Raw genomic sequence first — 56,593 nt, 5'->3', positions numbered from 1 at the left:
CTCCAGACCAGCCGGGCCCGCAGGCGGACCCGCGGATGCGGACACCCCGGCGGCAAGCAGCCGACGAGGGCGGCCCGCCCGGCAAGGGCGAAACTCGGCGCAGACAAAGGCTCCGCCGCATCGCCGAAACCGTCAACCCTGCTTCGGCACAGCCATCACGATGCACAGCCGCCACGATGCGGCAACCCGCCTGACTGCCGCTGTCATCCCTTCTCCCGCCCATTTCCCGCGTCGGAGGGCGACGCCTAGGCGACAGTTGGTTGCGAATCCCTCACTGCCGGTAGATGCTGCGGCCACATCGTCGCACCTCACATCGCGGCAGCCATCAGACCTCGGGGGAACCTTCATGCAACCGGACATCGCCGACCCCACCCAACCGGCCTTCCTCGCGACCTACCTGGCCGGACTCCCGCAACCCGATCATGATCACGCCGGTCCGGCGCGCAGCGTGCGCGAGGACGACTTCGACGGCCATCACGTCGTCATCACGACCACCTACGAGATCACCGTCGACGGGCAGCCGTTGAATGTGCACATCGGGCTGTCGAACGACGGCTCGGCGCACTGCCACGGCCTGCCCGCCTACCAGCTCCCCTCGCTGGTGGACCTGGTGCGGGTGCTCATCCGCACCTTCCCCGACGAGTTCTCCCCGCACCCGACGCCCGGAGACGGCCACGACGGCGACGGCCACGACGGCCAGCACAGCCACGATCACGGCGACGGCGACGGCCGCATCCACGGCGACGAGACCTCGGGAGGGCGGTGAGATGGCCGCGGTCCGCCGGGACATCCTCCACGACGACAAGGCGCGAGCCGACTACATCCGCGGCGTCAAGCTGCTCAAGCACGAGCCCACGACGCTGACCACGGACCGGTTCGGCATCTCCGGGCGCGCCCGCCCCGTGTACACCTACGACCTGTTCGTCATCTGGCACGTCCTCGCGATGAACACCGCGGTGCCACCGGGCGGTGACGCCGGAACCCGCAACGCCGCGCACCGCGGGCCGGTCTTCCTGCCCTGGCACCGGGTGATGCTCCGATGGCTGGAGGCACACCTGCAACGGGTTCTCGGTGACCCGGACTTCGGCCTGCCCTACTGGGACTGGGCGCTCGACGGCACCCCGCCCGCGCCGGACGGGGTGGCGAACCCGGCCGCCTCGGCGCTGTGGCGGGACACCCCGGACGGGTTCGGCGGCCAGGGCAGCCCCGTGCGCGGCGGCGCGTTCGCCTTCGACCGTGCCGACCCGACGAGTTTCCGGGTGCGGATCGCGACCAACTCCAGCGGCGCGCTGCGCCAGGTCACCGAGCGCGGCCTCGCCCGCAGGTTCGGCCAGAACGCGCCGTTCGGCTCGCCGCGGCTGCCTCGCACCAGCGACGTCCGCGCGGCCTACAACACGCGTGCCGACCCGAGCCTCGCCGACTACGACCGGCCGCCCTTCGACGTCTCGTCTCGCGGCTTCCGTAACCGGCTGGAGGGCTTCACCGGCCCCGGCCTGCACAACCAGGTCCACCTGTGGGTCGGCGGGGACATGGCCCCGGCATCGTCCCCGAACGACCCGGTGTTCTTCGTCCACCACTGCAACGTCGACCGGCTCTGGGAGGGCTGGATGAGCCGCAACGGCCGCCAGTACCAGCCGGACATGACGGCCCCGCCGACCCTGCTCGGCCACCGGATCGACGACCCGCTCGTCTCCCCGTTCGCCCCGGCCAGCAAGCCGGACACCCCGGGCGGCGTCCTCGACATCTCGGCCTTCTACAGCTACGACACCCTGCCCTGACCTTCCTTTCCCCGCCGGACGTCCGGCGGGGAAAGGGGACGCCCGGCTTGGACGGTCAGGACGCGGCGGGGGCGCCGAGCTCGGCGCGGTCGACGAGGTCGACGAGGTCGGCGAACCCGCGGCGGTCGACGAGGTCGGTGAACAGGTCCACGACGTCGGCGGCGAGCGAACGCAGTTCGTCGGCCGTGACCGGGCGGCTGTTCTCGAACGCGAGCTCGACGGTCCGGGCGAGCAGGTCCGCCCGCCGTTCGAGGGTGGCGACCGCGGGCTGGGCGGCGGCCCGCGGCGACGCGCTCTCGCCACCGACCAGCTCGCCCTCGGCCCGCACGAAACCCTCGAACGTCGCCTGGAACGCATAGGCGACCTCGTCGGCCCCGAGTTCGGCACGGAGCACGCCGTACTCGGCGAGCAGCCGGAAGTACCGTTCGGACACCAGGTGGTGGCGTTCGTCCCAGGCGGGGTCGTGCTGGCGGGCCAGCCGGCCGAGCAGCTCCGGGTCGGCCAGCAGCAGCCCGCGCAGCAGCGGACGGTGCATGACGGCGAGGAAGTAGTCGTGGGCGAACTGGTGCGGCAGGCAGGTACTCGGCCGGGTGCGCATCGCGACGAGCAGCTCGGACATCGCTCGGGCCACCGCCCGGTCGAAGACGGCGGCGAACAGCTTCTCCCGCGTCTCCCAGTGCAGGTAGACCGTGCCCTTGCCGATGTTGGCGCCGACCGCGACGTCCTCGACGGTCACCCGCCGCGCTCCGTGACGCAGCAGCAGATCCTCGGCGGCGTCGAGGATGCGCGTGGCGCGCTCCCGCCCGCGCGACGGGTCCCGGGACCGGCCGGCTGTCGGGCTCACGCGACGACCGTATGACCGCTTTCGAGAGCTGGTCAACGTTCATCACACCGCGCATTCAACTTTTGACCAGATTTGAAATCTGGTCATACGCTGACGGTTCGATCGGCCTCGACCCCACCCGCGGAGGACGTATGGGCAACCGGACGGTGCTCGTCTCCGGCGCCGGCATCGCCGGTACGACGCTCGCGTACTGNCTGTCATGGCACGGCTTCCGGCCGACGGTAGTCGAGCGCGGGCTGTGGCAGCGGACCAGCGGCAGCCCGGTGGACGTGCGCGGCCCGGCCCTCCGGGTGGCAGAGCGGATGGGGGTGCTCGCCCGGCTGCGGGCCGCCGCCACCAACGTGACGGGGATGCGGTTCGTGGACGCGGCCGGCCGCAGCGTCGGCCGTGTCAACCTGCGCGCGCTCGCGCGCGCGACCGGCGGCGGCGACGTCGAGCTTCCTCGCGGCGCGCTCGCAACGATCCTGCAGGCGGCGAGTGCGGAGCACGCGGAGTTCGTGTTCGGCGACTCGATCGCCGGTCTGGCGCAGGACGAACACGGCGTCGACGTGACCTTCGACCACGGTCGCTCCCGCCGATTCGACCTGGTCATCGGCGCCGACGGCCTCCATTCGGCAGTGCGCCGGCTCGCCTTCGGGCCAGACGCGAACTTCGTCCGTCATTTGGGCCTCTACATCGCCACGGTGCCGTTCAACGGGCCGATCGAGCACCGGCGTGAGGTGGTCATGCACAACACCCCGGGCCGGGCCGTCGCCCTACACCCCTCGGCCTCCGGGCCGATCGCGTTTTTCGCCTTCCGCCGCCCGGATCTGGCGGACTTCAACCATCGTGACATCGACCAGCACCGCACCCTGCTTGCCGGCGCCTACGCAGCCGGATCATGGCGGACGGCGGAGTTGCTGGCGCGGGCGCAGGCCAGCGAGGACCTCTACTTCGACGCGGTGAGCCGGGTGGACGTACCCGCCTGGTCGACGGGTCGGATCACGCTCGTCGGCGACGCGGCCTCCTGCGTGTCTCTGTTCGGCGACGGCTCCTCCCTGGCGATGGCCGGGGCATTCGCACTCGCCGAGGAACTGGCCGCAACCCCCGACGATCACCGCTCGGCCCTGCGCCGCTACGAGGCACGCCACCGCCGTCTCGTCGAGCCACGCCAGCGCGGCGTCGATCAGGCGGCTCACCTGCTCATCCCCACCACCTGGACCGGCATCCGCGCCCGCAACGCAGCCACTCGTCTGTGGCCGGCCGCCGCCGCTGCCGGTTGGCTCGGCAGCCGCCTGACCACCGCCGGTCGCGGCCCCCGCCCGCCCCACCACGCCCCCGCCCGCCCCGCCGGCGCCACCTCACCGGGCTGACCACTCCCGACCCCGCGCCACGATCACAGCGCTTGGTACAAGCGGGGAAAGCCCGCCCGAACGTGCGTCGGAGGACGACTACCGCCGGTCTCTCCACCAGGGGCGCTTCATCCTCGGGGGTGAACAGCCTCACCCACGGTCCGACGTCGCCGCGTCTCCGGCCAGAGAGACAGCGATGATCACGGTGGCTACCAACTCGTCGGATATGGCGATCCGGCCGATCAGCCCGGCGCGGGCGACCGCGTCGACGAGCGACGGCGCCTGCTGTGCGCTGGTCTCGAGCAACAAGCTGCCGCCTGGGGCGAGCCAGGACGGCGCGACGGCGACAACCCGACGCAGCACGTCGAGACCGTCCTTTCCACCGTCGAGAGACAGCCGGGGCTCGTGCTCCCGCGCCTCGGGCGGCATCAGGCCGATCGCGTCGGTCGGGACATACGGCGCGTTGACCACCAGGAGGTCCACGCGTCCCCGCAATGACCTGGGGAGCGCGGCGAACAGGTCACCCTCGTGCACCAGACCTCCGCCGGCGACGACGTTGCGCCGAGCGCAGCGCACTGCGGCGGGCTCGATGTCGGCGGCGTGCACCTCAGCGTCAGGTAGAGCTGCGAGCAACGCTGCCGCCACTGCACCGGATCCACAGCACAGGTCGACCACGACCTCGCCGGGCCGGCCACCGGCCTGGTCGAGGGCCTGCCGGACGAGGAACTCGGTGCGGCGCCGGGGCACGAACACGCCGGCCTCGACCGCGATCTTCAGTCCGCAGAACTGCACCCAGCCGAGGATGTGTTCCAAGGGCTTGCCGGCGACCCGGCAGTCGACCATCGCGGCGAGCTCAGCGGCAGTCCGGGCGGCGCCCACAAGCAGTCGGGCTTCGTCCTCGGCGAAGACGCAACCTGCGGCACGCAGCCGACGAACGACATGGGGCAACGATGGAGACGGCGGAAGGGGCAAGGGAATTGACGACACGGGAAGCCTTTCGGGACACCAAAGGGCGCCCTCCCGATCACCAGGCCCGGTCGAACCACATGTGATCGCGGGAGGAGTACGCCCACCCTGATACCGCGGACATGGGTCCCACCTCCTCAAAAAGATCATCTATGACTGCGCCCACAGTACCAGAACCAGTCCGCCCTACCAGGGGCTACGCGCGGCCTCCTGGAACCGGCAGCAGGGCTCGATCGAGCAGCCCCGCGACGACCGCACCGATGACGGCGAGATCGAGGTAGTGGCAGGCCATCGCCCCCGCGTAGCTGGGGCCGCCCCACGCATTCACCGTGAAGTTCGGGTCCAGTCCGGCCAGCACCTGCACCCCAGCCCGCCAACACAGGTAGAGCAGCGGCACGGCCAAGGCGGCGAGAACAGCAAGCCGCCAGAGCGCCGCCGGGTGGCGGCGGACGGCCGGCCGAAATGCTGGCCCAGGCGCCGTCGACGTCGCGGTTGTCCTCGCTTCCTTCGCCCTGTTCAGTGTGCCGGCCGCATTGACTCCGACGGTCGCGCCTGGGGCTGACGCCTACGGCTCAACCGCGCACATCCTTCTGTTCGGAGCACTCGCCGCCGCGCCGCTGATCGCGGCCCGACGCTGGCCGCTTCCGGTGCTCGCCGGCGTCACCGCGGTTCTCTGCACGGCCGCGTTCGCAGGGGTCCGCTTCACGCCGTTGGTCAGCAACGCCGGGCCAGCGCTCGGCGTTGCCGTCCTCACCGTCGCCGATCACCACCCCAGACGGATGTCACTGGCCGCGACCACCGCGGCGGTCGCAGCGATTGCGGTCTCCGCCGCCGTCGCCATGCGGCTGTACCCCGATCAGGAACAGGATCTGGTCCAGGCACTCATCGCCGCAGCGGCCTGGCTGGTCGGCGATGCCTTCCGCACCCGCCGCCGCTACCGGTCCCGGCTGGCGCTGGAGGCACGCCGAGAGGCCACGGAGCGGGAGCGCCGGATCCGCGCCGAAGAGCGGCTTCGCGTCGCTCGAGACGTCCACGATGTCGTGTCGCACACTCTGAGCCTGATCGCGGTCCGCTCCGGAGTCGCCCGGCTGCTCGAGGACCCACGCGAGGCGCGCGAGGCACTGAGCGTGATCGAGACGACGAGCCGCTCGGCTCTCGACGAGGTGCGCCGCGTCCTACGCAGTACCCGCCAGGAGATCCGGGAGCCATCGGTTCGATCGGACGCGACGCTGACAACGCGACCGCAGGCGGAGCCTGCCGGGGTCTCGGGCCGGGCGCATGAGGCGGTCCCGTCGGGCGGGCGCCCCGAGCGCACCGAGTCAGCGCGAGCTGGCGAACAGGCCAGCGCTGACGAGCCAGCCAGGGTCACCGAACCGAAGCTCGCAGACCTGGGCCATCTGGTCGCCGGGCTGCAGCGACCTGGGTTCCGCACGTCATACCGGCGCACAGGCACCGAGCGCTGCTATCTACCGGTCCTGGAGACCTCGGTGTACCGCATCGTCCAAGAAGCACTGACGAACGTGGTCCGGCATGCCAACGCCGCCGAGGCCCAGGTCAGTGTGCACGACGGGCCGCGGGAACTGGTCGTGAGCATCGTTGATGACGGCCATCCCCCACCGGGCGGCCCAGAGCATCATCACAGCGACGAGACGCCGGCAGATCGCCGGAGCGATCAGGCGCGCCACGACCCGGCTGATGAGCCGCCTGGCCCAACCTCGCGGCGACCCGAGCCGGGCAGAGGATCAGGACCCGGGCTGGGCCTGGTCGGGATGTACGAGCGAGCGGAACTCTTCGCCGGCACGCTCAGTGCGGGCCCCCAGGAACGAGGGGGATTCGCGGTCGTGGCCCGGTTTCCCGTCTCACCCGCCACCATGATCGCGGATCGGTCTTGTGAGCTCCCGCCAGTGCCTGTCCGGCCACGCCCCGTCGGGCAGGACACAGGCTGATGATGGTGACAGCCGATGGCTCCACACCGGCGGAGAGCCATGATGGGCTCCGTAACCGCGCTGATTCCGACTATGGATCCCGCCCGTTGTCGGCGGGCGACGGTCGCGTCCGGGTCCTCATCGCCGACGACGAGGCTCTGGTGCGCGCCGGTTTCCGGGCGCTGGTCGAGTCCGCTCCCGATCTCACGGTGATCGCGGAGGCCGGGACCGGCGCCCAGGCGGTGCGGTTGGCCAGGCACCTGCGCCCGGACGTCGTTCTCATGGACATCCGTATGCCGATTATGGATGGCCTGGAGGCGATGCGGATCATTGCTGCGGACCCTGGCACTGCCGCGACACGCGTCCTCGTGGTGACGACCTTCGATCAGGATGAACATGTCTTCGCGGCCCTGCGTGGCGGCGCCAGCGGATTCGTCCTCAAGGACACGCGCCCGGAGGACCTCCTGGCCGCGATCAGGATCGTGGCCGCCGGCGACGCGCTGCTGACCCCGAGCGTCACCCGGCGGCTCATCGTCGAGTTCGCCCAGCGGCCGCAGCGGCCCGCAGCCCGGGGCGAAGAGCTGACCCGGCTGACGGAGCGGGAGCGCGAGGTGCTCATCCAGGTTGCAGCGGGACTGTCGAACTCCGAGATCGCCAGGCGGCTGTTCGTCGGCGTCACAACCGTCAAGACGCATGTCAGCCGCTTACTGACCAAGCTTGGGGCGCGCGATCGGGCGCAGCTCGTCGTCGCCGCGTACGAGTCCGGCGTGGTATTCCCCGGCGCCGGTCCGCTCGCGCCGGGATCGGACCGCTCGTGAGAACGATTCAGGCGAGGGCATGCCCCGTAGTCGCCTCGACGTGGTCGGGCAACAGGTCATGGCGGTCCCCCACGGACAGGGTGCCTCTCGGTTCGACCAGGAGAATCGACGCGCCGGCCGGAGATGCGGGACGGTGCTCCACACCGCGCGGGACGACGAAGATCTCCCCCCGGTTCAGGATGATGACTCGCTCCCCTTTACCAGGCTCGTCGCGCACGGCGACGTGCAGAGTGCCCGCGAGCACGAGGAAAAGCTCGTCAGTATCGGAGTGCGTGTGCCAGACATGCTCGCCGGCGACCTTGGCGATGCGGATGTCGTAATCGTTCACCCGGGCGACGATGCGGGGACTCCACAGCGCCTCGAAGCTGTCGAAAGCGGCCTTGAGATCAACCGGATTCGCCCAGGCACCTCGCGGAGGCTCGGCAGCCGCTGCTTCAGGGACAGCGTGCGCGGAGCCGGCGGACGCGGGGGTGGCGGCGGGTGCGGAGGTGGCGGCGGGTGCGGAGCGGCGGTCGGGCCCGGAGACTGGCTCGGCGGTCATGCGTGAATGCTCCCGCCCGACAAAGAGATAGACGAGCGCTAGGAATCGCACATGTCGCATGGATCCTCGCAACCGGATCGCGCGCCAACGCATCGGATCGCGGTGATCGTGGATGACGGGTCGAATCCCTTCGAGCTCGGTGTCGCCACCGAGTTGTTCGGGCTGCGCCGCCCCGAGCTCGACCGGCCCTGGTACGACTGCACGCTCTGCGCGCCTACCCCGCAGATCCGCATGCATGGCGGACTGTTCACCCTGTCCGGCGTCGCCGGGCTCGACGCGGTGTCCGCAGCCGACACGGTCATCGTGCCGAACCGCCCGGATCCGCTCGTCGCCCCGCCACCGTCGGTGCTGGCCGCGATCCGGGCGGCCGGCGACCGCGGGGCCCGCCTGGTCAGCTTCTGCACGGGGACGTTCACCCTCGCCGCCGCAGGGGTGCTCGATGATCGCCGGGCCACGACCCACTGGCGGTGGGCCGACCTGTTCACCCGCCGTTACCCCGAGGTACGGCTCGAACCTGATGTGCTGTTCGTCGACGACGGCGACGTGTGCACGGCCGCGGGCAGCGCCGCCGCCCTCGACCTCGGGCTGCACCTCATCCGCCGTGATCATGGAGCCGAGGTTGCGAATATGGTCAGCCGACGGCTGGTCTACGCAGCGCACCGCGACGGCGGGCAGCGGCAGTTCATCGAACGGCCCGTACCGATCGTGCCCGACACCTCCCTCGCGCCGCTGCTGGACTGGGCCCGCCAGCGGCTCGACCGACCTGTGGCGATCGCCGACCTGGCCAGCCAGGCCGCGGTCAGCCCGGCCACGCTGCACCGTCGGTTCCGCGCCGAGCTCGGCGTCACTCCACTGGCGTGGCTGACCGCCGAACGGGTCGCCTTGGCCTGCCGGCTGCTCGAACGCGGAGAACATCGCCTCGATCTCGTGGCCCGGGCCAGTGGCCTCGGGACCGCCACGAGTCTGCGGGTAGCGCTGCGCCGACGCACGGGCCTCACGCCGACCGCCTACCTGCGTCGGTTCGGGCCGGCCCGGCCGGCGCCAGGACTGGCCAATCCGGCGAACAGCGGCTGAGCGGAGGGAGCGGACAGGAAGGGGCCGAGCAGGTCAGGAAGCCGGCTCGGGAACGGTCGTGTGACGAGGAGGGGACGGTCCGCGAGGCGGCGCGGGGACGGTCCGCGAGGCGGCGCGGGGACGGTCCGCGGGGCGGGCGAATATGCGGCCAGCGCCGATCGGGCTGCTCCAGACGATCAGCGTTTGGTCAATACAGAAGTCGACAGCGACAAGCCCCTGATCCCAAGGATGGCGACTTGTAGTCTCTTCTCGCCTGCAACGACCGTTCAGCCATGGCCTTCCGCGCCCGCCGCGTGCGAGGAGGAGGTTCGAGGATGGTGGGCGATCCGTCCGTCATCGGCCGCGTCGGCGCGCTCATCGTGGGCACCCGGGGTGACGCCGGGCCGGGCGAGGTGGTGGTGCGGGTCCGCGGCGGAATCGAAACTTTCCTCGCGCTGTCCGACACTCCGCTACCCAAGGGCGCATCCGTGCTGGTCATCGGGACGCGCGGGCCTCGGACCGTCGAGGTGGTGCCGTGGCTGGATCCCGCCGCCGTCTTCGGCGGCGATCTCTGACGAAAGGTTCGCGGCGTGTTTGGTTACCGAGTCCCCGCACCCGACCAGGCGATGCTGATCTCGGGTGGGAAGAACCGCGGTGGGATGCCTTTCAAGGTGGTCACCGGTCACGGCGGATTTATTCTGCCGTTCTTCCGCAAGGTGCGCTTCCTGACCCTGGCGATGTGCGAGGCCGAGGTCACGGAGACGTGCGTCACCTACCAGGGCATCTCCCTGAACGTCCGCGCCGTGATCGCCTTCAAGGTGGGCAACGACAGCGAGAGCATCGTCAACGCCGGCCAGCGCTTCCTGTCCGACCAGGGCCAGATGGCCGTGCTGACCGGGCGGATCTTCTCCGGCCACCTGCGTTCGATCATCGGCTCGATGACGGTCGAGGAGATCATCCGCGACCGGCAGAAGCTCGCCACCGAGGTACTCGACGGGTCCAAGGCGGAGATGGCCCGGATCGGGCTGACCGTCGACGCGTTGCAGATCCAGTCCATCGACGACGGCAGACTCGGCTACATCGCGGCGATCGCGGCGCCGCACAACGCCGCCATCCAGCGCCAGGCGCAGATCGCCCAGGCCGAGGCCAACCAGGCCGCCGCCGAGGCCGAGCAGCGCTCGCAGCGGGCGCAGGCGGAGTACGCCCGGCAGACCTCCATCGTCCAGGCCCAGTACCGAGCGGAGATCGACCGAGCCCAGGCCGAGGCCGCACAGGCCGGGCCGCTTGCGCAGGCCCAGGCGGAGGTGGCGGTGACCGCGGCGCGGACCGAGCTGGCCGAACGCGAGGCTCAGTTGCGCCAGCAGCAGCTCGTCACCGAGGTCGTCAAGCCCGCGGAGGCGGAGGCCGAGCGGGTCCGCGTCCTCGCCCTCGCCGAGGCCGAGAAGATGAGGATCCAGGCGGAGGCCGCCGCGTCGCACAACCGGGTTGCACTCGACCGGATGCTCATCGACCAGCTTCCGGAGATCGTCCGGCAGGCAGCCTCGGGGCTGGCGGGCGCGAACGTCACGGTGCTCAACGGCGCCGAGGGCATCGGTGAGATCGCCAGCGGACTCGTCGGGCAGGGCGTGGCCATCTTCGAGGCCCTGCGCGCGGGCGTCCGGCAGCCGGCCTACGCCGCCGACGGCCAGGAGACCGCCGCCAGCGCCGAACACCCCGGCATCGCGACCGCCAGGCCCGTTCAGGAGACGTAGACGTGCTTACGGCCGGCAGCGACGGGACGCGCCTCCGGCCGGCCGCAGTATCCGTACTCCACGCGGCGCCGCCACACCGTGAGCCGGCATTGATCGGCCTCGATCGTCCAGGTCCGCCGCTCAACCCGATCCTCGACCTGAACAGGATTTCGGGTCCCTGCTTCGCCGGCGCGACGGTGCGCCCAGGAGTGCGCCGCCTCCCACTCCAGGAAGGTGGCCACCAGTTCGCCATCGCCGTCGTAGACCTGGAATCGGCGAGTCGCCATTGTCACGCCTTTCAGCCAATTACCGAATAATGAGAACCGTGGAGCTGTCCACGGTGCGCGGTCACGCCCGGGGAGGCGTCGATCCGACCCGCGATGGTGGGCTGGCCGGCTCCGGGCGGGGCTCGACGCCCACCCGCCCGGAGCCGGCGGTCGACGTCCGCCCTCACCGCCGCCGGCCAGCGCGCCGACATCCCACGTGGTCGTCGACCGTCTGGTCGCCGCCGACCGCGTGGCGGTGGACCGCCTGATCGCCGGCCGCGAAGCCACAGCCCTCGCGATGGCGGGCCACGCCATGGGCGTGGCCGCCCGAAAGTCCCGAACGGACGGGGTGGCGGGGATGGACGGGGTGGCAGGGGTGGACGCAGGGGTGGGGGCGTGCAGCAGGACCGACGCCGCCCGGCCGGTCGTCCAGGCATGGTCGCCGGATCGACGCCTCGGACCCCGCGCGATCGCCATCGACTACTCCCCGTGATTCCTCACCGTACCAAGTTCTCACCCAGCGGGTTGTGCTCGCCACTCAAAGTAAACCAAGACTCGCGGCATGGCTCCTGCCTCGACCGTCTGCATGAGCTTCTGTAAGAGTTCCGCTACCCATAGCAGTGCACTGTGTATGAGGAGTGGCGATCCAGTGGCAGGATGCACCCATCACTCCGAGCAGACCGAAGGACTAGCGATGGCCACAAGCGGCGGTCCGACTGTGCGGCGTCGGCGGCTGGGCGCCGAGTTACGGCGTCTGAGAGAGGCGGCGGACGTCTCGGTCGACGAGGTGTGCCAACTGCTGCGCTGCTCGGTCTCGAAGGTCAGCCGGATGGAGAACGGGCGGGTGCCGGTACGCACCCGCGACGTGTCGGACCTGCTCAACCTGTACGGTGTTACGGAGGGTGAGCAGCGCGACGCCCTGATGGCGTTGGCCCGGGAGTCCCGCCGGCACGGCTGGTGGCACTCCTACCACGATGTCGTCCCGGCCTGGTTCGAGATCTACATCGGCCTGGAGGGTGACGCGGCGTCGATCCAGGTGTACGAGTCCCAGCTCGTCCATGGGCTGCTCCAGACCGGAGACTACGCCCGGCAGGTCATCCGGGCCGATGACCCGGAGGCCGACGAGGAGGAGGTCGAGCGCAAGATTGCCTTGCGGATGGACCGGCAGCGTCGGCTCACCGCCCCCGACCATCCCCGGCTCTGGGTGATTCTGGACGAGGCGGTGCTTCGCCGGGAGATCGGCGGTCGGGCGGTCATGCGCGATCAGCTCGATTTCCTCGCCAAACGGTCCGAACTCCCGAATGTGACAATCCAGGTCCTGCCGTTCGCGGTCGGCGCACACGCCGGCCTGGGCAGCGCGTTTTCCATACTCGGATTCCCCGATTCGGAAGACCACGAAGTGGTCTATATAGAAGAGGCGGCCGGCAGCCTTTACATCGAGCGTGCCGCCGAAGTCCGGCGCTATAAGTTGAAGATGAATCACCTTCTGGCCGCCGCCCTGCGGCCAGAAGAATCCAGACAGATGATAATTTCCGTCGCAAAGGAACTCAAATGACCAGATTTGCGAAGCCCGATCTGGGCGGTCCCGCCGAGCTGGCCTGGCNCAAGAGCAGCTACAGCAACGGAGCGGGGGGCATGTGCGTGGAGGTCGCTCCCCTGGGCGAGGGCATCGTGGTGCGTGACTCGAAGAACCCCAGCGGTCCCGTGCTCGCCTTCTCCGCGGCCGAGTGGGACGCCTTCCTGGCCGGCGCGCGGGACGGCGAGTTCGACCGAACCCGGGTCCGCCAGGCCTGACCCGCCCTGGTCCGAGCCTGCGCTCCCCCCGCGCCCGACAGCGCCAGGTCCGGCCCGGACGCCTCCACCGGATGCGCCCGGGCCGGTGGGGGATCGCTGGGCCGGGAACGGCCGCCGATGGAGGGGGCGGAACGATCCGATCAACGTCGACGTTCCCACCCCGACCGGGTCGAGGTTCCTGTCATGACGGCGCGGTGGCGGCCGCTCGACATGCCGGTTGGCTCTTGCGCAACGCCCCCCGGTCGCGCACTCTTGTAGATGTTCAGTCGGTCCTCGTTGTTCAAGTGTTCGTCCCGTTGTGGTCGTGGCATTTCCGGGGCACGACGTCCGCGGCGTCCATCGCGCAGGGTGGGCAGGCGGACCGGACGCTCCCGGCGCCGTGGCGGCATGGGACGACGCTCGGCCACCTTCGCCCACTGGACGGGCCACGCGGGCTGCGAATGCCCGCCCAACGCGGAGGAGGGCAGTCGTTGTGATCATATTTGACGGTACGGCTACCCGCGTACAGCACCGCGACGCCACGGTCCGGGTGGCCGCGTCGCTGGCGGCGCTCGACCCCGGCGGCCACCAGGCCGCGCGTACGGCCTCAGTCCTCACTGCCGCGTGTTGTCGCCCGCCGGCGGGGGGGCCTCGGGCAGGCTCGGTGGCCGGCGGAGCCGCCATCCCGTCGCCGTCCTAGCTGAGGACGGCGCATCCCGCCCGCACCCCGGGCACTCCCTCACGCCTGATCACGGTCGGTCCACCTCAGGATCCGCCGGGCATTCGGCTTCCCCGACGGATCCCTGGTTGCGGGCATGGCTTCCGAGATCCATACGCGTAGCACCATCCTGTTCCCCTGCCACTGGGAGGTGATTGCCGTGGCCACCGCCACGACCAACCTGCTCAACACCCCGATGAAAGATCAGCGCGTCGAACGTGTTCGGCGCGCGGCACTGTCGGCGTACGTGGACGGGAAGATCACCTTTGCGCAGGCGAACCTCCGGGTACGCAAGGCTCTCGAACGCTTCGGCGTGTGATGGGCCGGCCCAGGCCCGGCGGGCGGCGTCGTCCGCCGGCCGGCCCGTCCGCGACCGGCGCAGTCCGCCGGCCTGGCCGCCCCTGGACCTCCCGGCCAGGCCGCCGGGCTCGCCGCCGCGGCTGACAGTCGGGGCGCACCGTCGTCGAGGTGCACCGTCGTCGAGGTGCACCGTCGTCGAGGTGCACCGTCGTCGAGGTGCGTGCTAGGCGAGGCGTAGGCGACGATCGGCCACGCCGACGGTGAGCTGCTGCCCCCAGGACAGCTCGATCGTGTCCGTCTCGATGCCGTCGCCGAACACGACCATCCGATCGGCCTCCACCAGGATCTCCAGCCGCGCCGGCCCGGCGAGGCGGCCCTCGGTGCAGGTGGTGCCCGTGGCCGGTGACGGCCATGCCTCGCGGACGAACCAGACCAGCGCGCCGGCGGTCGGCGCCGGGAGCGAAAGCTCGCTGCGCCGCTGCGCCCACACCGAGCGGCACCAGCCCGTCGCACCGGTGCCGGTGCCGACGAGCAGCCCGGATGACGCCTGCCGCTCGGTCACCGGGGCGCCCCCGCCGGGAACCCGCAACCGGTACCGGGCGGTCTGGTGGCCGGGGTGGCCGGCGTAGACCTCGTTGAGCGCGACGAGGCGCTGGCCGTCGTCGGAGCGGGCCTCGACCATGGTCAGTTCGCGCAGCAGGCGACCAAGCCCCCGGGCGGGGTCCGCAGGCGATCCCTCGACGGCGCGCAGCAGGGCGGCGGCCTCTCCCGGGGCGTGCCGGACCAGGACACCCGGCGTGCGGGTCGGTTCGACGTTGATCCCCAGGACGAGCTGGCCGTCGAGGTACTTCGCGACGTTCGCGACGAGCCCGTCCTGTCCGACGCAGACGACCACGTCATCCGGAGCGAACAGGAACCGGTCGAGGTCGGACCGCTCCACCTCGCCGCGACGCCAGTGCGGCGGGATCGCCGCGGCGACCGACCGACGGGCCGCCTCGGCGGCATCGTGGGCGGCCTGCACCTCGGCCAGCTCCCGCCCGCGGGTGGCCAGGAAGAACGCGGCCTGGCCGCGGGTGCCGTGCCGGTCCAGCAATTCGGCGTACTCGGTGCGTCGGTGCACGAGCACCGCGCGCGGGGCGAGGCTCACCGAGGGGTGCCGGCGCGGGCGAACCGGGCGACCGCCTCGGTGACCACGTCGGGGGTGATGGTGAGCGCCCCGATCGCGGGCAGATGGTCAGCCAGGTCCCGCACCGCCAACGCGACCACCGCCGAGGTGTCCAGACCGGTGACCGCGGCGACCCGGGCCGCCTCGGCGTCGGCCTCAGCCTGCCCGACCAGACGCACGGCCTCGGCCCGCGCCGCCGCCTCCACCCGAACCCGCTCGGCCTGCGAGCGGGCGGCCGTCTCGGCCCGCTCCGCCTCCGCTGCGGCGGCGATGCGCGCCGCCGCCGCCTGCTCGGTCATCCGGCGCTGCTCGTTGGCGCCCTCCTGGGTCACGAGCCGCTCCTCTCGCACGGCCAGCTCGATCTTGCTCTGCAGCTCGTTCTCGGCGATGCGCCGCTCCTGCTCGACTGCGAGCGCGCGGCGGCCGTAGGTGGCCCGGTCGGCCTCGGTCTGGATCTGTTCGCGGGTGGGCGTGCGCAGCGCCTTCTCCACGTCCGGCGACGGGCGGACGGCGACCACCCGCACCCCGACCACACTCACCCCCGTCTGGACCAGGCGGGCATCTGCGCGCAGGCCGTCGGTCACCCGCGCCCGGATGACCGGCACCCCCTCGGCGAGGGCGGTGGTGAGCGACGTGCGCGCGAGCAGGTCCGAGGCGTACTGCTGGGCAGACTCATTGATCATCCCGGCGAGCTGGTCGAGGGGCTTCTCCCGCCAGGTGCCGAGCTCGGGGTCGATACCGAAGTCGAGGCGGGTGGCGGCCAGCACCGGGTCGGCGATCCGGTAGGTGACGGTGGCCTGCACCGCGACGTCCTGGAAGTCGGCGGTCCGCGCGTGGAAGAGCACCGCGAGCTCCCGGTCGTCGACCGGCACCTCACTGATCACCGCAGTGCGCGGCCGATACCAGAAGACCAGGCCGACACCCTCGTGGGCGACGGCCGTGCCGCGCTGGTGGCGGATGTACGCGGTGGGGGTGCCCCGCAGGTGGCACAGGAACGGCGCCCGGCTGATGTCCGCCATGAGAAGGTCCTCTCTTTATCGTCGACATGACGATAAACCGGGATCGCAGTTCTCGTCAACCTGACGAGTATGGTTCCCCGCATGCCGTCCCCACTGGAGTCATCCGCCGCCACGACCGCCCACGCCAACGGCGGCGGCGCAGCGGGCAGGCTGCCGCCGGACGTCGTGCCGGTCGCGCTCAGCGTCGATCTGGTCCTGCTGACAGTCCGCGAGGAGCAGCTCCAGGTGCTGCTGGTGCGCCGCGGGATCGAGCCCTACCGGGACCGCTGGGCCCTGCCGGGCGGCTTCGTCCGGCCGGGGGAGGATCTGGCCGAGGCGGCCGTGCGGGAGCTCGCCGAGGAGACCGGGCTACGCCACCCGCCGGCGCATCTCGAACAGCTCGCGACCTACGGCGCGCCGGATCGCGATCCCCGCGGGCGGGTCGTCACGGTGGCGTTCCTGGCGCTCGCGCCACAGTCGCGCACGCCGATCGCCGGCACGGACGCCGCCGCGAGCCGATGGGAGCCGGTCTCGACCGCTGGCGGCGGGTCCGGGCTGGCCTTCGACCATGCGGCGATCCTCGCGGACGGGCTGGAACGCGCCCGAGCGAAGATCGAGTACAGCGCGGTGGCGACGGCCTTCTGCGAAGGCGAGTTCACGGTGGCGGAGCTGCGCCGGATCTACGAGCTGGTCTGGAGCTCGCGGCTGGACCCCCGCAACTTCCACCGCAAGGTGACCGGGACCGCGGACTTCCTCGTCCCGACCGGGCGCTTCACGACCCGGGACGGCGGCCGGCCCGCGGAGCTGTACCGCCGGGGCGACGCCACGGTGCTGCATCCCGCGATGCTCCGGCCCGTCCCGCGGCTACCCTGAGCGGGCATAGGTTGCCGCGGGCGGGAGACGGCCGGGCGCCCGGGCGATCGGGGGGTGAACCCGGGCGGCCGGCCACCTCGACTATCTCACCGAAAGCACATGCGGCGTCACTATAAGTTTAGGCTCATGCCATCAGCGTTAACGACCGTGCCGGTCCGCGCCGTTGGTGACAGTTCGTCGCCCCGGCCAGGCGCCCCTGCGGGTCAGCCGAGTTCCCGCAGCGCGGCGCCAGGCCCGCCGTCTCCCCGGCCCGGTGGCTTCCACGGGTCGTCGCCGTGGCGAGAACGCCGCCCGAGGTCGGAGTCCACCCGCTCGGAGCGCCTCGGATCGACCCGTTCCAGGTCCACGCGTTCCAGGTCCACGCGTTCCAGGTCCACCCGCTCCGGGTCCAGCCGCTCCGGGTCCAGCCGGTCGGAATCAGCCCGCTTCGAATCCGGCCGGGCCCGATCCGGGCGGCCTGGATCCGGCCCGTCGGGGCGCGCCGCGGCGCCCTCCAGCTCGTCCACGGAACGGTTGGCCGCCATCCGGTCGCGCCCGAGGGCGGCGATGCCGGCGGCCACCATCACCATCGCGACGATGAACGCCACCCGATGGGCGCCGTCCGGGGCCGGCTCGCCGAACAGCGTCAGCCCCAGGGTGACCGGCAGGAAGGCGGACACCCCGCTGGTCACGGGGAAGGCGATCACCGCCGCCCGGCCCTGCAGCCCGCGCTGCTGCAGACCGAGCGCCAGCACGGAGAACAGCACGAGGACGTACGGCGTCGGGGTGGTGAGCAGGTCGGCCAGCGCGGACTGGCCCTCGCGGCGATCGTTGACCGCCAGGCCGATCTGACGGGTCGCGAGGGTGGCGATCGCATAGCAGACGCCGGCGGCCGCGCCGAATCCGAACGCCGCGCCGGCGATCATGTTCCGGGCGGCGGCGACGTTCGCAAGGAACGCGCACACCAGCGCGAAGATCAGGCCGAGGACGAGGAAGGCCAGCAGGACGTCCGTGCTGGCCGCGCTGCCGACCTCGGCACGGCGCGCGAAGGCGTAGGCGAGCAGGCCGACCCCGGCGACCATCGAGCCGACGCCCAGCCAGCCCGTCAGGCTGATCCGTTCACCGAGCACCCGCTGGGCCAGTAACGTGAAGATGATCATATCGAGGGCCATCACCGGGGCGACCATCGCCACCGGCGCGACCGAGAGGGCGTAGACCTCCAGCAGGAACGAGGCCGCCTCGACGGCGAGCCCGAGCAGCCACAACGGGCGCAGCACCAGCCGGGCCAGCAGTCCCAGCCCCAGGCCGGAACTCTCCTCCTCGCGCCGGGCGGCCCGCGCCTGCACCAGCGGCGCGACCCCGTACAGCGCGGCCGACACCATCGCGGTGGGCAGGCCGAGCGCCAACGCCTTGCTCATACGCGCGCCATCCTGGTCACGGGCGTGCCGTCGTTCGCGTCCGGATCCCGCCGTTCATGCCGGGATCCCCCTGACCCTGCCCCTGCCCATGCGCTGGCCGCCTCACTCGTCCCCCGCCACTCCGGGCCCACACCCGAGATGACAACCTCTGACCGAGTCAACACCGGGGGCCGCGTGGAACGTCCCGGGCCGGACGCGCGCCCGCCCGACGCCGCTGCGTCCCACCGCCGACGCGTCTCACCAGTGGGCACCGAATCACCAGTGGGCACCGAAGCCGATCTGCGCCAGCGCCGAGCCGAACGCCTGCTCCCACGCCTGCGGCCCGATCGCCACCCGGTCCGAGGGGGGCTTGACCCGGTCGAGGCAGGCGAGCGCGGAGCGGGTCAGCGACACCGGGTCGGTGTTGGTGACCTCGGCATGCCCGCGTTCAAGCTCCTTCTGCAGGTTGTCCCGGCCGTGCCCCGGCACGACGTCGATGAGCAGCAGGTCCCGGCCGATCACCCGCGCCTCGCTGCAGGTGTCCCCGGAGGAGGTGACGACCAGGTCGCTGGCGGCCATCAGCGCCGGGATGCGGTCGGTGAAGCCGAACGGGATGACCTTGTGCTGCCGCTCGGCCAGGGCGGTCAGCCGCGCCGCCAGCGGCTTGTTCCGCCCGGCCACCGCGAGCACGTAGATCCCCGCCGCGGCCATCGCCGCGGCACCCTCGACCAGCGGCCCGAGCCCCCAGGAGCCGGACATCAGCAGCACACACGGGGCGTCGGCCGGGATGCCGAGCGCCGCGCGCGCCTCCTCCTGGGTGGGCGGGTCGTAGAACGGCTCGCGCACGGGGGTGGGCACGACCGAGACGAGCGCACCCGGCGCGAACCGCCGCACGTAGCGAGCGGCAGTCTGCGAGGTGACCAGGTACAGGTCGGTGTTGTCGTGCACCCACAGCCGGTGCACGCAACAGTCGGTGGAGAACACCGCGGTGACCAGGCCGGGGAACTCCGGCTTGACCCGGCTGGTCGCCGCGGCGCCGGTGGCGAAGATGGAGATGACGAGATCGGTCGGCTGCTCGGTGAGCTCCTGGCGCAGCGCCGGGACGACGTAGCGGCTCGACGCCCGCTCGATCGCCAGGGCCAACCGGCCGCCGGTGCGCATCTGGGAGAAGTGCACGGCGTCGTAGAGGCCCGGCACGGCGATCATCCCGCGGAAGACCTTCTCCCCACGGGAGCCGTTGCGCCCGCCGAGCATGCGCAGGCTGTCGGCGGTCCGGGCGGTGAACCCGCGCCGCGCCAGCGACGCCCCGCACGCCTCGGCCATGACGTCGTGCCCCATGCCCAGCGAGCCGGACAGCAGCAGCGCCGATCCGCGACGAGTCGCCGGCTGTCGTGCCCCAGCCCCGGCGAGCAGGGCCGCGGCCGCGGCCTCCTCCACCGCGAGGCCGTTGATCACCGGTCCGCCGCGGTCGGGCGCCTTGTCGTCGCCGGGACGCCCGACCGCCGAGGCCACCCCCGCCGGCCGACCCTCCGTGGAGGGTCGGGTCGGGGGGGCGACGGTCGCCGCCGGATCGCCGTTGTCGGATGGTCCGCTCACCGTGATACCGCCGATCTGCGCCATGGTTACTCCGAGGACGCCGCGGAGACGTCTAGGTCGTCGACGGGCTGGACGGCCTGCGCCGGGGGCCGTCGGTTTGCCAGGTACCACTCGATGTACTGCCGTACCCCGTCCGTGAACGGGGTGGTCGGTCGCCAGCCCAGCAGCTCCAGCGCCCGCTGCGCCGACACCTCCCGGCCCCGGAAGTCGCCCGGCCGGGCCGGCACGTGCTCGATCGCCGTGCCGGGGAAGTGGCGGCACACCGCCTGCGCCATCTCCAGCACACTGACCGCCTCGGCGCCCTCCAGGGCGATGGTGGCGTTCTCCGCCTCGGGCCGCAGCGCCAGCACGTGGGCATCGGCGAGGTCGCGGACGAACACGTAGTTGCGGAACTGCTGCCCGTCGCCGGCGACGGTGAGCGACTCGCCGTCGAGCGCCTTGCGGACGAACCGGGCCAGCACCAGCTCGTCGCGCATGCCGGGGCCGTAGGGGATGCCGTAGCGCAGGATCGTGAAGGGCAGCCCGTAGGTCTGCTGGTAGCTGTGCAGCAGCAGCTCGGCGGCGAGCTTCGTCGAGGTGTAGACGTGGCCGGCGCGCCCGAGGGTGATCTCGGCGTCCTCGGTGAGCGGCGCCGGATCCGCCCGTTCCCCGACCGCGCCGTAGACCCACACGGTGCTGGCGAACAGCACCCGCCCGACGCCGGCCTGCCGGGCCGCCTCGCAGACGTTGCCGGTGCCCTCGACGTTGAGACGCACCGTGCGCGCCGGGTCGGCGTAGGCGAAGTCCACATTGGACATCCCGGCGACGTGGAACACCGCCTCGACCCCGGCCAGCGCCGCGGTCAGCCCCGGCAGATCGAGCACGTCGACCTGCCGGCTGGTCGCCCGCGGGTCGCTCGGGCGAGAGTCGACGTCGAGGGAGAGGACGTCGTGGCCGGCGTCGAGGAGCCGGTCCACGACGTGGCTGCCGATGAACCCCGAGCCTCCGGTAACGGCAATCTTCATGCTCACGCTCACCCGTCCAGGTCCAGGCTCGCCAGCGCGGCGGCGAAGGAGGTGACCACGTGGTCAGCCTCCGCGTCGGTCATGTCGGAATGGATCGGCAGGCACACGTGCCGGGCGCACAGGTCCTCCGCGACCGGCAGCGAGCGGCCCGCGTAGTCGCTGAACACGGGCTGCTGGTGCAGCGGCGCCTCGTAGACCTCACCGCTGAGCGAGACCCCGTAGCGCTCCTTGAGCTCCTTCTTCAGCCGCGCCCGGTCGATGCCGGGTCGGGGCAGCACGATGTACTTGTAGTAGTTGCAGACGTCGCCCGCGGGCACCCGCAGGCGGCCGGCGCCGTCGAGGGCGTCGAGGGCGGCATCGTAGCGGGCGGCCACGGCGGCACGGGTCGTCAGGAACTCGTCGAGGTGGCGCAGATGCACCTTGCCGGCGACGGCGTGCATCTCGCTGAGACGCCAGGCGTAGCCCTGCTTGATGTGGGTGTTGCCGAGGAAGCCCGCCTTGCCCTGGTCGCGGTAGATCAGCGCGGCCTCGTGGATGGCCGGGTCGGCGGTGACGATCATCCCGCCTTCGCCACTGGTGATCAGCTTGGTGGGATAGAACGAGAACGCGCCCGCCACCCCGAAGGAGCCGGCGTATCCCTCACCGTGGCGGCAGCCGTGGGCGTGCGCCGCGTCCTCGACGAGCGCGAGGCCCCGGTCGGCGCAGAACGCCGCCAGCTCGGCGACATCCGGCGCGATCAGTCCGCCGATGTGCACCAGCACCACGGCCCGGGTGTTGGGAGTCACGACCGCCTCGACGTCACGGACGGTCAACGCGAAGGTGTCCGGACTCACATCCGCGAAGACCGGGGTGGCCCCGGCCCGGAGTACCGCGAAGGCCGTCGCGGCGAATGTGTTGGTGGGAACGACGACGTCCGCGCCCTGAACGTCCAGACTTCGGAGAATGATCTCTAGTGCGGCTGTGCCGCTGCTCACGGCCACCGCGAACGGGGCCCGGTGAGCGGCGGCGAATGCCGCCTCGAATTCGTCGGTATGAGCACCCAAGGTCATCGCGCCGGTGGAAAGGATCTCGATCGTGGCCGACGCGATCTCCGCGCGATCCTCCGGTGAGAAGACGATGCGCGCCGCGGGGACATGCACCTGTACACCCCTGCCTTCCGAGTTATCCGTGTGAGCGGGCACTGCTCCGGATGCCCCGTATCGCGGTGACACGCCGATGCGCGGACCCCGGTCGCCCGGCACCGCGGCCCAGCCGCAATGTCGGGTCCGCGGGCATCCGCGAGACGGCATCGCCGTGATGCGGAACTCCCCTGGCGGCCGCGACCCTCGCGACCCCACGGCCCCGGATTACGCCGGCCTCCCGCCGACGCGACCGCGCCCCCTCCAACTCGTCCGGATGTAACGCCCAGCTTTGTCAGTACATGCCCAAAACAGGCTATCGACCCCGGTCGACGGCGCAGCTACGGCCCACACTGGTTATCTACGAAACATCTCACATCTATCCGAACGTAGCCGAACCTGTCGGCAAAGCGACGCCGTCCGTCGGGTCGTTCATCCACATCGCCGACGACACGCACTCCAGGACGGACGGTGATCGGTCGTGGGTGCCCCCCTCCCTCCCTGCCGACGGTCCGGAACGCCGCCGGGCGCACGGGGCATCGTCGCGCCTCCGATACCCGTTGTGGCAGTCAGTCACCCTCTCGCCACCGGTCGCGAGCGGGGCGGGCCTGACTCACCGGGGGCCCCTGGCCAGACCGGCGCGGTGACGTGTCACTCCGCGAGACGGGGATCGCCCGATCGGGGACATCCGCCGGGAGAGGCTGATCGGCGGGGCGGGCAGCGCGCCAGCCGACCACCGGGAGATCGCGCCGACGGTGGTCGCCGGACGTGGACGGGGGCGTCGGCGCGTGGACCTGGGGGCCAGGATTCACCCCGCGGGGGTGGGCGGCGACACGGCGCCATCCCGCGACCGCCGACAGAGGCGAACGCTCCGGCCTGGGAACGCTCCGAGTTGGGAACGCTCCGCACACACTCGCACGCAAGAAGTCCCGGTGAAGCCACCTCACCTGGCGTACGGGGGGAACGCAGGTGCAGAACTTCACCGGGACTAAGGGAAAGTGTACGACCCCCATCTGTCGGACGCGACAGGACCAAAGTCTCTAACATCCGACTCTTGCCCTCCGACGCCCCAACGTGCTTGACAATGGACGATTAGCTATCAAACCGCCCGCTGGAAGCTGATCTCGCCACGGTCCGTGTCGTACAACATCCAGTGAGACGGCTTGCCCCGGGCGGGCCCGACGTTGACCACCAGCGTGGCAGCGCCGGCCGGACCCACACCGGCGGAATCCGTGCCGGCCGGACCCGCGCCGCCCGGACCGGGGACGGGTGATGGTCCGCTTGCCGGGCCGACGACCGCGAGGCCGCCCCCGCGGTCCGGCCGGAACACCGGGACCAGTTGAGGCACCGGGACCAGTTGAGGCACCGGGACCGGTTGAGGCACCGAGACCGGCCGACCGGGCTCGATGGGAGGCAGCGCCCGCACGACTGCCGCCAGCCCCACCAGCCCCGCCTCCGGGCCATCCGCCGCATCGCCGTCGGGGGCGGTGTCCGACCAGACGATTTCGAACATGGCCTCCTGGTGGGTGTGCCCCACCACCACGACCGGCACCCGGGGGACGTCGGCGGCGACCGGCACGAGCAGGTCCCGTCCGTCCATGACGCCGTGGGCTGCCGTCCCGACCGGCTCGCCCGGGCCGTCGGCGGGCTGGGCGCGGCCGGTCGACCAACGGATCTGATGGCCGTGCAGACCCACGAGGCCGTGCAGACGATCCCGCTCGGGCGCGTCGAGCAGCGCGGCGAGGTCGGCGGGTACCTGCTCGGGCCGCAGCAGCTCGTGGATGCGCAGCTCCTGGTTGCCCAGCACCCGGCGGATGCCGGCGAGGCGCGCCCACAGCGCCGGATCGGGGTCGACGACCCGCTCCAGCGGCCAGAACCGCGAGGGATCGTGCAAGCGGCGCGGGACCTTCGCCTCCAGGTAGTCACCGAGGCAGACGATCTCGTCGGCGCCCGCCGCCGCGGCAGCGGCGAGAATCCGCCGCAGCGCCCCCGGCCGGCCATGGAGGTCGGCAAGCACGGCATATCGCATCCCACCAGCATCCCCGGTCCGCTGTTGCGCTGCTGGGCGATCCGCGGTCCGCGGTCCGCGGCGCAACGGCGCCGGCTGGCGGGCCTCGACCGCCACAAAGGCACGAATCGCCCGAAAATCGGCGAACCATCGCCGGTTCGGCCTGGTGCCGACAGGTGGTGCGCAAAACACCCCAGTCCGGTCAATCGTCGCAAAGAAAGAGTCAATCAGGGCGACGGGCAATGCCGCCTGGTCCGCCGCGGCCAGACCGGGACCAGAAAGCGCGGGCTTCGTCGCGGATCGTCGTGTTCGTCGCACACGGGAATCGGCGAGGTGCTTGACTGCAACCCGTGCATCGAGGGGATCTCCGCGGAACGTGCCGACCGCCGGTACCGTCCCGCGTTTTGTCGTCGACGACGACCGGCGGCGCTCCGGCTAGACCGACGACAGGCGATCCGCGTGGTCACGTCCCGGTCCCGATCGAGGAGCGTTCATGGAGCTGACGGAGAACGATCGGCAGAGCCTCAACGAGGTTCCCCATCCGGCGCTTCCACCGGGTAGCAACCTGTATGGATCAACCAAGATCTTCCCAGACTACCAGGCCCGCGACGGCGAGTGCTACCTCACCCTCATCCACGGGATCGCGCACGAGTCGTCGGTCAGCTTCGTCGCGATACTGCAGGCCACCCGCGCCCTGCGTAAAGGATTCGAGTCCGTGCTCTATTTCTACGGGCCCGGCGCGATGAACACGATGGCGACCCGGGGGTTTCCGCACACCGGCGATTCCGCGTTTCCGGGTGAGCACAACATCAATCACCAGATCGAGACGTTCATCAAAGAGGGCGGAAAGGTCTACGTCTGCCGGTTCGGACTGTCGCTGCACGGCCTGCGCGAGGAGGACGTCATCGACGGGGTGATACCCGCGCATCCGCTGGACATCCAGGACTGCGTCATCGAGTACACACGGCGTGGCGCGATCATCAACTCCACCTTCATGTTCTGACCGATATGTGCCGACCGACCGGATGCGCCCGATGCCGGCGAACGCCAGCATCCGACCGGGCCCGCGACCTCGGCCAGACGCGGCCTCCTGCTACCCGGAACGGGCGTGACGCTGCGCTGGCCCGACGGTGTGCGCACCCTCGTGCTGGCCGGGCACATCACCGGCCTTGGCCACGCCTGACCGGCCGTCGACCGATCACTGCCGGTCCACGCCGCTCCCCGGGAGGTCACGTGCGCGTCACAACTCCGTCGCAGCGTGCCAGGTGACACATCGTCAATCCGACAACCTGCCCCGGAAGGGCCGGAACTCCGGGCAAGCGGTGTTGTATCAGGGTGGGACACGTCGCAGGCCGCCCGGCCGGCGACCGGAGCCACCCGCCCCACGACCCGAACGGCAGAGACCTGGGATGGAAGACGAAGCACCGGCCTGGTTCGAGGCCGCCCTTGACAGCCGACCGCAGCGGCACGAGACCAAGGTCGCCGGCGCCACCATCAGCTACCGCTGCTGGGGTGCGGCCGGGCGGCCGGCGATCGTCCTGGTTCACGGCGGCGCCGCCCACGCGGGGTGGTGGGACCACATCGCCCCCCTGATCCCCAGCGAGTACCGGGTCGTCGCCCTGGACCTGTCCGGCCACGGCGACAGCGACCGGCGCGAGGACTACACGCTGAACACGTGGGCGGCGGAGGTCATCGGCGTCATCGACCACGCCGGAATCACCTCGCCGCCGATCATCATCGGCCACAGCATGGGCGGCTGGGTCACGATCATGACCGCCGCCGAGTACCCGGACCGGGTCGCCGGCATCGTCGTCGTCGACTCCCCCGTCCAGGAGTTCACTCCGGAGGAGCGGGCCGCCCGCGACCGGACCGCCTTCGGGCCACTGCGGGTCTACCCCACCGCGACCGACGCCCTCGCCCGGTTCCGCACGGTTCCGGACCAGCCGAGCTCGCTGCCGTTCATCATCGACCACATCGCCCGTGGGTCGATCGGCTCGGTGCAGGGCGGCTGGACATGGAAGTTCGACCCGAAGGTGTTCGGCAACCGCACGCCCTCCCCGGAGGTGCTGCGCAAGGTGCACTGCCGGGTCGCACTGTTCCGGGCCGAGTACGGCCTGCTGACGCCGGACATCGGGGTGCAGATGTACAACCTGCTCGGCCGGGTGGCGCCGGTGATCGAGATCCCGCTCGCCGGTCACCACGTGATGCTCGACCGGCCGCTGTTGCTGGTCACGGGCATCCGCACCATCCTGGCCGACTGGGAGCACTCCTCCCCCCAGGAACGCACCGACTGAACCCCGGGAGCGCACCGACCGAGGACCCCGCCGGGGCGGGCGCCCGGGGGCCGGCCCGCAAGGTGGGTTGACCAGGGTCGGACGGGTACATCTGCCGTCATGTCACGACGGCAGTGGAGATCGTCATGAATCCGTCCGCCCTCCTCGGGCACCGCCACGACGACCGCGGGCGCCGGACCAGTCGGCCGGTGCGGGAGGTCGATCCGCCCGAGCACGGCCCGACGTCCGTTCCGGCGCGAGGCTGGCTCTCCGTCGCGAAAAGGGTGAAGTCACAGCTCGGCATCCTGTCGATCCCGCTGATCGCCAGCGGCGTGGCGTTCTGGGCGATCCTGTCGATCTTTCCGGCCGCCATCGCGGTGCTCACCGTCTACGGCCTGGTCGCCAGCCCCCAGACGGTGAGCGACCAGATCGCCCACCTGTCCGACTCGCTGTCGCCGTCGACGAGCACGGTGCTGCGGGACTGGCTGAACGGCATCGTCTCGACGAACCACTCCGGGCTCGGTCTGGGCCTGCTACTGAGCCTCGCGGGGGTGCTCTGGGCGGTCTCCTCCGGCACGCAGAACCTGATCAAGGCCGTGACCGTGGCCTTCGAACAGGAGGAGACGCGGGGGCCGGTCCGGCTGCGGGCGCTCGCGGTCGCGATGAGCCTCGGCGGGGTGGTCGTCGCGGTGCTGGTCGTCGGCGGCATCACCGCCGGCGGCTCCCTGCTGTCCCACCATGTGGCGGACGGGACGGTCCGGGTGGTGCTCACGGTGGTGCAGTGGCTCGTGCTGGCGCTGATCGTGATGGCCGCGGTCGCCACGCTCTACCGCTTCGGGCCGGCCCACACCCCGGCGAACTGGCGGTGGGCGTCGATCGGGGCCGTGGTCGCGACCGTGGCGCTGATCGTCGCCTCGGTGGCGTTCTCGTTCTACGTGCGCGCCTTCGGCCACTACAACAAGACCTACGGCGCGCTCGGCGGCGTGGTCATCCTCATGCTGTGGCTGTACTACGCCGTCACGGTCGTGCTCATCGGCGCGCTGCTCAACGCCGAGGCGGCCCGCGAGGCGACCGGCGCCACCGCGCCCGAGACCTATCCGGAGGCCTCCCCCGTCGGCGTGCGCCGCCCCTGGGACCGACCGGAATCCGATGATGAGGCCGATCGGGATGGGGAGACCGCCGACGACCGCCCTGCGGGCGCGGCCGAACGGATCAGGACGGGTATTCGTTTCAGGCCTCACGAGAGGCGCGGTTAAGCGGCCCAAGGTGGGGAATTCCGCAGACCACACGATGTTCCACGGGTGCCGCCACGCGGACGCCCCACCAGGAGAACCCGCGAGGAGAACCCATGACGAGCACATACCGTCAACAGCCGGACGTCACTGCCGATCCGTACCCGAATGATATTACCGCGTACCGGGGCGGTGTCGACATGGCCGCGCCGGACGAGTCGACCCAGGTGCTGCGCACCCCGGCCGCCCCGCCCACGACCGCCCCGCCCACGACCAGCAGCCGCGCCGGACAGCCGACCGCGCGCCAGGACGGGGAGGGACACTCCGGGGGCCGCGGTTCGACCGGGCAGCTCGTCTCCGAGGTCGTCACGGACATCTCCACCCTGTTCCGACAGGAAGTCGCCCTCGCGAAGGCGGAGGTCCGCGAGGAGGCGAAGAAGGCCGGCAAGGGGGCCGGCATGTTCGCCGGCGCCGGCGGCGCCGGGTACTTCGCGCTGCTGTTCGCCCTGCTTGCCGTCATGTTCGGGCTCGGGGAGGTGATGGCGCTGGGCTGGGCGGCTCTCATCGTCACCGTCGTGCTCGGCGCCGTCGCCGCGGTGCTGGCGCTGAAGGGTCGCTCCACCGTTCGCAGGGTCCACCCGGCCCCGACGCAGACCGTGGAGACGCTGCGCGAGGACGTCCAGTGGGCGCAGAGCCGACGCAGGTAAGCCCCTCCTTCTCCCCGTGCACGGCTCGGACTTCACCAGCGCAGATACCGACTGAAAGGCCAGGTGGGCAGTGACCAGCACGAGTCCGGATGAGATCCGGTCCGACATCGAGGCGACCCGGGCCCGGCTCGGCGACGATCTCGACGAGCTTTCCGACCGCGTCAGCCCGCAGAAGGTGGCCGGGCGCACGGCGCAGGACCTCCGGCGCCGAGTGAGCTCGGCGACCGAGTCGGTGCGGCCGAAGGTGGCCGCGACGACGGGTACCGCCACCGAAAAGGCCCGCCAGACCGCGGACCAGGCCAAGGCCACGGTGCGCCGCCAGCTCGACGCGCACCCGCAGGTCGCGGCGACCGCACAGCGGGCCAGAGACACCGCCGGCTCCGCCAGTCAGACGGTCCACCGCCAGCTCGACTCCCACCCGCAGGTCGCGGCGAAGGTGAGCCAGGTGCGCGACACCGCGGGCGGGGCGGTCAACGCCGGCCGGCAGAAGGCCGCCGCGAACCCCAGAGCCACCGGCTCCACCGCCGCGGCTACGGCTGCGCTGCTCGCGTTGCTGCTGATCGTGCTGCGCCACCGGCGCCAGGGCACGGAGACGCTCGACTGACGACCCTCGCCGGGAGATCCGGCCACCGGACGCCCGGGCACGTGCGGGACTGACCCCACGTGCCCGGGCGTTGCCATGCCCCGGGCGGTCAGGACGGCTGGGTCCTGCCCAGGACGGCGCGGCGGTTCAGGACGGCGCGGCGGTTCAGGACGGCGCGGCGGTTCAGGACGGCGCGGAGCGGTCGGCGGGGTCCGGCGCCGGCGCCGGGTCCGGCACGCGGTACCGCACGCGCAGGTCGCGGATCCGGCTGTCCCGGTCGATGCGGATCTGCTCGCGGCCGACGTCCGCGTCGGCGAGATCGGCGGCGACCCGCAGCGAGGTGCCGATCTCGTCCCGGCGCCGCACGTACTGGCCGTAACGATCGGCGGCGCCCTCGGCGAGGGCCTGGGCGAGCTCTCCGCGGCGACGCGCGGTCTGGCCGATCTGCAGGGCGTCGACCTCGTCGGTGGTCTCCCCCTGCCACTGGACGAGCCGCTCCCGGCGCCGCAGCTCCGTCTGCTCCAGCGTCCGCTTGAACATCAGCGGACCGAGGTCGATGCCGAGCAGCAACAGGGTCAGCACCGTCCGCCAGAGCAGCACGGAGCGGTCGGCGGCCGTCAGCCGCCAGAACGCCTTCTCCCGGATCAGCAGGTCGTCGGCGGCGTCGACGGTGGCGGTCTGCTGGTCACGGAAGTGCGCGCGACGGGTGTCGCGGGACTGGTCGAAGGCATCCAGGCGGGCCTGGGCGGCATCGCGCTGGCCGGTCGCGGTGGTCACCGCCGTGGTCGCGGCGCCGAGCTCGCCGAGCTTGATCCGGTACACCGGCCCCTCGCCGCTCAGACAGCCGTCGCCCCCGGTGAGCTGGCAGTTCACCTCGGCGGTCTTGCCGGTGACGAGGGCGTGGGCGCCGTCCAACGCATGCTGGCGGGCGGCGAGGTCGTCGCGCAGGACCCGCTGCTCGCCGAGCTGGTTGGCATCCCAGCCGCGCAGCACCCGGCCGAGATCCTCCTGCCGGATCTGGGTGACCCGCGGCGCGATCGACGGCGCGAAGATCCTCAGTAGCAGCGTCTCCCCGACGAGCACCGCGGCGCAGACGGCGATGAAGATCCGCATGACGGTGGCCGGCCCGGCCCGGCCCACCCGGACGGACCCGTCCGGACCGTAGCGGTACGGGCGGGCGGACAGCAGCACCGATCGGTCGAGGAAAAAGATCACCGTTGCGTAGAACAGGCCGAACGGGAGCGCGCCGAGGGCCGAGCGGTGCAGGCCCATCCCGGCGACGGTGGCCCCTGCGTAGGTGGCGAGCCCAGCGGTCAGCAGCATGAGTGCACCGGCGGTGACGAAACGGTGCCGGTCCTGCGGACCTACCGCGCGGCTGTCCGCGCCCGTGCAGAAGACGAGGAGATCTCCGAAGGCACGCGGACAACCTGGCCATACGCGAGAAATCGGCCTACCCCCTCATCGGCGCCCCCGTGGCCGCGGCCAGTCTCGGGGCCGCCGCCAGCGTCTCTCGCAATGTAACTCTGGGTAATCGATCCGGCCATCCCGGATCGGTGCTTGGGCGGCCCTGCTGCGGCGTCCGCGGCCGGCGTGCGAATCTGACCGGTGCGGATGCCCGGCAGCGAGGGAGGAACAGCGGTGGGACAGATCAAGGTCGTGGTCCAGCGGGCCGTGCCCGGCACGCCCGAGCAGGTCGTCGCGAAGCTCGCCGACTACCAGGGCACCCGCGCCCGGTCCTGGCCGGAGAACGTCTCGGAGTACCGGGTGCTGGCGGGTGGCATCGGCGCGGGCAGCCGGATCGCCTACCGGCTGCAGGCCACCCGCAAGCGGGTCCGCCAGGTCGACGCGACGGTGTCCGCGCCGGATCCGACCACCCTCGTCGAGGCGGACCAGAACTCCTCGCTGCAGACCCAGTGGCAGGTGACGCCCGGCGCCGGCGAGCGGCAGAGCACGGTCACGGCGACCACCACGTGGGACGGCGCCGGCGGGGTCGGCGGCTTCTTCGAACGCACCTTCGCCCCGATCGGCATCCGCCGGCTGAACACCGCGGTCCTGGACAAGGTCACGGCCCTTCCGGACTGACCCCCGCCGCGTCCCCTCGGCACCGGGCCGGCCACCGCCGTCACCAGACGCGGGCGAGGACGTTGCTGACGTAGCCGTTCATCCGGTCGAGTTTTGGTTTGTCGGCCGGATCGGTGGCGGATAGTTCGCCCTGGGCCCACTGCGCGGCCCAGGTCGGGACATTGTGCGCGGCAATGACGTACAGCCAGTTATGGCCCCAGCGGTCGGAATCAAAGCGTTCTCGCATCGCCCGGGCGGTGGAGTCGAGCGCCCAGAAGGGATCAAGCGCCCGGGCGGTGGTGATCTCCGGAAGCGTGGTGTTCCACTGGCAGAGCCCGAAATCCGAGTTGGTCCAGTAGCCGACCGCGCCGGGATCCCAGTTGCTCTCGATGGTGGTGATACCGCGCAGGAGTCCGCGGGGGACCGTGTACTTCAACGCGTAACGGTCCGCGATCGGCATGAACAACGCGTAGGACGTCTCCTTGTTGACGAATCCCGCCAGGCTGTGCTCGACCGCCGGCAGGTACATGTCACGGTTGATCACGGGCTGCAGCTTTTCCTGGAAGGCGATGACGGCCGCCCTGGTGGCGGCGGTGAAGCGGCCGTCGGTCGGCACCGGGGTGCCCGGCCCGCCGTGCCAGTTCAGCGCCCGGCTGAGCGCGGTGACCCCGGCGCGAACGGCGAGGATGTCCGCGTCGGTGCTGCCGGCGGGTGGGGCCTCGCCCGCGCCGACGCCGTAGCACCGGCCCGGCCCGGCGGCGGATCCGCCCTCCGCCGGGGCGATGGTCCCGCCCCGGCCGTCCGTGGGCCAGGCTCCGCGCCCGACCCGGGTCCGCTCCGCTGACGTCACCGCAGTCTCCTCCCCCACCGGGCGTGCGCGCCAGCGCCGCGACCGGTCAGACGTACATGAACATCCGCACGGTCGTGCCGGCGCTCCCCGAACGGAGCTGCACGAGATCGCAGAGCTGGTTGACAAGCCAGAGCCCGCGCCCGCCACTGAGGTCGAGGTCCGGACGCCGTCGCCCGGCGAGCCGGTCGGCGAGCTGACCGGAGTCGGTGACCTCGCAGATCAGGCAGCCGGCGAAAATCCAGAAACGCGCGGCTCCTCGCCCGCCGCCGTGGCGGATGCTGTTCGTCGCGACCTCGTGCACGGCGAGTTCGAGATCGCCGGCTCGGTCCTCCCCCAGCCCGTCCGCGAGGGCCGCGCGGGTGGCCGCCGCGCGGACCAGACCGAGGTCAGCCGGGCCGAACGCAACCTCGGCCCGCGGCGGACCGAGGTCCGGTAGCGGCTCGGCAAGCAGATCCCATCGGGTAGCCGTGCCTGGCCGGGCCGGCAGATCGGCCCCCTCGCCTGGGCCGGAGGCAACGCCCGTCGCAACGGCCACGGTAGCGTCGGCCACCGCCGCGGCGGCGACAGCAGCGGCGGCGGCGACAGAGGTGGCGCTGGCAGACGTGACACCGGCCTCGGCCACCACGGCGGCGGCCGTGGCCGAAGCGGCTCCGGCCTCGGCCACCGCGACGGCGACGGCGGCAGCCGCGGCCGTCACCGACGCGGCCGGTCCGGCCGGCGGCCGGTAGCGCGCGCTGATGCGGCCGAGCCCGCCGTCCACCACCACCGGATGGGTCTGCCACACCTCGTCGACGGTCACCGAATCGAGCGCGGTCACCTCGTAGGGGCAGCGCAGCCGCCAGGCCGGCGGGGCGGCGAAGGCCTCGTTGAGCAGGGCCTCGTGGAGCATGCATTCCCGTTGCTCGGGAACGGGGCGCCCGGACCACAGCGGCTCGCCGATCCCGCGGACCGTCCGGCCCCGTTCGATCCCGAGGTCGAGGAATTCCTGCCAGGCGGGGATGATGCGCGCCGGATTCCGGCCGACCTCCGTCAGGTCAAGAAATGTGACTCGCCTCGCGGCCCGGCCGAGCACGGCCCGAAGAAGCGCCATCCGCGAGGGCGTCACCGCGACGAGAACGTCCTCGTCCGCCGCGAGGCCGGCGAGGATGAAATCCCTGGTCGCACTGAGGAAACCGACGTCACCCCGGTACAGGAAAGCCTCGTGGCGAATGCCGCCGACGCCGGTCGGGCTCAGGGCCGGGCCGCGAACGGGGCCCGGAGTACTCTCCCGAGTCACTCCGCCGCCCTGCGTCGCAATCCGGCGGCGGACGGCCCCGGCATGGACGTGCCGTATCCAGCCGGACCACGTCCGGAATGCGGAGAATAACAGTCTCCCGCACCCGCGGCCCCACCCCCTGTGCGCACGCGCACATCATAGGTCATGTCGCACCAATGGGATATGCCCAGCAACGGAATCGAACGGGACGGATCACACCGGATCACACCGGACCAGCCACGACCACGGAGGATGCCCTCGGCGGACGGCGGCCCGGGCCGATCGCCGCACCGCGGCCCACGGGCGGCGGCCGGCGCATCAGCCCGGATGGCCGCCCGGGCGGAAAGCGGCGGGTGATCGCCCGTAGTCTCGCAGTCAGCGCGGATCGGCCGGACGGCCCGGCACCGCGCTGACGCGCACAGCAGCGACGAGGACGAGAAGGCGGATCAGGCATTGTGACGACGACATCTGTCCCACAGCGGTCCATCCATCAGCGGATCGCCGACGAGCTCGGCGTGCGCCAGGGGCAGGTGACGGCGGCGGTCGACCTGCTCGACGGGGGCGCCACCGTGCCCTTCATCGCCCGCTACCGCAAGGAGGCGACGGGCACCCTCGACGACACCCAGCTACGCACCCTGGAGGAGCGGCTGCGCTACCTGCGGGAGCTGGAGGAGCGGCGCACGGCGGTGCTGGAGTCCATCCGCGCCCAGGGCAAGCTCGACGAGGCCCTTGAGGCGCAGATCCTGGCGGCGGACTCCAAGGCCCGGCTGGAGGACATCTACCTGCCGTACAAGCCCAAGCGGCGGACGAAGGCGCAGATCGCCCGGGAGGCCGGCCTGGAGCCACTGGCCCTGGCCCTGCTGGGCGACCCTGCCCTCGACCCGCACGGCACGGCGAGTGGCTACGTCGACCCGGAGAAGGGGGTGGCGGACGCCGGGGCCGCGCTGGAGGGCGCGCGGGCGATCCTCGTCGAGCGGTTCGCCGAGGACGCCGATCTCATCGGCGCGCTGCGGGAGCAGATGTGGTCCCGTGGCGTGCTCGTCTCCCGGGTACGGGAGGGCAAACAGGAGGCCGGCGCGAAGTTCGCCGACTACTTCGACTTCTCCGAGCCGTTCACCTCGCTGCCCTCGCACCGCATCCTGGCCGCGTTCCGGGGCGAGAAGGAGGAGATCCTCGACCTCACCCTGGAGCCCGACACCCCGGCCGAGCCGGGCGCCCTGCCCGCACCCGGGCCGACGAGCTACGAGCTGCGGATCGCCGAGACCTTCGGGATCTCCGACGCGGGCCGGCCGGCGGACCGCTGGCTCGTCGACACCGTCCGCTGGGCCTGGCGCACCCGCATCATCGTGCACCTCGGCGTGGACCTGCGGATGCGGCTGTGGACGGCGGCGGAGGACACCGCCGTGCGCGTGTTCGCGGCCAACCTGCGCGACCTGCTGCTCGCGGCGCCGGCCGGCAGCCGGGCGACGATGGGCCTGGACCCGGGTTACCGCACGGGCGTGAAGGTCGCCGTGGTCGACGCGACCGGCAAGGTGGTCGCCACCGACACCATCCATCCGCACGTCCCGGCCCGGCGCTGGGACGAGTCGATCGCCACCCTGGCCCGCCTGGCCGCCGAGCACCGCGTCGACCTGATCTCGATCGGGAACGGGACGGCCTCTCGGGAGACCGACAAGCTGGCCGACGACCTCATCCGCCGGCATCCGGAGCTGTCCCTGACGAAGGTGACCGTCTCCGAGGCGGGGGCGTCGGTGTACTCGGCGTCCGCCTATGCAGCGGCCGAGCTGCCCGGGATGGACGTCTCGCTGCGGGGCGCGGTCTCGATAGCCCGCCGCCTGCAGGACCCGCTCGCCGAGCTCGTCAAGATCGATCCGAAGTCGATCGGGGTGGGCCAGTACCAGCACGACCTGTCCGAGACGCGGTTGTCGTCGTCCCTCGACGCCGTGGTGGAGGACTGCGTGAACGCCGTGGGGGTGGACGTCAACACCGCGTCGGCGCCGCTACTGACCCGGGTGTCGGGAATCGGCGCGGGCCTCGCCGAGAACCTGGTCCGCCACCGCGACGCCAACGGCCCGTTCCGCACCCGCGAGGCGCTGCGGGAGGTGCCCCGGCTCGGCCCGAAGGCGTTCGAGCAGTGCGCCGGCTTCCTGCGCATCCGCGGCGGGGACGACCCGTTGGACGGCTCCAGCGTGCACCCCGAGTCCTACCCGGTGGTCCGGCGGATCCTCGCGGCCACCGGCAGCGAGCTGAGCACGCTCATCGGCAACGGTGCCGTGCTGCGGTCACTGAAGCCGACCGAGTTCGTCGACGACGCCGTCGGGCTGCCGACGGTGACCGACATCCTCGCCGAGCTGGAGAAGCCGGGACGCGACCCGCGGCCGGCGTTCCGCACGGCGGCGTTCACGGAGGGGATCGAGACCCTCGCGGACCTGGTGCCCGGGATGACGCTGGAGGGCACCGTCACCAACGTGGCCGCCTTCGGCGCCTTCGTCGACATCGGGGTGCACCAGGACGGCCTGGTGCATGTCTCGGCGATGTCGAAGAACTTCGTCAGCGACCCGCGGGAGGTCGCCAAGCCCGGCGACATCGTCACGGTGAAGGTTCTCGACGTCGACATCCCGCGTAAGCGGATCTCGCTGACGCTGCGCCTGGACGACGAGGTCGGGGCGCCGGCGGGCGGCGGCGGGCGCGGTTCGGGGCGCCGCGGCGGCGACGGTAGCGGCGGTAGCGGCGGTAGCGGCGGTAGCGGCGGTAGCGAGCGGCGGGCTCCCGGCGGCGGCGGCACGGGTCGGGAGGGCGCGCGGCGCGGCGAGGCCGGCGGTGAGCGCCGCGACGGCGTCGGTGGCCGGGGTCGGGGGGGCGCGCGGCGCGGCGAGGCCGGCGGTGAGCGCCGCGACGGCGTCGGTGGCCGTGGCCGGGGCGGCGGCCGCGACGGATCGGCCGGTCGGGGTCCCGGCACGCGCGGCGGTGGCCGCGGCGGGACGGGGGGCTCCGGCGGCGTGGGTTCCGGCGGCGGCGCGGGCGGTGGCCGGGGCGGCGGCGGTGCGGGCGGTGGCCGGGGCGGGCGCGGCGGTGCGCCGGACGGGGCCATCGCCGACGCGCTGCGGCGGGCCGGGATCGTCACCGGCGACCGGATCACCCTCGACGGCTCCGACCGCAAGCGGAGCTGACCCGGCCTGGGGCGCGCCCGCGGGCGCGGGCGCGGCGGTCGGCAGGACCCCGCGGGCGGGTCGGGACGGTGTGGGCACCATCCCGACCCGCCGCGAGTCTGGCGGCAGTTCCGGCTGGCTCGGCCCTCTACTGGTTCGGCGGGATCGCGATGTCGGCGACCTGGGCGTTGCTCGGGAACGAGCCGTGGGCGCGGATCCGCCCGGTCAGCGGATCGATCTCGGCCAGCCGGTAGGTGGTCCCGACCAGCAGGGTCGCGAAGGCCCGGTTGCTGACTGCCCGGCCGTTCGACCGTCGGGTGTAGATGTCGAAGCCGGCGTTGCCGCCGACGGGCACGCCGAACCGCCCCGTCGGGACGAGCTGGCCGGAGTTGGCCGGCGAGTCGACATCCACCTGCCCGAGGGTGGTGTTGATGGTGAACAGGGTGGTCGACGTCGCGGGGTCCAGGTCGTTGTTGGTGTAGGCGGCGCCGGTCAGACCGTTCGCCGCGATGACCGCCGGCGGGTACTTCAGCGGCGTGTCGACGACCGTGGTGCCGATCGGCGGGGTACCGATCGAGTCGTCGAGGTTGTGCCGCAGGTTCTGGCCGGTGTTGCTGATGATGTGCAGTCGGTTGGCCGCCGGGTCGAAGTCGACATCGAAGGCGGTGCCGCTGAGCGCCACCGTCAGGTGCGACACGCGGATCGCGACCGCGTTGGACGTGTTGATCACATAGATGCCGCCGAGGTTGCCGACACCGTAGAGCCGGCTGTTCTGCACCCGGTAGTCGATCCCGATGAGGCTCGTGTCGCCGCCGACGAGGCCGGTGACCCGACCGATCCGCACCAGCCGGGAGGGCGCGTTGACGTCGAAGCGGACCAGGTAACCCGTTGTGGTCAGCCCGACCGCCCGCAGGCCGCCGAACAGTGCCGGGCGCTGTGAAACGGCCGCGGCACCCGCAGCACCCGGGGCTGCGGGAGCGGCGCTCGCCACCCCGGCCAGGCCCGGGATGGCGGCGACGATTCCGGCGGCCAGCGCGGCGGTGAGTGCCGCCGCGCGTGCCGAAGAATGGCTTCTACTCACGAGAGTCTCCTTCCGAACGGTTGATGTGAGGCGGAAGGCCGCGATCCCCGTCACCCCACGTGACCACCACCCGGCCGAAGTAGATGCTTAGAGTTACCTGAAATCAACGATGTGCAGGATCGGCGGTTTGCCGCCAAACCGGGGTGGGTGGCGCCGCCATGGCGACCGAGCGCGGATCGTCGTCGCCCGACCATCACGGCGCGCTCCGTGAGATAACCGAGATGACGCCGATGGTCGACAGGAGGTCATCCCATGCCCACGCGTCGCGCCCCGCAGCCGGGACAGCGTAAGAAGCCGAACATTCTCCGCGAACGCGGGATCACCTACGTCGATTACAAGGACATCGCCCTGCTGCGCCAGTTCATCTCGGACCGGGGCAAGATCCGGGCGCGGCGGATCACCGGGCTGACCCCCCGCCAGCATCGGGAGGTGACCCGGGCGATCAAGAACGCCCGGGAGATGGCGCTGTTGCCCTACCCTGGCCCCGCCGCGGCCCGGGGCCGCTGAGCACGCCGCACCGCGCCGGGCTGCACTACGCCAGGCCGGAGCTGCACCGCGCCAGGCCGGGCTGCGCTGGACCAGGCCGCGCCCGTCGCCGACAGCGAGCCTTCCAGGTTCTCCCGATGGCCCGAAAGTGCCAACAGTCCGTCCCTGGCTCGGTCCACGCCGGCAGCCGCACCATCACGTCACCGCTAGGCGGGGAATCCGCGAGACGGTGCCGCGGCGCCCCCATATCGACCAGATGCCATCAAATCATCACCAATGAGCCGGGCAAACGGGGCATTCCGGCAAGGCGGCCGGGAATCTAGGCCATTCGCGCATAGGCAGGACCGCCGCCTCTAGCGGAACCGATCCCTTGTCCCCGGATGGTTCCGCGCAGCTCCGGGGACCATTCGGGGACAACAGTGCCCCATCCCTGCCACTAGGGGTCGATCGTCCCGCTCAATGCTGGTTGCTGACCGTCGGCGAGCCGTGAATGCGTGCCTAGGCTGTCCGACATCGCCACCGACCCGGGCCGGCCGCCGCCGGCGGCGGCCTGGGCGCCTCGTCCACAGGCCGGATCGGCGAGGTCCACAGGCGGGACCGGCGAGATCCACAGGCGGGACCGGCGACAAGGCGAGACCGGGGGGTCGAAACCGTGGCAGTCACATACCTGGGTCGACGCACGTCCCACCCCGAACGCACCCACGGCCCACGGCGCGCCCTCGGCGGCCGCCCGGACCGTCCCCGCGTGCTAGCCACCAGCCGCTGACGAGGACCGCCTCATGCCGACACATGCCTTGCCCACCCGCCGTGGTCCCCGCGCCCTGACCGATCAGACGCCTGTCGTCCTGCTGATCGCCGTCCTGGCCGTCGTCGGCGCGGGCGTGTGGGCGAACGTCGCGACCGCCGGCCCGGACCGGCCGCCGGTGATCGTGTCCGCGGTGGTGGCCACCGCCGTCGTGCTGCTCACCGTCGCGCTCGCGCTCGGCCGAGGTCGGGCCGTCCGCCGGTTACGCAGCCAGGTCACCGACCTGGAGAACCGGCTCGCCGGCGCGCAGCTGCAGGTCCAGACGCAGAACACCCGCGCCGCCCAGCTCGCCGACCAGGTCCTGCCCGCGGTGGTGAAGCGGCTGCGTGATGGCGCCTCGCCCGAGGCCGCGCTCGCCGAGATCGCCGAGATCGGTGAGATCGGCGCCGCGGACCCGGAGATTGGCGACGGAAACCGCGAGGCGCGCGAGACACATCGGCGCATCCTGCGAGCGCTGGCGACGGAGATCGGCCGCGGCGAGCGGATGCGCGCCGCCGCGATGTCCGCCTGCGCCAACGCGGCCGGCCGGGTGCAGGCCCTGGCGACGAGCATGCTCGCGGACCTGCGCGAGATGGAGGAGCGCCACGACGAGGAGGTCTTCGGCGACCTGCTCCGTCTGGACCACGCGACCGCGCAGGCGGGCCGACTGGCGGACAGCATCGCGGTGCTGACCGGTGCCCGCACCGGGCGGCGATGGACCAAGCCGATCGTGATGGAGAGCATCCTGCGCGGCGCGGTCGGCCGGATCAGCGCCTACCAGCGGGTCCGCCTGCACTCGACGAGCACGGTCGCGGTCGCCGGCTACGCCGCGGAGGGCGTCATGCACGCCCTCGCCGAGCTGATGGACAACGCGACCAGCTTCTCGCCTCCGTCCGAGGAGGTGCATGTCTACGTGGAGGAGGTCCAGGCCGGCATCGTCGTGACGATCGAGGACGGCGGCCTGGTCATGGGACCCGCCGCGCTGCGCCGCGCCGAGGCCGCGGTCTCGGCGGAGCCGCTGGATCTGACCACGCTGTCCGGCACCCGCCTGGGCCTGGCCGTCGTCGGCGTGCTTGCCCGCAAGCACGGTCTGACGGTGTCGTTCCGGCCGTCCTCGCGCGGCGGCACCGGCGTCGTGGTGATGATCCCCCGCCGGCTCGTCACCCAGCCACGGCCGAACCCCGCCGCAACCGGGCTGCCGGTGGGCGGGATCGTCGAGGCGACCGCGGGCGCCCCGGGCACGGCGAGGCGCGCAGACGCCGGGGCGGCGTCTCGGGGCGCGATCGGCATGCTCGAGCGCCCCGTCTCGGCCGAGCCCGGCTTCGACGGCACCGGCTTCGACGGCACCGGCTTCGACGGCACCGGCTTCAACGGCACCGGCTTCAACGGCACAGAGTTGGCGGGAACAGAGTTGGCGGGCACCGAGTTGGCAGGCACCGACTTCGCGGGCGGTGCCGCGGCGGGGCGACCCGCCGCGCCCGGCACCCCCATCCTGGACAGCCCGACGGGGCCGGTTGCGCGCGCCGATGTTCCCGGCGAGCCGGCCGCGCCGCCGGCGCCCCGCGAGGCGCTGCCGAAACGGCGTCGCGGGGAGACCATGGCGAACGCGGTGGGCCGGCTGCCGGTCCCGCCCGCGCCGGCGCGCACCTCCCCGCCCGCCGACGCCGGTGCCCGCTTCGGCGCCTTCCGCCGCGCGACCCGCGGCGGGCGGACCGACGCGGACGCCTCGAGCACCTCCGACGTGACCGACCGGCCCGACGCGGGTCGCCCGCCGTTGCCACCGCTGCCACCGCTGTCACCGTCACGCACGGAACCGGCGGCGCCACCCCCGCCGCCGTCACCAGCCGAACCGCCCGCGCTGCCCCTGCTGCCGCCATCACTGACCGGACCGACCGCGCTGACCGGACCGACCGCGCTGACCGGACCGACCATGCTGACCGGACCGACCATGCTGCCGGAACCGCCGGAACCGCACCCCGATGCCGGGGGCACCGCCAGCAGTCCGGACACGGGCACGTGGTTCCAGACGCGGGGCGGGACCGACGCCGACGGGTCCATCCCCAGCGGCCACCCCACCAGGCGGAACGGCAACTCCTGATCGCTCCTACGCACGGCCGGAGACAAGCATGAACACGAGAACCCGTGACCTCGACTGGCTGCTGGAGAACCTGTTGGAGCGGACTCCGGGAACCCGACACGCCCTGGTGCTCTCCAAGGACGGGCTCAAGCTCTGCCGCAGTTCCGGGCTCAGCGTGGATCAGGCGGACCAGCTCGCCGCCATCGCCTCCGGTATCCAGAGCCTCTCGCACGGTGCGTCGGTGGAGTTCGGGGATGGCAGCGGAGGCGTGCGGCAGTCCATGACCGAGTTCCACGGCGGGCTGCTGTTCATCATCGAGGCCGGCCAGGGCGCTCACCTCGCCGTCGTGGCGACCGACGATGCCGACGCCGGCGTGATCGGGCACAACATGAACGAGCTGGTCGAGCAGATCGGCGACTACCTCAGCGCCCCGCCGCGCGAGGCCGCCCCCGGGTTCGCGGCCTCGTGATCCGCGAGGCCATCGACGGGGAGAACCCCGACCGGCTCTACACCGTCACCGGCGGGCGCAGCCGCGCCGACGAGAACGCCTTCGACCTCGTCACGCTGATCGTCAGCGAAAGCGACCCGGCGCCAGGCATGCAGTCCGAGCACGCCGCGATCCTGCGGATGTGCCGGACACCGGTCGCCGTCGTGGAGCTCGCCGCCGAGCTGAAGCTGCCGGTGAGCGTGGTGAAGATCCTGCTCTGCGACCTGCTGGATACCGGCCGGATCGCGGCGCGCCATCCCTCGGCCTCCGTCGTCAGGACGCCGTTGCCCCATCCCGAGATCCTGAAGCAGGTGCTCGTTGGACTCAAGAAGCTCTGAGGTCGCCGTCCAGGCCCCACCGCGCTCCCGCGCCCCGCTGGCGAGCACGGTCAACGACGCCCTGAAGATCGTGATCGTCGGGGGGTTCGGCGTCGGCAAGACCACGATGGTCCGCGCGGTCAGCGAGATCCGCCCGCTGAGCACCGAGGAGACGATGACGGGCGCCGGCATCGGCATCGATGACACGGGCGGCGTGCGGGAGAAGACCACGACCACCGTGGCCTTCGACTTCGGCCGGATCAGCCTCAACGAGCGGATGGTGCTCTACCTGTTCGGCGCCCCCGGGCAGGAGCGGTTCTGGTTCCTGTGGGACCGGCTGTTCGCGGGGACGCTCGGCGCGGTCGTCCTGGTCGACACCCGCCGGGTGGCGGACTCCTGGTACGCGATCGACCGGCTGGAACACCACGGGATGCCGTTCATCGTCGCGCGGAACAACTTCGGCGAGCCGGAGCACACGCTGCCGCAGTTGCGCGAGGCGTTGTCTCTGTCCGACGACGTCCCGCTCATCGACTGCGATGCCCGGCACCGCGCGTCGAGCAAGTCGGTGCTGATCGCACTGGTCAACCACCTGTACGCACTGTCCACCGCCCGGGAGACCTCGCCGTGACACCTCCGTCCCACGACCGCGTCGACAACTGGGCTGCGGCGCCGGCCGCCACCGAGCTCGCGGTGCCGGCCCCGGACTTCCCGGACCACCCCGGGGCGGTCCGGTTGTACGGCCCGCGATTCCAGCACAATCCGGCGCAGATGTACCGGGAGATGCGGCGCGTCCACGGCCCCGTCGCGCCGATCCTGCTCGACGGCGACATCCCCGCCTGGCTGGTCCTCGGCTACCGGGAATTGCACTACGTGACGACCAACCCGGAGCTGTACGGTCGCGACCCGCGCCGCTGGAACGCCTGGGACCGCGTCCCGCCGGACTGGCCGCTGCTCCCCGTCGTCGGCTACCAGCCGTACACGATGCACCTGGAGGGCGCCGAGTTCGAGCGCCGCTCCGCGATCATGAACGACGTGCTCGGCGACGTGGACCTGTTCGAGCTGCGGGCGCTGTGCGAACGGACCTGCGACGAGCTGATCGACGGTTTCGCCGGGCGCGGCGAGGCGGACCTCATCGCCGAGTACGCCCAGTCGATGCCGATGCTGCTGATCGGCCGCATGATCGGCATCCCCGAGACCGGCCTGCCCGAGCTGCTCGCGGCGATGAACGCGGCCACGGACGGCTCCGGGCCGGAGGCGGTCGCCGGCCACTCCCGGTTCGTCGCCATCATCAACGCGCTGCTGGCCGACCGACGGGCACGCCCCCGGCCGGACCTCCCGTCCGCGATGCTCGGCCATCCCGGGAAGCTGACCGACGAGGAGGCGTCGTGGGACCTGTTGCTGATCGTCGGAATCGGCCAGCAGCCGATCACCGACTGGATCGGCAACACGCTGCGGCTGATGCTCACCGACAGCCGCTTCGCCGTCACCCTTTCCGGGGGCCGGCGCAGCGTCGGGCAGGCACTCAACGAGGTGCTGTGGGAGGACACGCCGCTGCAGAACATGTCCGGCCGCTGGGCGGTCCGCAGCACCCAGCTCGCCGGCCAGCACATCCAGGCCGGTGACATGCTCGTGCTGAGCTGCGCGGCGGCGAACGGCGACCCGCAGGTGCGGCCGGACTCCTTCGAGGGACCCGGCGGCAACCACGCCCACATGTCCTTCGGCCACGGTGAGCACCGCTGCCCGTATCCCGCGCAGGAGATCGCCGAGACGATCGTGCGGGGCGCCGTCGAGGTGCTGCTCGACCGGCTGCCCGACGCCGTCCTCGCCGTCTCTCCCGACGCGCTGGTCTGGCGTCCGTCACCGTGGATGCGCGGCCTGTCCGCCCTTCCGGTGCACTTCTCGCCGTCCTGACCCGCCGAGCCGAGCTCAGACCTCGCCGGAGCGGGGGGTCAGCGCCCAGGCGAGGGCGAGGTCGGCGACCTCCTCCCAGCCGGCCACGCTGGCCGTCAGATGCGGGCGGCCCGGGAACTCGTGGTACGCCGTGATCGCCCCCGACTTGCGCTGGCGGGTGTACGCCTCCCGGCTCACCGACGCCGGGACGGTGTGGTCGGCGCCGTTGCCGAGGACCAGCAGCGGCGCCCGGTCGGCCTTGGTGAAGTCGACCTTGCTCGGCGCCTTCGGGTTGACGTTCGCGAACGCGGCCTGCCACAGCGGCCGGCCCGGGGTGGGCGCCTGCAGCCGCGCGTACAGCTCGTCCGACTCGGCCCGGCTGACCGTGTTCGCGAACGCGTAGAACCACTGGTCCGCGGTCAGCCCGACCACCCGGCCGCGGGTCGCCGGCTTCGTCAGCACCGGAGCCGACGAGCGCAGCGTGGCCAGCGGCAGCCGCAGCACGCCCTTCACCGGCGCCGGCGAGATCGCCACCCCGGCCGCCCCGAGGCCACGGTCGAGCAGGAGCTGGACGATCAGGCCGCCGAACGAGTGCCCGACGAGGATCGGCGCCTCCGGCAGGGCCTCGACGGCCTTCGCGTAGCTGTTCGTCACCTCGACCAGGCCGACGTGGTTGTCGGCGGTCGGCTCGTTCCGCAACGCCTCGAGGTCTCGATCCATCCCCGGCCATTCCGGGGCGAGACCGGTGTGCCCGCGGGCGGCGAACCGGTCGATCCACGGCTGCCAGCTCGCCGACGTCAGCCACAGCCCGTGGATGAAGACGATCGTGCGCCCCGCACTCGCGGCGTTCGGTTCGGACTGGGCGGCCGGGCTGATGTCGCTCACGTGGGCTCCTCGACGCTCGCGGATGCTCGTCCCCCGACTCGTCCCGGGTGGCGTGTCGCGTCCGGAAAGCAGGAGGTGAGGTCGTAGATCGCCATCATCGACGGAAGCGACGGTCCGGCGCACTGTGACCCGCGTCGCACCAGGATGGCGCCTCGGCCCGGCTCCCCCATGGCCGGCGGCTTCGAGGACCACACCCCACCCGGGTAGGATCGCCCCGCGGGGCCGTTAGCTCAATTGGCAGAGCAGCCGGCTTTTAACCGGCGAGTTCAGGGTTCGAGTCCCTGACGGCCCACCCCGTGACAGGCGTGTTAGCTGCATGGTTAGTAGGTCCCACACACGCGGATCATGACTATTGATCGTTGTGGGCGTCGTGTGGGCGCGCCGCCCGCACTGCACGACGCGGGATGGCGCTCGCCGTGGTTTGAGCAACCTCTCTTCCGGCCGAGCGCAGCAGGTGCGCGTACAGGCGGCCGGTGATCGCAGGGGAGGCATGGCCGAGCCGCTTGGACACGAGGGTGATGTCCACGCCCTCGGCGATCTGGATGCTCGCGCTCCCGTGCCGAAGATCATGAAGACGTTTGCGGGACAGCAGCTTCTCGCCGAGCTCCGTGCCGGTCTCCAGGTCGATCGGCAGCGCCTCTGCGAGGTGTAGCACCGCGCCGGAGCCGCGACGTCGGGTGCAGCCGATCACCGTCACCTGCCCGCACGGCTCCCGATCCCGGTAAACCGTCCATACACCTTCTGGCGCCCGGTACCGCTTGCCGACCGTCAGCGTCTTTGCGCCCCGTTTGGCCGGGCGCACGAGTTGGCAGCACAGCCCCACCCGACGGGCAATCACCTGCATATGGCTCGTGACGTACGCCGGCGAGAGGTGCCTCCCGTCGAGGCGGGTGAAGATCAGTCCGACGAGCTGTACCAATTCCCCGCGCTGGTTAGGCAGGATGCCGTTGTTCCATGCCGGTCCGACCGCGTCGCGCTCGGCATCGCGCTCGAGCTGGCGTGCCGTGATTGATTCGAGCATCATCGGATCGATATCGAGTGGCCGCTTTCCCGACTTCGTCTTGGGTGGCCACACGCCTAGGCGGCCCTGCGACTCGACGATCTGCCGGCAGATCGTCAGCCTCGACGCCTCCGCGTCAACGTCCGTGTCGNCCAGCCCNCAGGCTTCCCCTCGACGTACCCCGTGAATGGCGATCAGCTCGTACAGGGCGGCCAGGCGGTCGTCAGCGGCCTCGTCCAGGAATCGGCCGACCTCCTCGGGTTCCCACGGTTCAACCTCCTCCTCATCTTGTTCCGGCATCTCCACACCCAAAGCAGGATTCCAGTCAATCAACCGTTCGACCACTGCATCATTGAGCGCGGCTCGCAGCGTCGCGAAGATCTCGAGGATCGTTTTCGGAGCGAGTGGTCGAGACTTTCTCATCGCACCGTTGCCCCCTTCCACGGGAGCGGATCCCTCGACCTCAAGCCGTGCGATCATCTGATCTATGTGGCTCTTCCGGAGACCCTTGAGGGGCAGTTCCCCGAGCAGGGGGCGCAGATAGAGGCGGATGTTACTCTCATAGCCCCCGCGGCTTGTGGGGCGAAGTCGCCGCTTTCCCGCGAGCCAGGCGTCCAGGTACTGACCGACAGTCAACTGGCCGATATGCTGCCGGCCTGCACGGATCTTGACGACTTCCTTCTCGGCGTCCGTCCGTGCGTCTTCTTCGGTGGCGTATCCAGAGCCCCGAATCTGCCCTCGGCCTACCAGCGGCCGCAGATCATCGGGGACTTGGATCCGATACGACCACCTTCCGTGATCTTTCTTCTTGAGCTTGGGGCAGCGTTTTCCGAGCTGACGGCCGTCCGTACCACGGCAGCCACACCTTTTCTCAGTACCAATTTCCACCCTGCAGAGAATCCTTTCAATCCCAGATTGGGGAGCCGACGATCCACCTCACCCTTACAGGTATGGACGCGAATCTTCTGACGCCACACCTAGCACTCCTTCACATGCTCGAAAGGACCGCGGAGTCGTTTGACAGAGAGAACAGCATGAGACGAGGCAGAGAACATAATTCATGGCCGATACGAACTGGAAACCATGACACATCGTCGGCATGGTCGATGGCGACGACCATCAATACAATTGATGCTCTATCGAAATCCCGCGTCAAGCGTCTTCGATGGAGGTCTCGTCGACGGACAGGTGCCGACGAATGAGGGACGTTGGCACCTTGTATCGGCTACCAATCCGGAGAATCTTCACGGGAAACTTCCCGGCTTTAGCGAGCCGGTAGCTTTGGGTGCGACCGATCCCGAGGATTTCGCCGGCGGTGACGAGATCAACGACGGCGGGGAGACGGCGGATGTCCGCGTCGGTCCATTCCTTCAACAGGACCTCCAAAAGGTCCTCGCAGGGCGGGGGTATGGGCGGAGGGAGATGGCGCGGAGTACGCGGCCTGGAGGGCTCAGCCGGGGGACGGTCACGGTCCCTCACGCGGCCGGCGGGCGGCGGGCGCCGAGTAGGGGCTGTGCCGAGGCGGTCCCTGCCGCCGGGTCGTGCGGCGTGCCCGGCGGCAGGGGTGTCAGGGGCTTCGCCAACGAACTGTCAGGGCTTTCGCCAACGAACTGTCAGCCCGGCGCCGGACATCGTCCCCGCGGCGGCGCTGCCTGTTCGCGCAGGTCGCGGCCGCTGTCAGCCGGGTCTGGTAGGGGTGCGCAGCAGGAGGATGTCCTCGTGGGCGATCAGATGGAGGGGGTGGCCGGCGGCGCGGGCGACGCGGATGTTGTGCCGGGCAAAGAACGTCGCGCGGGGGACGAGGGTGCCGTCGGGGCGGACGGCGGCGAGCAGGGCCGCGGCGCGGGCGTGCAGGTGCAGGCCGGTCTCGTCGGCNAGGTCGACCAGGGCGCCGGGGAGGTCGACCAGCGCGCCGGCGTGGCGGAAAGGACGGACCGCGAGCGCGACGATGCCCCCGGGGGAAAGGAGCCGGTGGGCGCTGCGGAGAACGGCGGCGATGCCGTCGAGGAGACCGTCGAGGTCGGTGTTCGCCAGGTTGGCGGGGCTGTCGGAATAGCGGTAGTCGGTTTTGTGGACGCCGTGGCCGGGGGCGAGGGCGATGGTGCCGTGGGTGGCCTGCCCGTAGGGCGGTGAGGTGAGCAGCAGGCTGATCCTGCCGTGATAGTCGGCGGGAATGACCTGCTCGAGGTGGCGGGCGTCGCCGCGGAAAAGCCGGCCGGTTCCGTGGGCGCCTTGCTGGCGGGCGAGGCGCAGGTTGGCGCGGGCGAGGGAGATCCAGCGGGATTCCAGGTCGACCCCGAGGCTGTGCCGGCCGAGGTGCGCGGCTTCGACCAGTGTGGTGCCGATACCGCACATCGGGTCAAGAATGGTGTCGCCGGGCTGGCTGTAGGTGGCGATGAGGTGGCGGGCGAGCGCGGGCAGCATGCGCGCGGGGTGCTGGGTGGAGGTGGGGGTGTAACGGCCGGTGCGCTGGGTGCGGGGGTGTTGCTGGCCGGCGGGAATGAGGCTGTAGGCCCGCCGCGGAGTCGGGTTGGTCGCGGTCAACGGCTGCTCCGAACCGTGGGGCGGGTGAACACGGCGATGTCGGCATGCACGCGCAGCGGTGGCAGCGGCGTGGGCAGGGTCGGGTCGCCGGCTGGATCCCAGTCCGCGGGCGGGGTGAGAAAGCCTGCGGGCAGGGGAATGCGGATGGTGAGGAGATGCTGGGTGTAGGTCAGGCCGGCGCTGCGGGCGGCGGCGACGGTGTCGGTGAGAGGGTCACCGTCGGGAATGGAGGGCGGTAGCCCGATCAGAAGAATGCCGGCCGGTCGTAGCAAGAAGGCCATCTTCTCGTACAGAGCGGCGCGGACGGTGCGGCTGGCGGTGCTCGTGTGCAGGTCGACGATGAGCGCGGCGGCGTCCAGGCGGTGGCCGGTGAGGATGTCCACCTCGGTGGTGGTGTTCACGGTGCGGTGACGTCGGCCGGCGGTAATGCACCGGTCGCCGACCGCGGGCGGGACGCTGGTGGTGGACAGGACCAGGTCACCGCGACGGCTGTAGGCGTCAAGAACACGACCGAGAACATCCTCGGAGAAGGGTTCGTCGTCCTGGGTGCGGGTGGTCCATACGGTGAGAGGGACCGGTTCGCGGCCGGGATCGGTGGTGCCCGATGTGAACGGCACAGCCATGTCTCCTTCGGGGAAAGCAGCGGAGGTTGTCTCGGACCGGCGGCGGGCCGGTGAGAGGCAGTTCCGAGGAAACCCCGAACGTCTGGCTTTTTCCCTGACAGTCCTGACGGAGCCGCTGACACCCCGATTCCGTCACAACCGACGGGGTGACCACAGCGCCTGACAGGTCGCTGGCGGACCGGCTGACATTCCTACGGTGCCAGCGAAGAAAAAAACCGCCCCTCCATACCTCCGTCCCGGGCAGTCCGGCGGGATAACCGCTGGCACGGGCGCCTTTCTGACAGGTCCGGCCGGCCCCCGTCCTGCGTATGACGGAGGCCGCTGTCAGGGATTTCGACAACGGTGTCAGCGGTTTCGCCAGGTGCTTTTGATGTTCTGGTCTCGCACGTTTTCTGACGAACAGCGAGGGAGACCAGTGAACGGATATCCGGCACGCGGAGAATCGACGGCGTTGGATCTCGCCGGCGTCGCTTTCGCGGAGGTAGCCGAACGCGGCCTGTGCGTTCTCGAGGGCCGTGACGTCCACGAGGAGCTGCCGCAGCGTCCGGTGGGAATCGTCGAACTGCAGACGCTTCTCGGTGACACCGCGTTCTCGGCGCGGGCGCGGGCGGCGGTATGGCGGGACATCGCAGAGCGCCAGGACGAGGAAGGCTGGCTGGTCGCGGCGGTGGGGGTCGCGCTACCGATGCTGCGGCACCTCTCCGCCGCGTTGGCCGAAGGCCGCCCCGGTCTGCGGGCGGATCTCGACGGTGAGGTGCTCACCGGTTTCCTGGAGGCGCTGCGGGCCAGCGAGTCGGGCCTCGGGGTGGAACACCGGCTGGTGTGGGGCGGCTACCGCGCCGGGCTGGCCTTCGCGTGCGCGCAGTTCCCCCGGCTGCCGGTGGGGACGTGCGTGCCGGTGGCGGCGGCCTGGCCGCCGCGGCCGTGGGGTGCGGGGCTGCGCTGGCTGCTCGCCCAGTCGGTCCGCGTCGGGGTGCTCAGCGGCGCGGAGGCGAAGCTGGTTCTCTCCGCCCGCCAGGGCGCGACTCCGGCGGTGCTGTCCGCGGCGACGGTGACGCCGGGTGAGGAGTGGGCGCTGCGGCTGTCGGTCGCCCACGAACGGCTGCTGCACGCGGTCCTCGCCGGCGAGCTGGGTCCGCGTCAGCCGGGAGCAAGCCGATGAGCCGCCCGGTCTCCCCGCCGGTTCTGGCCGTCGCCCGCAGCCTCGAGGTGGTGCGCCGCGGCGCGGCGCGGATCACCGCGGCGGCGCGGGGCCGCTACGACGCCGCACCGAGGTGGGCCCACCGGCTGCTGCGGGGGGTCGCAGGGCTGCTGCTGGCTGCCGCGGCGGCGGGTGCGGCGGTGGGACTGTCGCTGCTGACCCGCCGGGTGGGCGGAGCCGTGGTGCCGGTGCGGGTGTGGGGCACGGCGGGGCTGGTGCAACTCGCGGCCGGCGGCGTCCTGGCCCTCGTCCTGGTCACCCTCGACGGTGAACACCGCGGCGACGGCCGGCTCGACCGGCACGGCGCGCCACCGGCCCGGGGCCTGCGTCTGGTCGTCGGCGTGGTCACGGTGCTCGCGGTGATCGGGGCGGTGCTGCTCGCCGCGGGCGTGGCGCACGCGGCCGGGCCCGCAGCACCCCCGCCGGCGCCGGTGCCGGCGGTGACCGACCTCAACCAGGTGATCACCAACATGCGGAACTGGCTGATAGGGATCCTCGCCGGCGCCGCGACCCTGTTCGCCTCCGTCGGCGGCCTGCGCTACATGGGCGCCAACGGCGACCCCGCGGAGGTCGAACGGGCGAAAGGGTCGTTCAAGGCCGCCGGGATCGGCTACGCGCTGGCGATCCTGGCACCGGTCCTGCTGACCGCGCTGCGCTCCGTGGTCGGCGGCTGATGCGACGGCGAGCGCCGGAGATCCACCGCCGCGGCGGCACAGCCTGGCGGCGGATCGTGACGGTGAGTGCGATGGCCGGGCTGCTCGGCGGGCTGACCGGCGCGGCGTCCCCGGCGCTCGCCGCCACCCCCGCCGCGACAACTCCGGCGCCACCGGCCGCCAGCCCGACACCCCAGGCCCCGACGGTCAGCCCCGGGCCGACGCCGTCCGTGGCCGACCCGCTGCCGGCGCCGCCGGCCGCGAGCCCGCAGCCGCAGGCCCCGGCGGCGACCCCCTTCACGCCGTCGACCACGCCGAGCCCGACGGTCACCCCGCAGCCCTCACCCGGCCCCTCCCCGGACCCCAATGCCGGCGGCGGCGGGGGGTTCAGTCTGGTCCCCGGCTTCCTGCGCGGGCTGACCGACATCCCCGGAAAGATCGCCGACGCGATCAACGGNTGGCTGGCGGGCCTGGCCGAGGGCGCGTTGGCGCCGGTCATGAAACTGCTCGGCGCCACCGTGCTGGCCACCGAGGACGTCACGACACGCCCCGCCATCCGCCAGATGTGGTGGGACAACATCGCGATCGCCGACAGCCTCATGCTCCTCGTGCTCACCGCCGCCGGCATGCTCGCCATGGCCCACGACACCCTGCAGACCCGCACGACCGCGAAGGACCTCGGCCCCCGCCTGGTCGTCGGATTCGNNATGGCGCANCTGAGNCTGCCGCTGATGAGCCTCGCGATCAGCCTGTCCAACGGTCTGTCGAAGGCACTGGCCGGACAGAAAATCACCGCGGACGGTATCGGCGCCGTGTTGACGACCACGCTGCGGGTGAACAAGGCCGCGCCGTTTATCGTGCTGATTCTGCTGTGTGTCGCGGCGATGGCGATCGCGCTCGTCGTCGGCTGGGCGGTGCGGCTGCTGGTACTGATGATGCTCGCGGTCGCCGCGCCGTTGATGCTGATCTGGCACGGGCTGCCGCAGACCGCGGGGTTGGCCCGGCTGTGGTGGCGGGCACTGGCCGGTGCCCTGGCCGTGCAGGTCAGCCATGCCCTGCTGCTGCTGGTAGGGCTGCGGGTCCTGCTCGCGGACCCCGGTCACACGCTCGCACCCAACAGCGGCAGCCTGCTCAACATCCTGCTGTGNTGCGGCATCTTCGTTCTCGCGCTGCGCCTGGAAGCNTGGATCACCCGGATGGTGCTCGCCAGCACCGGCGGCCCCTCCACCGTGCTGACGATCGTGAAATACAAGGCGCTGCGCGCCGGTATGAAAGCCGTCGGCCTCTGACGCTCCGCGTCCGTCTCAGGAGACATTCAGTTTCCTCCGACGTTGAGAAGATCCCTCCCGGAACCCTCTTTTCTCTCCTTCTCCTTTCGCGCCCCTTGGGGAGTCACCTCATGTCGTTGTCTTCTGCCGAAGGTCGGACTCGGATACCGGCGGATGTGGACCGGCCGGATCAGATCCTCGCCGGGTTGACCGCCCGTCAGCTCACGGTCCTCGTACCGCCGCTGCTGCTCGCCGCCGCGGTGTTCTGGGTCGCCCGGCCCTACCTGCCGACGCCGGTGGTGATCCTGTTGTGCGGCCCGCTGGTCGCCGTCGGCGTTGCCGTCGCGCTCGGCCAGCGCGGCGGCCTGCCGTTGGACCGCTACGCCNCCGCTGCCCTCGCCCACCGGCGCACCCCACCGGTGCAGACCGCGCTGCCCACAGGCGGGCCGCCCGCCGTGCCGGGCTGGGTTCCCAACGTGCCCGGCGCCCATCCGGAGCCCGTGGCCGCCCGCCCCCTGGCGACGGGCATCGACACCGCTGCGGGCGGCGGCGCGGGGGTGGTGGACCTTGGTGACGCCGTCGCCGTGATCGCCGAGGTCGACGCCACCAACATCACGATCGCGACCGGGCAGGAACGGGCGGCGAAGGTGACCGCGTTCGCCCGCCTGCTCAACGCGCTGCACGGGCCGCTGCAGATCACCGTCCGCACGGTGCCCCTCGACCTGACCGACTACGTCGACGCGATGAACGAGCACGCCCGCCGGCACGCCCATCCGGCGCTCGCGGAAGCGGCCGCGGAGCAGGCGGCGTTCCTGGCCGACCTTGGCCGGGGTCGGGCGTTGCGCGCCCGGCAGATCCTGCTCACCGCACGGCGGCCCGTGCCCGCCGGGCGGGGCGGTCGGGACGCCGCCGCCGGCCAGGCACTGCGGCAGCTGGAGGACGCGGCCGGGGTGCTGGCCACCGCCGGCGTCGGGGTCCGGGTCCTCGACAGCGAGGCGCTCGGCCGGCTGCTGGCCACCGCCGCCCACCCCGACCTGCCCGTGCCACCCGACGGGGTCACCGCCTCCGGTGTCGTGCGCGCGGCGGGAACCGACCGATGAGCCGCCGGGCACGCCTGGGCCGCGCCGGGCGCGACGCGTCCCGGCTGGTTGGACCGGCGCTGTTCACCCCGAGCTTGCACGTGGCCGCGGACCATGTGCAGGTCGGCGGGGTGTGCGCGGCGACGCTGCTGGTCAGCGGCTATCCCCGGGAGGTCGCCACCGGCTGGCTCGAGCCGCTGCTGGCCTACCCGGGCCGCCTCGACGTGGCCTGGCATCTGCAGCCCACCCCCGCCGCGGTGGGCGCGGCCCGGCTGCGCCGTCAGCGGGGCCGGTTGGAGTCAGGGCGGCGCCTGGCCGCCGCGGCCGGTCGCCTCGACGACCCCGAGATTGACGCGGCCGCTGATGATGCCGCGGACCTCGCGGGCCGTCTCGCCCGCGGCGAGGCCCGCCTGTTCACCACCGGCCTGTATCTCACCGTCCACGCCGACAGCGTGGGCGAGCTGGCAGAGGACGTCGAACGGGTCACCGCGCTCGCCCACAGCCTCCTGCTGACCGTCCACCCCGCCCGCTACCGCATGCTCGCCGGCTGGGCGACCACCCTGCCCCTCGCCGAGGACCTGCTTCAGGCAACCCGCACCATGGACACCGCCGCGGTCGCCGCCGGATTCCCCTTCACCAGCGCCGATGTGGCGCTACCCGACCCGCTGCGCCCCGGCGCGGCACCGGTGGTCTACGGGCCGAACCTGTCCTCGACCGGGGTCGTGGCGCACGACCGGTGGGCCGGGGCGAACTACAACTCCGTCACGCTGGCGACCTCCGGCGCGGGAAAGTCCTATCTCACCAAGATCGACGTGGTGCGGAGTCTCGCCCAGGGCGTCGAGGCACATGTGATCGACCCCGAGGACGAGTACGCACCGCTGGCCACCGCGGTCGGCGGCACACAGCTGTCCCTGGGCGCGCCAGGGGTACGCCTCAACCCGCTGGACCTGCCCGCCCACGGCCGCAGCGACCCGGAGCTACTGACACGGCGGATACTGTTCGCGCACACCTTCATCGCCACGCTCGCCGGCTCGCCGGTCGAGGATCCGGTGGGACGGGCGGCGTTGGACCGGGCGCTGCTCGCCGCCTACGCCCACGCCGGGATCAGCCAGGACCCGGCCACCTGGGATCGGCCCGCACCCCTGCTCGCCGACGTCACCGCCGCGCTGCAGGCCGAGCCGGCCGGCCAGCAGCTCGCCAGGCTCCTCGCGCCGTTCGTCACCGGATCACACCGGGGCCTGTTCGACGGGCCCACCACCTCCACGCCCACGGGTCATCTCGTCATCTACTCGCTGCGCGCCCTCCCCGAGGAACTACGCGCCGCAGGAACCCTGCTCGTGCTGGACGCGATCTGGCGGCAGGTCGCCGACCCCACACGGCGGCGGCGGCGTCTCGTGGTCGTCGACGAGGCATGGCTGCTCATGGCCCACCCGGCCGGCGCCCGGTTCCTCGTCCGCCTCGCCAAGGCCGCCCGGAAATGGTGGGCCGGCCTCGCGCTGGTCACCCAGGACAGCGGCGACCTGCTCGGCACCGACGAAGGCCGCGCGATCATCGCGAACGCCGCCACCAAACTCCTCCTGCGTCAGGACGGCTCCGCCGCCGCAGCCGTGCAGGCGGCATGCGGGCTGAGCGACGGCGAGACCGCCGCACTGCTCGCCGCCCGCCCCGGGGACGCGCTGCTCGTCGCCGCGGGACGCAGGGCGCTGTTCCGGGCGCAGGCCAGCCCCCGCGAACACGAGCTGATCACCACAGACCCGGTGGACCTCGCCCGCCGGCACACCCACCCCGCGACCGCCGCCGAGGTGGGCCCCGTGCACACCGAGGCCCGCCGCCCGCTCACCCCGGCGGACGACGCCGACCCGCTCTGACCAGCGGTCACCCGGTCACCCGAAGTCTCCTTCCCCGCGCCGTTCGCGCAGCCCAGGGCGTCGCGCCCCACGGCCGATGCCTCCCCGATCACGTCAAGGGATTCGTCGATGACGTTTGACCTGTCCCCACACTCCCCGCCACCACCCCCGCCGCCGCCCGCGCTTGGGGCGCCGGTGGGGTGGCTGGCCAGTCCGTCCGCTCTCGGGCACGCCGTGGCGCGTCTGCTCGCCGTGTGGGGGCTGCCCGCCGGTCTGCCCATGGTCGTGCTCGTCCTGGCCGCGGCGCTGACCTGGCGGCGTCTGCGGGCCGCGCGGGACGCCGCGCTGATCGCCGACGCCCGCACCGTGGAAATCCTCATGCCCCCCGAGGTCCACCCCGACGCGGCCGGAGTGTTCTGGTCGCAGATGAGCGGACTGCTCCGCCCCTTCTGGGCCCGACTACGCCACGGCCAGCCCTACCTCGCCTTCGAAATCGTCGCCCACCGCACCGGCANCTGCTCGCCGCCCGCCCCGGGGACGCGCTGCTCGTCGCCGCGGGACGCAGGGCGCTGTTCCGGGCGCAGGCCAGCCCCCGCGAACACGAGCTGATCACCACAGACCCGGTGGACCTCGCCCGCCGGCACACCCACCCCGCGACCGCCGCCGAGGTGGGCCCCGTGCACACCGAGGCCCGCCGCCCGCTCACCCCGGCGGACGACGCCGACCCGCTCTGACCAGCGGTCACCCGGTCACCCGAAGTCTCCTTCCCCGCGCCGTTCGCGCAGCCCAGGGCGTCGCGCCCCACGGCCGATGCCTCCCCGATCACGTCAAGGGATTCGTCGATGACGTTTGACCTGTCCCCACACTCCCCGCCACCACCCCCGCCGCCGCCCGCGCTTGGGGCGCCGGTGGGGTGGCTGGCCAGTCCGTCCGCTCTCGGGCACGCCGTGGCGCGTCTGCTCGCCGTGTGGGGGCTGCCCGCCGGTCTGCCCATGGTCGTGCTCGTCCTGGCCGCGGCGCTGACCTGGCGGCGTCTGCGGGCCGCGCGGGACGCCGCGCTGATCGCCGACGCCCGCACCGTGGAAATCCTCATGCCCCCCGAGGTCCACCCCGACGCGGCCGGAGTGTTCTGGTCGCAGATGAGCGGACTGCTCCGCCCCTTCTGGGCCCGACTACGCCACGGCCAGCCCTACCTCGCCTTCGAAATCGTCGCCCACCGCACCGGCACCGCGTTTCGCCTGTGGGTGCCCGGGGCCGTGCCGCCGGGGCTGGTGGAACGGGCGGTGCAGGCCGCCTGGCCCGGCGCCCGCACCACGACCCTGCGCCCCGCCGTCGACCCGCTGCCCCCCGCCGACCCCGCCGCGCACGTCGGCAAAAGGGGGCTGCTGGCGGAGGGAGGTGTGCTGCGGCTGGGCCGCGCGGACGTGCTGCCGCTGCGCGCCGAACCACCGGGAGATCCGGTACGAAGCCTGCTGGGCGCCGCGGGGGAACTGGACGACGACGAGACCGCCGCGGTGCAGATCCTTGCCCGTCCGGTCACCGGCCGCCGGCTCGCCCAGGCGCGCCGCGCCGCCGCCCGCCACCGCGGACAGCGGACCAACCCCCGCCCGTGGGCGGTCCTCCTCGACCTGGTCATCCCGCACAGCTCCCGGCCGTCGGGCACCCTGCGTGTCGGCCCGACACCACCGGAAGACGCGGCCGAGTCCCGGGCGATCGCCCAGAAAGCCCTCGGCCCCCGCTTCGAGGTGCGTGTCGCCTACAGTGCCGCCCAGGGTGCACCGGCCGACCCGCAGCAGACCCTGCAGGTGCGGGCGGCGTTGCGGGGCCGCGCTCACGCGCTGGCCACTGCCTACGCCCTGTACGCCGGCCACAACCATCTGCGCCGGCTCAGACTCCCCGACCCGTCCCGGCTGCTGGCCGCCCGCCGGCTGCGCCGCGGCGACCTCGTCAGCGTCGGCGAACTCGCCGCGCTCGCNCACCTGNCCGTCGACACCGCCGTCCCCGGCCTCGCCCGCGCCGGCGCCGCCGCCGTCGCACCCCCCGCCGGAATCCCCGACGCCGGACCCGGCGTGAAGACCCT

Annotated in this window: 52 protein-coding genes, 1 tRNA gene and 5 pseudogenes; 36 read left to right on the top strand and 22 right to left on the bottom strand. The window is 72.0% G+C overall.

The window, feature by feature from the left end; all coding sequences use genetic code 11:
- Window positions 1-346 precede the first annotated feature (346 nt).
- Together FF36_RS16505 and FF36_RS16500 are read left to right on the top strand one after the other, a co-directional pair.
- Window positions 347-766: a hypothetical protein gene (locus FF36_RS16505; RefSeq protein WP_044885974.1), complete on the top strand. Its 420-nt coding sequence runs from the start codon at window positions 347-349 to the stop codon at window positions 764-766.
- A 1-nt stretch (window position 767) separates the two neighbouring features.
- Complete coding sequence (locus tag FF36_RS16500; protein ID WP_044885973.1) at window positions 768-1,778, top strand: tyrosinase family protein; 1,011 nt, start codon at window positions 768-770, stop codon at window positions 1,776-1,778.
- A 55-nt stretch (window positions 1,779-1,833) separates the two neighbouring features.
- Here the strand turns inward: FF36_RS16500 and FF36_RS16495 are convergent, their stop codons facing one another.
- A complete protein-coding gene (locus FF36_RS16495; protein ID WP_044885972.1) occupies window positions 1,834-2,622 on the bottom strand; it encodes a TetR/AcrR family transcriptional regulator in 789 nt (262 codons plus the stop codon).
- Between the two features lie 11 nt (window positions 2,623-2,633).
- Between FF36_RS16495 and FF36_RS41500 the strand changes: the two are divergent.
- Together FF36_RS41500 and FF36_RS16490 are read left to right on the top strand one after the other, a co-directional pair.
- A pseudogene (locus tag FF36_RS41500) lies at window positions 2,634-2,815 on the top strand (hypothetical protein); the annotation flags it as partial.
- A gap of 1 nt (window position 2,816) precedes the next feature.
- A partial coding sequence (locus tag FF36_RS16490; RefSeq protein WP_242422560.1) for an FAD-dependent monooxygenase occupies window positions 2,817-3,974 on the top strand: 1,158 nt, incomplete at its 5' end.
- Window positions 3,975-4,103: 129 nt separating this feature from the next.
- Here FF36_RS16490 and FF36_RS16485 read toward each other — a convergent pair.
- Together FF36_RS16485 and FF36_RS16480 are read right to left on the bottom strand one after the other, a co-directional pair.
- Window positions 4,104-4,901, bottom strand: a complete 798-nt coding sequence (locus FF36_RS16485; protein WP_242422558.1) for a putative protein N(5)-glutamine methyltransferase — start codon at window positions 4,899-4,901, stop codon at window positions 4,104-4,106.
- Window positions 4,902-5,115: 214 nt separating this feature from the next.
- Window positions 5,116-5,322 carry a hypothetical protein gene (locus FF36_RS16480; protein WP_236705877.1) on the bottom strand — a complete coding sequence of 69 codons (207 nt, stop codon included), beginning with the start codon at window positions 5,320-5,322 and terminating at the stop codon, window positions 5,116-5,118.
- Window positions 5,323-5,440: 118 nt separating this feature from the next.
- Here FF36_RS16480 and FF36_RS16475 point away from each other — a divergent pair, with 118 nt between their 5' ends.
- Window positions 5,441-6,865, top strand: coding sequence for a sensor histidine kinase (locus FF36_RS16475; protein WP_422615095.1), 1,425 nt, complete (start codon window positions 5,441-5,443; stop codon window positions 6,863-6,865).
- Window positions 6,865-7,662, top strand: coding sequence for a response regulator (locus FF36_RS16470; RefSeq protein ID WP_236705876.1), 798 nt, complete (start codon window positions 6,865-6,867; stop codon window positions 7,660-7,662). The genes FF36_RS16475 and FF36_RS16470 overlap by 1 nt, the downstream gene beginning before the upstream one ends.
- Window positions 7,663-7,669: 7 nt before the next feature.
- On the opposite strand, the gene FF36_RS16465 is transcribed toward FF36_RS16470, so the two are convergent.
- The gene (locus FF36_RS16465; protein WP_082121969.1) at window positions 7,670-8,203 is read right to left on the bottom strand and encodes a cupin domain-containing protein; all 534 of its coding nucleotides are present in this window, start codon (window positions 8,201-8,203) and stop codon (window positions 7,670-7,672) included.
- Window positions 8,204-8,305: 102 nt separating this feature from the next.
- Between FF36_RS16465 and FF36_RS16460 the strand changes: the two genes are divergently transcribed.
- The 3 genes from FF36_RS16460 to FF36_RS16450 all read left to right on the top strand — a co-directional run bounded on the left by FF36_RS16460 (window position 8,306) and on the right by FF36_RS16450 (window position 11,007).
- Entirely contained in the window at window positions 8,306-9,277 is a 972-nt protein-coding gene (locus tag FF36_RS16460; protein ID WP_044885968.1) for a helix-turn-helix domain-containing protein, read from the top strand.
- A 314-nt stretch (window positions 9,278-9,591) separates the two neighbouring features.
- Window positions 9,592-9,831, top strand: a complete 240-nt coding sequence (locus FF36_RS16455) for a hypothetical protein (RefSeq protein WP_041938708.1) — start codon at window positions 9,592-9,594, stop codon at window positions 9,829-9,831.
- 15 nt (window positions 9,832-9,846) lie between these two features.
- Window positions 9,847-11,007: an SPFH domain-containing protein gene (locus FF36_RS16450; protein ID WP_044885967.1), complete on the top strand. Its 1,161-nt coding sequence runs from the start codon at window positions 9,847-9,849 to the stop codon at window positions 11,005-11,007.
- Here the strand turns inward: FF36_RS16450 and FF36_RS16445 are convergent.
- Window positions 10,995-11,273: a hypothetical protein gene (locus tag FF36_RS16445; RefSeq protein ID WP_044885966.1), complete on the bottom strand. Its 279-nt coding sequence runs from the start codon at window positions 11,271-11,273 to the stop codon at window positions 10,995-10,997. The two genes, FF36_RS16450 and FF36_RS16445, sit on opposite strands and share 13 nt — an antisense overlap.
- A gap of 196 nt (window positions 11,274-11,469) precedes the next feature.
- Between FF36_RS16445 and FF36_RS16440 the strand changes: the two genes are divergently transcribed.
- From FF36_RS16440 to FF36_RS16425, 4 genes are all read left to right on the top strand, one after another.
- Window positions 11,470-11,745 (top strand): hypothetical protein, encoded by a 276-nt coding sequence (locus FF36_RS16440; RefSeq protein ID WP_044885965.1) that lies wholly within the window; start codon window positions 11,470-11,472, stop codon window positions 11,743-11,745.
- Window positions 11,746-11,946: 201 nt separating this feature from the next.
- Entirely contained in the window at window positions 11,947-12,807 is an 861-nt protein-coding gene (locus tag FF36_RS16435) for a helix-turn-helix domain-containing protein (protein ID WP_044885964.1), read from the top strand.
- Window positions 12,808-12,856: 49 nt separating this feature from the next.
- Window positions 12,857-13,046 (top strand): DUF397 domain-containing protein (locus tag FF36_RS16430; protein ID WP_242422555.1); only part of this gene is annotated, 190 nt, incomplete at its 5' end.
- A 794-nt stretch (window positions 13,047-13,840) separates the two neighbouring features.
- Window positions 13,841-14,062, top strand: a complete 222-nt coding sequence (locus FF36_RS16425) for a hypothetical protein (protein ID WP_044885962.1) — start codon at window positions 13,841-13,843, stop codon at window positions 14,060-14,062.
- Window positions 14,063-14,266: 204 nt separating this feature from the next.
- Here the strand turns inward: FF36_RS16425 and FF36_RS16420 are convergent, their stop codons facing one another.
- Together FF36_RS16420 and FF36_RS16415 are read right to left on the bottom strand one after the other, a co-directional pair.
- Window positions 14,267-15,190, bottom strand: a complete 924-nt coding sequence (locus FF36_RS16420) for an NAD(+)/NADH kinase (protein WP_044885961.1) — start codon at window positions 15,188-15,190, stop codon at window positions 14,267-14,269.
- On the bottom strand, window positions 15,187-16,227 hold the full coding sequence (locus FF36_RS16415) for an SPFH domain-containing protein (RefSeq protein ID WP_044885960.1): 1,041 nt from the start codon (window positions 16,225-16,227) through the stop codon (window positions 15,187-15,189). Before FF36_RS16415 ends, FF36_RS16420 begins: the two co-directional genes overlap by 4 nt.
- An 81-nt stretch (window positions 16,228-16,308) precedes the next feature.
- Between FF36_RS16415 and FF36_RS16410 the strand changes: the two genes are divergently transcribed.
- The gene (locus FF36_RS16410; RefSeq protein ID WP_110431464.1) at window positions 16,309-17,079 is read left to right on the top strand and encodes an NUDIX hydrolase; all 771 of its coding nucleotides are present in this window, start codon (window positions 16,309-16,311) and stop codon (window positions 17,077-17,079) included.
- Between the two features lie 203 nt (window positions 17,080-17,282).
- Here FF36_RS16410 and FF36_RS16405 read toward each other — a convergent pair whose 3' ends face one another.
- The 5 genes from FF36_RS16405 to FF36_RS40020 all read right to left on the bottom strand — a co-directional run bounded on the left by FF36_RS16405 (window position 17,283) and on the right by FF36_RS40020 (window position 24,202).
- Window positions 17,283-18,476: a DMT family transporter gene (locus FF36_RS16405; RefSeq protein WP_044885959.1), complete on the bottom strand. Its 1,194-nt coding sequence runs from the start codon at window positions 18,474-18,476 to the stop codon at window positions 17,283-17,285.
- A gap of 255 nt (window positions 18,477-18,731) precedes the next feature.
- Window positions 18,732-20,075: an MGDG synthase family glycosyltransferase gene (locus FF36_RS16400; RefSeq protein WP_082121968.1), complete on the bottom strand. Its 1,344-nt coding sequence runs from the start codon at window positions 20,073-20,075 to the stop codon at window positions 18,732-18,734.
- A gap of 2 nt (window positions 20,076-20,077) precedes the next feature.
- A complete protein-coding gene (locus FF36_RS16395; protein WP_044886022.1) occupies window positions 20,078-21,055 on the bottom strand; it encodes an NAD-dependent epimerase/dehydratase family protein in 978 nt (325 codons plus the stop codon).
- 8 nt (window positions 21,056-21,063) lie between these two features.
- Window positions 21,064-22,194 carry a DegT/DnrJ/EryC1/StrS family aminotransferase gene (locus FF36_RS16390; protein ID WP_044885958.1) on the bottom strand — a complete coding sequence of 377 codons (1,131 nt, stop codon included), beginning with the start codon at window positions 22,192-22,194 and terminating at the stop codon, window positions 21,064-21,066.
- A 1,078-nt stretch (window positions 22,195-23,272) separates the two neighbouring features.
- Window positions 23,273-24,202, bottom strand: coding sequence for a metallophosphoesterase (locus FF36_RS40020; RefSeq protein ID WP_044885957.1), 930 nt, complete (start codon window positions 24,200-24,202; stop codon window positions 23,273-23,275).
- Between the two features lie 472 nt (window positions 24,203-24,674).
- Here FF36_RS40020 and FF36_RS16380 point away from each other — a divergent pair, with 472 nt between their 5' ends.
- The 5 genes from FF36_RS16380 to FF36_RS16360 all read left to right on the top strand — a co-directional run bounded on the left by FF36_RS16380 (window position 24,675) and on the right by FF36_RS16360 (window position 28,997).
- Window positions 24,675-25,184 (top strand): MSMEG_0572/Sll0783 family nitrogen starvation response protein, encoded by a 510-nt coding sequence (locus FF36_RS16380; protein WP_009741028.1) that lies wholly within the window; start codon window positions 24,675-24,677, stop codon window positions 25,182-25,184.
- Window positions 25,185-25,590: 406 nt separating this feature from the next.
- Window positions 25,591-26,475, top strand: a complete 885-nt coding sequence (locus tag FF36_RS16375; protein ID WP_044885956.1) for an alpha/beta fold hydrolase — start codon at window positions 25,591-25,593, stop codon at window positions 26,473-26,475.
- A gap of 125 nt (window positions 26,476-26,600) precedes the next feature.
- On the top strand, window positions 26,601-27,710 hold the full coding sequence (locus FF36_RS16370; protein ID WP_044886021.1) for a YihY/virulence factor BrkB family protein: 1,110 nt from the start codon (window positions 26,601-26,603) through the stop codon (window positions 27,708-27,710).
- Window positions 27,711-27,802: 92 nt separating this feature from the next.
- Window positions 27,803-28,393 carry a phage holin family protein gene (locus FF36_RS16365; RefSeq protein WP_044885955.1) on the top strand — a complete coding sequence of 197 codons (591 nt, stop codon included), beginning with the start codon at window positions 27,803-27,805 and terminating at the stop codon, window positions 28,391-28,393.
- Window positions 28,394-28,463: 70 nt separating this feature from the next.
- Window positions 28,464-28,997, top strand: coding sequence for a DUF3618 domain-containing protein (locus FF36_RS16360; RefSeq protein ID WP_044885954.1), 534 nt, complete (start codon window positions 28,464-28,466; stop codon window positions 28,995-28,997).
- A gap of 162 nt (window positions 28,998-29,159) precedes the next feature.
- On the opposite strand, the gene FF36_RS16355 is transcribed toward FF36_RS16360, so the two are convergent.
- Window positions 29,160-30,299 (bottom strand): DUF4407 domain-containing protein, encoded by a 1,140-nt coding sequence (locus FF36_RS16355; RefSeq protein ID WP_052681170.1) that lies wholly within the window; start codon window positions 30,297-30,299, stop codon window positions 29,160-29,162.
- 315 nt (window positions 30,300-30,614) lie between these two features.
- Between FF36_RS16355 and FF36_RS16350 the strand changes: the two genes are divergently transcribed.
- Complete coding sequence (locus tag FF36_RS16350; RefSeq protein ID WP_044885952.1) at window positions 30,615-31,058, top strand: SRPBCC family protein; 444 nt, start codon at window positions 30,615-30,617, stop codon at window positions 31,056-31,058.
- Window positions 31,059-31,098: 40 nt separating this feature from the next.
- On the opposite strand, the gene FF36_RS16345 is transcribed toward FF36_RS16350, so the two are convergent.
- The gene (locus FF36_RS16345; protein WP_044885951.1) at window positions 31,099-31,887 is read right to left on the bottom strand and encodes a peptidoglycan-binding protein; all 789 of its coding nucleotides are present in this window, start codon (window positions 31,885-31,887) and stop codon (window positions 31,099-31,101) included.
- A gap of 46 nt (window positions 31,888-31,933) precedes the next feature.
- On the bottom strand, window positions 31,934-33,163 hold the full coding sequence (locus FF36_RS16340; RefSeq protein ID WP_044885950.1) for an MEDS domain-containing protein: 1,230 nt from the start codon (window positions 33,161-33,163) through the stop codon (window positions 31,934-31,936).
- Window positions 33,164-33,597: 434 nt separating this feature from the next.
- Between FF36_RS16340 and FF36_RS16335 the strand changes: the two genes are divergently transcribed.
- Complete coding sequence (locus tag FF36_RS16335) at window positions 33,598-36,312, top strand: Tex family protein (protein WP_044885949.1); 2,715 nt, start codon at window positions 33,598-33,600, stop codon at window positions 36,310-36,312.
- Window positions 36,313-36,439: 127 nt separating this feature from the next.
- Here the strand turns inward: FF36_RS16335 and FF36_RS16330 are convergent, their stop codons facing one another.
- A complete protein-coding gene (locus tag FF36_RS16330; RefSeq protein WP_044885948.1) occupies window positions 36,440-37,372 on the bottom strand; it encodes a DUF4394 domain-containing protein in 933 nt (310 codons plus the stop codon).
- Window positions 37,373-37,624: 252 nt separating this feature from the next.
- Between FF36_RS16330 and rpsR the strand changes: the two genes are divergently transcribed.
- From rpsR to FF36_RS16300, 6 genes are all read left to right on the top strand, one after another.
- Window positions 37,625-37,879 carry a 30S ribosomal protein S18 gene (rpsR, locus tag FF36_RS16325; protein ID WP_044885947.1) on the top strand — a complete coding sequence of 85 codons (255 nt, stop codon included), beginning with the start codon at window positions 37,625-37,627 and terminating at the stop codon, window positions 37,877-37,879.
- A 758-nt stretch (window positions 37,880-38,637) separates the two neighbouring features.
- Complete coding sequence (locus FF36_RS16320) at window positions 38,638-40,740, top strand: ATP-binding protein (RefSeq protein ID WP_044885946.1); 2,103 nt, start codon at window positions 38,638-38,640, stop codon at window positions 40,738-40,740.
- Between the two features lie 28 nt (window positions 40,741-40,768).
- The gene (locus FF36_RS16315) at window positions 40,769-41,188 is read left to right on the top strand and encodes a roadblock/LC7 domain-containing protein (RefSeq protein WP_044885945.1); all 420 of its coding nucleotides are present in this window, start codon (window positions 40,769-40,771) and stop codon (window positions 41,186-41,188) included.
- On the top strand, window positions 41,185-41,544 hold the full coding sequence (locus tag FF36_RS16310; RefSeq protein WP_044885944.1) for a DUF742 domain-containing protein: 360 nt from the start codon (window positions 41,185-41,187) through the stop codon (window positions 41,542-41,544). The genes FF36_RS16315 and FF36_RS16310 overlap by 4 nt, the downstream gene beginning before the upstream one ends.
- A complete protein-coding gene (locus tag FF36_RS16305; protein ID WP_044885943.1) occupies window positions 41,525-42,151 on the top strand; it encodes a GTP-binding protein in 627 nt (208 codons plus the stop codon). Before FF36_RS16310 ends, FF36_RS16305 begins: the two co-directional genes overlap by 20 nt.
- Entirely contained in the window at window positions 42,148-43,434 is a 1,287-nt protein-coding gene (locus tag FF36_RS16300) for a cytochrome P450 (RefSeq protein WP_082121967.1), read from the top strand. The genes FF36_RS16305 and FF36_RS16300 overlap by 4 nt, the downstream gene beginning before the upstream one ends.
- 15 nt (window positions 43,435-43,449) lie before the next feature.
- Here FF36_RS16300 and FF36_RS16295 read toward each other — a convergent pair whose 3' ends face one another.
- Complete coding sequence (locus FF36_RS16295) at window positions 43,450-44,298, bottom strand: alpha/beta hydrolase (RefSeq protein WP_044885942.1); 849 nt, start codon at window positions 44,296-44,298, stop codon at window positions 43,450-43,452.
- Window positions 44,299-44,517: 219 nt separating this feature from the next.
- Between FF36_RS16295 and FF36_RS16290 the strand changes: the two genes are divergently transcribed.
- Window positions 44,518-44,590 (top strand) — tRNA-Lys (locus FF36_RS16290).
- 57 nt (window positions 44,591-44,647) lie between these two features.
- Here the strand turns inward: FF36_RS16290 and FF36_RS38175 are convergent.
- From FF36_RS38175 to FF36_RS34240, 5 genes are all read right to left on the bottom strand, one after another.
- Entirely contained in the window at window positions 44,648-45,142 is a 495-nt protein-coding gene (locus tag FF36_RS38175) for a tyrosine-type recombinase/integrase (protein WP_242418781.1), read from the bottom strand.
- Between the two features lie 316 nt (window positions 45,143-45,458).
- The coding region (locus FF36_RS38170) for a site-specific integrase (protein WP_422615094.1) at window positions 45,459-46,186 on the bottom strand (728 nt) is incomplete at its 3' end.
- Between the two features lie 264 nt (window positions 46,187-46,450).
- A complete protein-coding gene (locus FF36_RS16280) occupies window positions 46,451-46,672 on the bottom strand; it encodes a DNA-binding protein (RefSeq protein ID WP_082121976.1) in 222 nt (73 codons plus the stop codon).
- Between the two features lie 502 nt (window positions 46,673-47,174).
- Window positions 47,175-47,842 (bottom strand): TRM11 family SAM-dependent methyltransferase (locus FF36_RS16275; RefSeq protein ID WP_242422553.1); only part of this gene is annotated, 668 nt, incomplete at its 3' end.
- Entirely contained in the window at window positions 47,839-48,459 is a 621-nt protein-coding gene (locus FF36_RS34240) for a hypothetical protein (RefSeq protein WP_128423323.1), read from the bottom strand. The genes FF36_RS16275 and FF36_RS34240, both read right to left, overlap by 4 nt.
- A 457-nt stretch (window positions 48,460-48,916) precedes the next feature.
- Here FF36_RS34240 and FF36_RS16265 point away from each other — a divergent pair, with 457 nt between their 5' ends.
- From FF36_RS16265 to FF36_RS36385, 8 genes and pseudogenes are all read left to right on the top strand, one after another.
- Window positions 48,917-49,627, top strand: coding sequence for a hypothetical protein (locus FF36_RS16265; protein WP_052681168.1), 711 nt, complete (start codon window positions 48,917-48,919; stop codon window positions 49,625-49,627).
- A complete protein-coding gene (locus FF36_RS38165) occupies window positions 49,624-50,340 on the top strand; it encodes a pilin (RefSeq protein WP_242422552.1) in 717 nt (238 codons plus the stop codon). Before FF36_RS16265 ends, FF36_RS38165 begins: the two co-directional genes overlap by 4 nt.
- A gap of 476 nt (window positions 50,341-50,816) precedes the next feature.
- Window positions 50,817-51,024, top strand: a pseudogene (locus FF36_RS41495) (hypothetical protein); the annotation flags it as partial.
- A gap of 17 nt (window positions 51,025-51,041) precedes the next feature.
- Window positions 51,042-51,466: pseudogene (locus tag FF36_RS41490) on the top strand (hypothetical protein); the annotation flags it as partial.
- A gap of 252 nt (window positions 51,467-51,718) precedes the next feature.
- Window positions 51,719-51,973, top strand: a pseudogene (locus FF36_RS38155) (PrgI family protein); the annotation flags it as partial.
- Between the two features lies 1 nt (window position 51,974).
- Window positions 51,975-52,687: hypothetical protein (locus tag FF36_RS40015; protein WP_277912945.1), on the top strand; the 713-nt coding region annotated here is incomplete at its 5' end.
- Entirely contained in the window at window positions 52,684-54,534 is a 1,851-nt protein-coding gene (locus FF36_RS16245; protein ID WP_044885936.1) for a VirB4 family type IV secretion system protein, read from the top strand. The genes FF36_RS40015 and FF36_RS16245, both read left to right, overlap by 4 nt.
- A 494-nt stretch (window positions 54,535-55,028) precedes the next feature.
- Window positions 55,029-55,247, top strand: a pseudogene (locus tag FF36_RS36385) (conjugal transfer protein TraC); the annotation flags it as partial.
- Window positions 55,248-56,593 lie beyond the last annotated feature (1,346 nt).

Source organism: Frankia torreyi (assembly GCF_000948395.1).
GTDB lineage: Bacteria > Actinomycetota > Actinomycetes > Frankiales > Frankiaceae > Frankia > Frankia torreyi.
This window is presented reverse-complemented; position numbering and strand designations above follow the sequence as displayed.

Excerpts from the sequence above, each read along its gene's own strand:
- FF36_RS16320 (WP_044885946.1), top strand. The coding sequence starts at position 38,638 with ATGCCGACACATGCCTTGCCCACCCGCCGTGGTCCCCGCGCCCTGACC.
- rpsR (WP_044885947.1), top strand. The coding sequence starts at position 37,625 with ATGCCCACGCGTCGCGCCCCGCAGCCGGGACAGCGTAAGAAGCCGAAC.
- FF36_RS16500 (WP_044885973.1), top strand. The coding sequence starts at position 768 with ATGGCCGCGGTCCGCCGGGACATCCTCCACGACGACAAGGCGCGAGCC.
- FF36_RS16370 (WP_044886021.1), top strand. The coding sequence starts at position 26,601 with ATGAATCCGTCCGCCCTCCTCGGGCACCGCCACGACGACCGCGGGCGC.
- FF36_RS38175 (WP_242418781.1), bottom strand. The coding sequence starts at position 45,142 with ATGCAGGTGATTGCCCGTCGGGTGGGGCTGTGCTGCCAACTCGTGCGC.
- FF36_RS16380 (WP_009741028.1), top strand. The coding sequence starts at position 24,675 with ATGGAGCTGACGGAGAACGATCGGCAGAGCCTCAACGAGGTTCCCCAT.
- FF36_RS16365 (WP_044885955.1), top strand. The coding sequence starts at position 27,803 with ATGACGAGCACATACCGTCAACAGCCGGACGTCACTGCCGATCCGTAC.
- FF36_RS38165 (WP_242422552.1), top strand. The coding sequence starts at position 49,624 with ATGAGCCGCCCGGTCTCCCCGCCGGTTCTGGCCGTCGCCCGCAGCCTC.
- FF36_RS16425 (WP_044885962.1), top strand. The coding sequence starts at position 13,841 with ATGGCTTCCGAGATCCATACGCGTAGCACCATCCTGTTCCCCTGCCAC.
- FF36_RS16410 (WP_110431464.1), top strand. The coding sequence starts at position 16,309 with ATGCCGTCCCCACTGGAGTCATCCGCCGCCACGACCGCCCACGCCAAC.
- FF36_RS16315 (WP_044885945.1), top strand. The coding sequence starts at position 40,769 with ATGAACACGAGAACCCGTGACCTCGACTGGCTGCTGGAGAACCTGTTG.
- FF36_RS16415 (WP_044885960.1), bottom strand. The coding sequence starts at position 16,227 with ATGGCGGACATCAGCCGGGCGCCGTTCCTGTGCCACCTGCGGGGCACC.
- FF36_RS16465 (WP_082121969.1), bottom strand. The coding sequence starts at position 8,203 with ATGACCGCCGAGCCAGTCTCCGGGCCCGACCGCCGCTCCGCACCCGCC.
- FF36_RS16405 (WP_044885959.1), bottom strand. The coding sequence starts at position 18,476 with ATGAGCAAGGCGTTGGCGCTCGGCCTGCCCACCGCGATGGTGTCGGCC.
- FF36_RS16455 (WP_041938708.1), top strand. The coding sequence starts at position 9,592 with ATGGTGGGCGATCCGTCCGTCATCGGCCGCGTCGGCGCGCTCATCGTG.
- FF36_RS16435 (WP_044885964.1), top strand. The coding sequence starts at position 11,947 with ATGGCCACAAGCGGCGGTCCGACTGTGCGGCGTCGGCGGCTGGGCGCC.
- FF36_RS16395 (WP_044886022.1), bottom strand. The coding sequence starts at position 21,055 with ATGAAGATTGCCGTTACCGGAGGCTCGGGGTTCATCGGCAGCCACGTC.
- FF36_RS16505 (WP_044885974.1), top strand. The coding sequence starts at position 347 with ATGCAACCGGACATCGCCGACCCCACCCAACCGGCCTTCCTCGCGACC.
- FF36_RS16400 (WP_082121968.1), bottom strand. The coding sequence starts at position 20,075 with ATGGCGCAGATCGGCGGTATCACGGTGAGCGGACCATCCGACAACGGC.
- FF36_RS16445 (WP_044885966.1), bottom strand. The coding sequence starts at position 11,273 with ATGGCGACTCGCCGATTCCAGGTCTACGACGGCGATGGCGAACTGGTG.
- FF36_RS16470 (WP_236705876.1), top strand. The coding sequence starts at position 6,865 with ATGATGGTGACAGCCGATGGCTCCACACCGGCGGAGAGCCATGATGGG.
- FF36_RS16245 (WP_044885936.1), top strand. The coding sequence starts at position 52,684 with ATGAGCCGCCGGGCACGCCTGGGCCGCGCCGGGCGCGACGCGTCCCGG.
- FF36_RS16375 (WP_044885956.1), top strand. The coding sequence starts at position 25,591 with ATGGAAGACGAAGCACCGGCCTGGTTCGAGGCCGCCCTTGACAGCCGA.
- FF36_RS16355 (WP_052681170.1), bottom strand. The coding sequence starts at position 30,299 with ATGCTGCTGACCGCTGGGCTCGCCACCTACGCAGGGGCCACCGTCGCC.
- FF36_RS40020 (WP_044885957.1), bottom strand. The coding sequence starts at position 24,202 with ATGCGATATGCCGTGCTTGCCGACCTCCATGGCCGGCCGGGGGCGCTG.